The sequence below is a fragment of the Roseovarius sp. EC-HK134 genome, assembly GCF_902498815.1.
Taxonomy (GTDB): domain Bacteria; phylum Pseudomonadota; class Alphaproteobacteria; order Rhodobacterales; family Rhodobacteraceae; genus Roseovarius; species Roseovarius mucosus_A.
This window is the reverse complement of the sequence record NZ_LR701544.1, coordinates 2011002-2068012: the sequence shown is the minus strand read 5'-3', so window position 1 is coordinate 2068012 and position 57011 is coordinate 2011002. Positions and strand designations below refer to the sequence as shown.

At 61.1% G+C, this 57011-nt stretch carries 54 protein-coding genes (1 of these 54 only partly in view); 29 read left to right on the top strand and 25 right to left on the bottom strand.

Features of this window, described 5'->3' with window-relative positions:
* Positions 1–62: 62 nt before the first annotated feature.
* Positions 63–944: an NAD(P)H-binding protein gene (locus GC127_RS13935; RefSeq protein WP_151978689.1), complete on the bottom strand. Its 882-nt coding sequence runs from the start codon at positions 942–944 to the stop codon at positions 63–65.
* A gap of 99 nt (positions 945–1043) precedes the next feature.
* On the opposite strand from GC127_RS13935, the gene GC127_RS13930 reads away from it, so the two are divergent.
* A complete protein-coding gene (locus tag GC127_RS13930; RefSeq protein WP_151978687.1) occupies positions 1044–1997 on the top strand; it encodes an AraC family transcriptional regulator in 954 nt (317 codons plus the stop codon).
* 99 nt (positions 1998–2096) lie between these two features.
* Positions 2097–2246 (top strand): hypothetical protein, encoded by a 150-nt coding sequence (locus GC127_RS22860; RefSeq protein WP_199861260.1) that lies wholly within the window; start codon positions 2097–2099, stop codon positions 2244–2246.
* Positions 2247–2405: 159 nt separating this feature from the next.
* Here GC127_RS22860 and GC127_RS13925 read toward each other — a convergent pair whose 3' ends face one another.
* Positions 2406–3716 carry an aspartate aminotransferase family protein gene (locus GC127_RS13925; RefSeq protein WP_151978685.1) on the bottom strand — a complete coding sequence of 437 codons (1311 nt, stop codon included), beginning with the start codon at positions 3714–3716 and terminating at the stop codon, positions 2406–2408.
* A 100-nt stretch (positions 3717–3816) separates the two neighbouring features.
* On the opposite strand from GC127_RS13925, the gene GC127_RS13920 reads away from it, so the two are divergent.
* Both GC127_RS13920 and GC127_RS13915 read left to right on the top strand, forming a co-directional pair.
* On the top strand, positions 3817–4662 hold the full coding sequence (locus GC127_RS13920) for a LysR family transcriptional regulator (RefSeq protein ID WP_151978683.1): 846 nt from the start codon (positions 3817–3819) through the stop codon (positions 4660–4662).
* Positions 4663–5516: 854 nt separating this feature from the next.
* Positions 5517–5987 (top strand): hypothetical protein, encoded by a 471-nt coding sequence (locus tag GC127_RS13915; RefSeq protein WP_151978681.1) that lies wholly within the window; start codon positions 5517–5519, stop codon positions 5985–5987.
* 104 nt (positions 5988–6091) lie between these two features.
* Here GC127_RS13915 and GC127_RS13910 read toward each other — a convergent pair whose 3' ends face one another.
* Positions 6092–6298: a ParD-like family protein gene (locus tag GC127_RS13910; protein WP_081508002.1), complete on the bottom strand. Its 207-nt coding sequence runs from the start codon at positions 6296–6298 to the stop codon at positions 6092–6094.
* A gap of 116 nt (positions 6299–6414) precedes the next feature.
* On the opposite strand from GC127_RS13910, the gene map reads away from it, so the two are divergent.
* Both map and GC127_RS13900 read left to right on the top strand, forming a co-directional pair.
* On the top strand, positions 6415–7269 hold the full coding sequence (gene map, locus GC127_RS13905) for a type I methionyl aminopeptidase (RefSeq protein WP_199861259.1): 855 nt from the start codon (positions 6415–6417) through the stop codon (positions 7267–7269).
* A gap of 188 nt (positions 7270–7457) precedes the next feature.
* Positions 7458–8393, top strand: a complete 936-nt coding sequence (locus GC127_RS13900; protein WP_151978678.1) for an alpha/beta hydrolase — start codon at positions 7458–7460, stop codon at positions 8391–8393.
* A gap of 145 nt (positions 8394–8538) precedes the next feature.
* Here the strand turns inward: GC127_RS13900 and GC127_RS13895 are convergent, their stop codons facing one another.
* The 5 genes from GC127_RS13895 to GC127_RS13875 all read right to left on the bottom strand — a co-directional run bounded on the left by GC127_RS13895 (position 8539) and on the right by GC127_RS13875 (position 14265).
* Positions 8539–9480: a CPBP family intramembrane glutamic endopeptidase gene (locus GC127_RS13895; RefSeq protein ID WP_151978676.1), complete on the bottom strand. Its 942-nt coding sequence runs from the start codon at positions 9478–9480 to the stop codon at positions 8539–8541.
* 263 nt (positions 9481–9743) lie between these two features.
* Positions 9744–10163, bottom strand: coding sequence for an N-acetyltransferase (locus GC127_RS13890; protein ID WP_081507999.1), 420 nt, complete (start codon positions 10161–10163; stop codon positions 9744–9746).
* A gap of 15 nt (positions 10164–10178) precedes the next feature.
* Positions 10179–12443, bottom strand: coding sequence for a prolyl oligopeptidase family protein (locus tag GC127_RS13885; RefSeq protein WP_254700107.1), 2265 nt, complete (start codon positions 12441–12443; stop codon positions 10179–10181).
* A 54-nt stretch (positions 12444–12497) separates the two neighbouring features.
* Positions 12498–13115 (bottom strand): TetR family transcriptional regulator, encoded by a 618-nt coding sequence (locus tag GC127_RS13880; RefSeq protein ID WP_151978674.1) that lies wholly within the window; start codon positions 13113–13115, stop codon positions 12498–12500.
* A 259-nt stretch (positions 13116–13374) separates the two neighbouring features.
* A complete protein-coding gene (locus GC127_RS13875; RefSeq protein ID WP_199861258.1) occupies positions 13375–14265 on the bottom strand; it encodes a LysR family transcriptional regulator in 891 nt (296 codons plus the stop codon).
* A gap of 192 nt (positions 14266–14457) precedes the next feature.
* On the opposite strand from GC127_RS13875, the gene bla reads away from it, so the two are divergent.
* Complete coding sequence (bla, locus tag GC127_RS13870) at positions 14458–15342, top strand: class A beta-lactamase (RefSeq protein WP_254700106.1); 885 nt, start codon at positions 14458–14460, stop codon at positions 15340–15342.
* 108 nt (positions 15343–15450) lie between these two features.
* On the opposite strand, the gene GC127_RS13865 is transcribed toward bla, so the two are convergent.
* Positions 15451–16335: a LysR family transcriptional regulator gene (locus GC127_RS13865; protein ID WP_008280013.1), complete on the bottom strand. Its 885-nt coding sequence runs from the start codon at positions 16333–16335 to the stop codon at positions 15451–15453.
* Positions 16336–16449: 114 nt separating this feature from the next.
* On the opposite strand from GC127_RS13865, the gene GC127_RS13860 reads away from it, so the two are divergent.
* Positions 16450–17172: an SDR family oxidoreductase gene (locus GC127_RS13860; protein ID WP_081507994.1), complete on the top strand. Its 723-nt coding sequence runs from the start codon at positions 16450–16452 to the stop codon at positions 17170–17172.
* Positions 17173–17195: 23 nt separating this feature from the next.
* Entirely contained in the window at positions 17196–17483 is a 288-nt protein-coding gene (locus GC127_RS13855; protein ID WP_199861257.1) for an Atu4866 domain-containing protein, read from the top strand.
* Between the two features lie 178 nt (positions 17484–17661).
* On the opposite strand, the gene GC127_RS13850 is transcribed toward GC127_RS13855, so the two are convergent.
* A complete protein-coding gene (locus GC127_RS13850; RefSeq protein WP_254700104.1) occupies positions 17662–18285 on the bottom strand; it encodes a TetR-like C-terminal domain-containing protein in 624 nt (207 codons plus the stop codon).
* A 56-nt stretch (positions 18286–18341) separates the two neighbouring features.
* Here GC127_RS13850 and GC127_RS13845 point away from each other — a divergent pair, with 56 nt between their 5' ends.
* The 9 genes from GC127_RS13845 to GC127_RS13810 all read left to right on the top strand — a co-directional run bounded on the left by GC127_RS13845 (position 18342) and on the right by GC127_RS13810 (position 26849).
* On the top strand, positions 18342–18779 hold the full coding sequence (locus GC127_RS13845; RefSeq protein WP_151978668.1) for a nuclear transport factor 2 family protein: 438 nt from the start codon (positions 18342–18344) through the stop codon (positions 18777–18779).
* On the top strand, positions 18776–18949 hold the full coding sequence (locus tag GC127_RS22855) for a hypothetical protein (protein ID WP_199861256.1): 174 nt from the start codon (positions 18776–18778) through the stop codon (positions 18947–18949). Before GC127_RS13845 ends, GC127_RS22855 begins: the two co-directional genes overlap by 4 nt.
* A gap of 776 nt (positions 18950–19725) precedes the next feature.
* Positions 19726–20562: an alpha/beta fold hydrolase gene (locus GC127_RS13840; RefSeq protein WP_199861255.1), complete on the top strand. Its 837-nt coding sequence runs from the start codon at positions 19726–19728 to the stop codon at positions 20560–20562.
* 266 nt (positions 20563–20828) lie between these two features.
* Positions 20829–21524 (top strand): hydrolase, encoded by a 696-nt coding sequence (locus tag GC127_RS13835; RefSeq protein ID WP_151978664.1) that lies wholly within the window; start codon positions 20829–20831, stop codon positions 21522–21524.
* A gap of 142 nt (positions 21525–21666) precedes the next feature.
* On the top strand, positions 21667–23667 hold the full coding sequence (locus GC127_RS13830) for an amidohydrolase (RefSeq protein WP_151978662.1): 2001 nt from the start codon (positions 21667–21669) through the stop codon (positions 23665–23667).
* 11 nt (positions 23668–23678) lie between these two features.
* Positions 23679–23921, top strand: a complete 243-nt coding sequence (locus GC127_RS13825; RefSeq protein ID WP_008280001.1) for a XapX domain-containing protein — start codon at positions 23679–23681, stop codon at positions 23919–23921.
* Positions 23918–24742: an efflux RND transporter periplasmic adaptor subunit gene (locus GC127_RS13820; RefSeq protein ID WP_151978660.1), complete on the top strand. Its 825-nt coding sequence runs from the start codon at positions 23918–23920 to the stop codon at positions 24740–24742. Before GC127_RS13825 ends, GC127_RS13820 begins: the two co-directional genes overlap by 4 nt.
* A gap of 236 nt (positions 24743–24978) precedes the next feature.
* Complete coding sequence (locus GC127_RS13815; protein ID WP_151978658.1) at positions 24979–25944, top strand: pirin family protein; 966 nt, start codon at positions 24979–24981, stop codon at positions 25942–25944.
* Entirely contained in the window at positions 25941–26849 is a 909-nt protein-coding gene (locus GC127_RS13810) for a ring-cleaving dioxygenase (protein ID WP_151978656.1), read from the top strand. The genes GC127_RS13815 and GC127_RS13810 overlap by 4 nt, the downstream gene beginning before the upstream one ends.
* Positions 26850–27482: 633 nt before the next feature.
* Here GC127_RS13810 and GC127_RS13805 read toward each other — a convergent pair.
* Positions 27483–28283: an alpha/beta hydrolase gene (locus tag GC127_RS13805; protein ID WP_151978654.1), complete on the bottom strand. Its 801-nt coding sequence runs from the start codon at positions 28281–28283 to the stop codon at positions 27483–27485.
* 701 nt (positions 28284–28984) lie between these two features.
* On the opposite strand from GC127_RS13805, the gene GC127_RS13800 reads away from it, so the two are divergent.
* Together GC127_RS13800 and GC127_RS13795 are read left to right on the top strand one after the other, a co-directional pair.
* Positions 28985–29638 carry a hydrolase gene (locus GC127_RS13800; protein WP_081507983.1) on the top strand — a complete coding sequence of 218 codons (654 nt, stop codon included), beginning with the start codon at positions 28985–28987 and terminating at the stop codon, positions 29636–29638.
* A 530-nt stretch (positions 29639–30168) separates the two neighbouring features.
* Positions 30169–30801 carry a LysE family translocator gene (locus tag GC127_RS13795; protein WP_151978652.1) on the top strand — a complete coding sequence of 211 codons (633 nt, stop codon included), beginning with the start codon at positions 30169–30171 and terminating at the stop codon, positions 30799–30801.
* A gap of 256 nt (positions 30802–31057) precedes the next feature.
* On the opposite strand, the gene GC127_RS13790 is transcribed toward GC127_RS13795, so the two are convergent.
* A complete protein-coding gene (locus tag GC127_RS13790) occupies positions 31058–31969 on the bottom strand; it encodes a helix-turn-helix domain-containing protein (RefSeq protein ID WP_008279992.1) in 912 nt (303 codons plus the stop codon).
* A gap of 1081 nt (positions 31970–33050) precedes the next feature.
* Between GC127_RS13790 and GC127_RS13785 the strand changes: the two genes are divergently transcribed.
* Positions 33051–34514 (top strand): catalase, encoded by a 1464-nt coding sequence (locus tag GC127_RS13785; protein WP_151978650.1) that lies wholly within the window; start codon positions 33051–33053, stop codon positions 34512–34514.
* 186 nt (positions 34515–34700) lie between these two features.
* Complete coding sequence (locus GC127_RS13780; RefSeq protein WP_151978648.1) at positions 34701–35957, top strand: DUF5996 family protein; 1257 nt, start codon at positions 34701–34703, stop codon at positions 35955–35957.
* Between the two features lie 210 nt (positions 35958–36167).
* On the opposite strand, the gene GC127_RS13775 is transcribed toward GC127_RS13780, so the two are convergent.
* From GC127_RS13775 to GC127_RS13740, 8 genes are all read right to left on the bottom strand, one after another.
* The gene (locus GC127_RS13775; RefSeq protein WP_081507979.1) at positions 36168–36917 is read right to left on the bottom strand and encodes an amino acid ABC transporter ATP-binding protein; all 750 of its coding nucleotides are present in this window, start codon (positions 36915–36917) and stop codon (positions 36168–36170) included.
* Entirely contained in the window at positions 36914–37588 is a 675-nt protein-coding gene (locus GC127_RS13770; RefSeq protein ID WP_151978646.1) for an amino acid ABC transporter permease, read from the bottom strand. Before GC127_RS13770 ends, GC127_RS13775 begins: the two co-directional genes overlap by 4 nt.
* Positions 37589–37591: 3 nt before the next feature.
* Entirely contained in the window at positions 37592–38359 is a 768-nt protein-coding gene (locus GC127_RS13765; protein WP_199861254.1) for an amino acid ABC transporter substrate-binding protein, read from the bottom strand.
* Positions 38360–38679: 320 nt separating this feature from the next.
* Positions 38680–40194 (bottom strand): VOC family protein, encoded by a 1515-nt coding sequence (locus GC127_RS13760; protein WP_151978642.1) that lies wholly within the window; start codon positions 40192–40194, stop codon positions 38680–38682.
* A 20-nt stretch (positions 40195–40214) separates the two neighbouring features.
* Entirely contained in the window at positions 40215–40799 is a 585-nt protein-coding gene (locus tag GC127_RS13755) for a glutathione S-transferase family protein (protein WP_151978640.1), read from the bottom strand.
* A gap of 93 nt (positions 40800–40892) precedes the next feature.
* Positions 40893–41726 carry an alpha/beta fold hydrolase gene (locus GC127_RS13750; protein WP_151978638.1) on the bottom strand — a complete coding sequence of 278 codons (834 nt, stop codon included), beginning with the start codon at positions 41724–41726 and terminating at the stop codon, positions 40893–40895.
* An 85-nt stretch (positions 41727–41811) separates the two neighbouring features.
* Positions 41812–43401, bottom strand: a complete 1590-nt coding sequence (locus GC127_RS13745) for an MFS transporter (protein ID WP_151978636.1) — start codon at positions 43399–43401, stop codon at positions 41812–41814.
* Positions 43402–43657: 256 nt separating this feature from the next.
* The gene (locus tag GC127_RS13740; protein ID WP_151978634.1) at positions 43658–43909 is read right to left on the bottom strand and encodes a DUF1427 family protein; all 252 of its coding nucleotides are present in this window, start codon (positions 43907–43909) and stop codon (positions 43658–43660) included.
* Positions 43910–44544: 635 nt separating this feature from the next.
* Between GC127_RS13740 and GC127_RS13735 the strand changes: the two genes are divergently transcribed.
* The 6 genes from GC127_RS13735 to GC127_RS13710 all read left to right on the top strand — a co-directional run bounded on the left by GC127_RS13735 (position 44545) and on the right by GC127_RS13710 (position 51136).
* A complete protein-coding gene (locus tag GC127_RS13735; protein ID WP_151978632.1) occupies positions 44545–44871 on the top strand; it encodes a hypothetical protein in 327 nt (108 codons plus the stop codon).
* Between the two features lie 24 nt (positions 44872–44895).
* Positions 44896–45870, top strand: coding sequence for a zinc-dependent alcohol dehydrogenase family protein (locus tag GC127_RS13730; RefSeq protein WP_199861253.1), 975 nt, complete (start codon positions 44896–44898; stop codon positions 45868–45870).
* A gap of 94 nt (positions 45871–45964) precedes the next feature.
* A complete protein-coding gene (locus GC127_RS13725; RefSeq protein ID WP_151978628.1) occupies positions 45965–46297 on the top strand; it encodes an antibiotic biosynthesis monooxygenase in 333 nt (110 codons plus the stop codon).
* Positions 46298–46475: 178 nt separating this feature from the next.
* Positions 46476–48131 carry an acetolactate synthase large subunit gene (locus tag GC127_RS13720; RefSeq protein ID WP_151978626.1) on the top strand — a complete coding sequence of 552 codons (1656 nt, stop codon included), beginning with the start codon at positions 46476–46478 and terminating at the stop codon, positions 48129–48131.
* Between the two features lie 43 nt (positions 48132–48174).
* Positions 48175–49557, top strand: a complete 1383-nt coding sequence (locus GC127_RS13715) for an aldehyde dehydrogenase family protein (protein ID WP_151978624.1) — start codon at positions 48175–48177, stop codon at positions 49555–49557.
* Between the two features lie 181 nt (positions 49558–49738).
* Positions 49739–51136, top strand: a complete 1398-nt coding sequence (locus tag GC127_RS13710) for an MATE family efflux transporter (protein ID WP_081507968.1) — start codon at positions 49739–49741, stop codon at positions 51134–51136.
* 325 nt (positions 51137–51461) lie between these two features.
* On the opposite strand, the gene GC127_RS13705 is transcribed toward GC127_RS13710, so the two are convergent.
* The 5 genes from GC127_RS13705 to GC127_RS13685 all read right to left on the bottom strand — a co-directional run bounded on the left by GC127_RS13705 (position 51462) and on the right by GC127_RS13685 (position 56119).
* Positions 51462–52850: a lyase family protein gene (locus tag GC127_RS13705; protein WP_151978622.1), complete on the bottom strand. Its 1389-nt coding sequence runs from the start codon at positions 52848–52850 to the stop codon at positions 51462–51464.
* 6 nt (positions 52851–52856) lie between these two features.
* On the bottom strand, positions 52857–53603 hold the full coding sequence (locus GC127_RS13700; RefSeq protein ID WP_081507966.1) for an amino acid ABC transporter ATP-binding protein: 747 nt from the start codon (positions 53601–53603) through the stop codon (positions 52857–52859).
* A gap of 11 nt (positions 53604–53614) precedes the next feature.
* A complete protein-coding gene (locus GC127_RS13695) occupies positions 53615–54490 on the bottom strand; it encodes an amino acid ABC transporter permease (RefSeq protein WP_151978620.1) in 876 nt (291 codons plus the stop codon).
* Complete coding sequence (locus GC127_RS13690; protein ID WP_008279970.1) at positions 54487–55230, bottom strand: amino acid ABC transporter permease; 744 nt, start codon at positions 55228–55230, stop codon at positions 54487–54489. Before GC127_RS13690 ends, GC127_RS13695 begins: the two co-directional genes overlap by 4 nt.
* Positions 55231–55309: 79 nt before the next feature.
* The gene (locus GC127_RS13685) at positions 55310–56119 is read right to left on the bottom strand and encodes a transporter substrate-binding domain-containing protein (protein ID WP_008279969.1); all 810 of its coding nucleotides are present in this window, start codon (positions 56117–56119) and stop codon (positions 55310–55312) included.
* 181 nt (positions 56120–56300) lie between these two features.
* Between GC127_RS13685 and GC127_RS13680 the strand changes: the two genes are divergently transcribed.
* On the top strand, positions 56301–57011 hold the 5' portion of the coding sequence (locus GC127_RS13680; RefSeq protein ID WP_081507963.1) for a MurR/RpiR family transcriptional regulator. 144 nt of this gene lie beyond the right edge of the window; only the first 711 of its 855 coding nucleotides appear in the window; it begins with the start codon at positions 56301–56303; its stop codon lies off the right edge, out of view.

The window sequence follows — 57011 nt, the reverse complement described above, 5'->3', positions numbered from 1 at the left end:
TGTCGGGGAAGGGCCGCTTTTGACAGAGAGCGGCAATACAAGAAAACGCCTCTCGCTGCGCATCATTGCGCCTGAATGGAAGGCAGAAGCTCTGTCTCGCACCAGGTCCGGAACGTCGTCGGCGTCGCGGAGCGATCCTTGGGGCACGCCGCGTTGTCCATCCCCTCGTTCTTGGCGGTCATCATCTCGACATAGCCTTGCGCCATGCCCTCTGACGCACCCATGCCGCGCATCATGCCGCCGAAATCCTTCACTGACATCTCGTGAAATGCGATCTCGCGGCCGAGCACGTCGGACAGGACCCTCGCCATCTCTTCAAAGCTCAGGTCTTCTGGTCCGCAAAGCGCAAGCTCCGCGGCGCTGTCCCAGTCTTGTCCGATCAGCAAACGAGAGGCGATCGCGGCGACATCGGCCTTCGCGACATGCGGAAGTTTCAGATCGCCGGGCGTTGGCTGGTAAAATGCGCCCTGCTCGCGGATCAGACCAATTTGACGCGCGATATTGTCCATGAGTGAGGCACAGGCAAGCGAGCGATAGGCTAGGCCGGTGGCCGCGATCATATCGTCCATGGCAATACTTGCGGCGGCGAGGCCTGCGGGCTTGGGCCATCCGCGCCCGAGGGCCGAGACGCCAACGATATGGCTCACTGACGATCCGGGCAGCGCGGTGCAAAACGCGCGTGAGAAGTCGACATAGGCGTCTTCGGGGGTCTTCGCACGGACTGATCCCGGCGGCAGCCAGAACACCGCCGAGACTCCCTCGAGCGCCCGTGCAATCGCGCCACCGTCGGCGTGAGAGCCTTCGACGATATCGACCCGGCCTCGCGTGTCCGCGTCGAGCTTTGACGCATCGCGCAAGATAACACGGACCTTTTCCCCTGCACCCAGAACGTTCGACAAAACGCGGGCACCGATATCACCAGTGGGGGTAGTGATCAGGATCATGGTATTTCCTTTTTCATTTGACACTTGACCATCTACGCAAACCGCTCGGACTTTCTATGCTTGCAAATCCGCTTTTTTATAGCCATCGTCCGGATCGTCATGGATACATTGTCCGGAATTGTCGCTCTGCTTCAGCCTCACGATTGCGTCGCGGCCGGATTTGACGCGGCGGGCGATTGGTCCATCCAGTTCGAGCGCCATGTCGGGTTGAAGTGTAACTCTGTCATCAAGGGTGGATGCTGGATCACCGTGGACGGTGGTAAGCCGGTGTGGCTGGATGCCGGGGATTGCGTGATCCTGCCGCATGGATTGCCGTTCATTATGTCAGCGCGTTCCGTCAGCCATGGAACCGATGCCAATGAAATTTATGCGCCCGTCGCACATGGCGGCACGGCCAGCTATGGCGGCGGTGGAGAGTTTTTCATGGCCGGAAGCCGTTTCCTGCTCTCGGGGCCAGCCGTCGAGATGCTTCTTCCGTCCCTGCCCCCTATTCTGGTCGTCAAAGGGGGCGAGAAGGGAGAGGTGCTGGCGTGGGCGCTCAACCGCATCGCGCGCGAGTTGCAAGAGCCGGAACCGGGCAGCGCATTGACCATCGCACATTTGTCCCACCTCATTCTTGTGCAGGCGCTTCGTGTGTTCCTCGCACAGGAGCCTAGCGGCGTTACCGGTTGGCTTGCCGCACTTTCAGACCTCAACATTTCGCGTGCGGTTGCTGCCATCCATGCCGATCCTTCGCGATCCTGGACGGTGGCTGGTCTGGCCGCCGAGGCCGGGCTTTCTCGAACAATATTCGCCGAACGCTTCCGGCAGATCACAGGGCGAACGCCGCTCGGATACCTGACCCAGTGGCGCATGTTGCTGGCCATGGACCGGCTCTTGGCGTCAGACGCCGCTTTGGCGAGGATCGCATCAGACGTCGGCTACAGTTCGGAAAGTGCCTTCGCGGCAGCGTTCAAACGTGAGACGGGTCATTCCCCAAGGCGCTACGCACGCGAGGCGCGCAACGGGACATCCCGTTCGGCACTGCGCCGTTATCGCACATCAAACGATTGACATGACTAAGGGAATTGCACGCTCGCCCGCAGAACGCATCCATGCTCACGGTTCGATAGCCGACGGTGTTGTGATATTGTCGCGTGTAATGTGGGGCTGATGCCAAAACTCATGGGTCTGGTCACCGATGAAATGGACGTTTCTTGGCTAACCGCAAAGAAGAAGCGCCAGTGGGGCGTCCAGCAACCGAAGCAGCGGGGCGCATTTTCCCGGGAATTTTCCGGCCTTGAGGTGTCTTCGTCCAAGTGAGCGGCCGGACCTTGGCGCAAGGAGCGCTAGAATGTTCTGTCAGCCTGAGGGATTATCCGCGGTCTCGCAGGTCCGCCGGTGCCGGGAGGTCCCCTCGGTTCCGGCGCCGCACATGACCTTGCCGAAACGGCAGCCGACATGGAACTTGCGATGTGGACCTCACCGGCGCACCGCCACTTCCAGCGCTTCGCCCAAGATATCCAGCCCGTGCGTGATCTCCGCATCCGTCGCCGTTAACGGTGGCGCGATCCGAAAGACTGCGCCCATGGCGGGTACTTTGACGATGTTCATGCTCAAACCGCGTTCCATCGCCGCCTCTGCAATCCGGTCGCCCATCTCGAGGTCAGGTACGCGGCTATTTCGGTCGGTCACAATCTCTAGCCCCAGCAACAAGCCGCGTCCGCGTACGTCTCCTATGCAGTCGTGGCGCTGCTGCAACGCCAGCAACCCGTCGCGCAACAAGGCCCCGGCCTGTGTCGCCCGCGTGATCAGCCCGTCGCGCTCCAGCACGTCCAGCACAGCCAGCCCCACGGCGGCCGGCAGAGGGTCAGAAACATGTGTGGTCAGGAAGATGTACCCGCGCTCGTGCGCTTTCTCCTCGATCTCCCGGCTGGTCATCACCGCCGACAGCGGCAGCCCCGCGCCCAATGTCTTTGACAGGGTCAGGATATCCGGCACAACCCCGTCCCGCTCGAACGCGAACATTGTGCCGGTACGCCCCACCCCGGTCTGCGCCTCATCAAGGATCAGCAGCATCTCGCGCTCCTCGCACTTGCGCTTCAACGCGGCAAGATAGCCCTCAGGCAACTCGATGATCCCGCCCGACGACAGGATCGGCTCTGCGATAAAGGCCGCAAGGCTTCCCGTCGACTGCGCGTCGATCAGCGCAAAGGCGTCGTCCAGCTCTGTCTGCCAGTCAAGGCTGCCATCGTCATGGGTGAAGCGCGGCCGATAGGCATGCGGTGCGGGGATCGCGAAGGAGCCGACCGTCACCGGGCCGTACCCTTTGCGCGCGGCACTGTAGGTGGCCGAGGCCGCAGCCCCTGTCATGCCGTGCCAACTTTTGGTAAATGCCACGATCTCGTGCTTGCCTGTGACGCATTTCGCCAACCGGATCGCCGCCTCATTGGCTTCGCCACCCGTGGACAGCAGCAGTGTCTTCTCCAGCCCCGGCACCATGCGGCCCAGCCGGCTGCATAGCGCGACCACCGGCTGTGACAGCATGCCGCTGAACAGGTGATCCAGCCGCCCTGCCTGCTCGCGAATGACCCGGACCACCTCCGGGTGCGAATGCCCCAGCACGGCACTCATCTGCCCCGAGGTGAAATCGAGGATAGGCTTGCCGTCAGTGTCATAGACGAAACACCCCTCGGCGCGGTCGATGATCCGCCGTTCGAACACCGGGCCGTAACGCATCACGTGGCTGTCCACATCTGACCAAAAGCTGGAGTGTCGGTTCGCGTCGGGCATTTCGTTGTTCCTTCAATGAAATGAGTCTCGACGAGACCTAACGCAGATCGACTATTGAGTATAATTCATTCCACTGCATCCCGAATCAAGAAAGCCTTATATGCCCGATCTCGACATCGCCCTTTTGCGCAGCTTCGTCACGGTCTCCCGATCCGGCTCCATGCGCGCCGCAGCTTTACGCATCGGACGTACGCAATCAGCGGTCAGCCTGCAGATCAAGCGGTTGGAGGACCTCGTGGGCGAGGAGCTTTTTCACCGCACCGGGTCCGGCGTCGCTCTTACAGTGGCGGGGGAGCGCTTCTTTCCCGGAGCCGAACGTGTCCTTGCCGCCCATGACGAAACGCTGGGATCGATCAGACAGGACGGTCTCTGCGGTTCAATCGTCTTCGGCTGCCCCGAGGATTACCTGACTGCCTTCTTCCCCGACTTGCTGCGGCGCTACGGTGCCGCGCATCCTGGTATCGAGATCGAGGTGATCAGCGCCCCCACTGTCGAACTGCGGCCTCTGCTGCAACGCCGCCGCATCGACCTCGCGATCGTGTCCTTGCCAGACACGGCGGACCCGTCCGACATCATCCGCTATGAACCGCTGGTCTGGATCGCGTCAACCGACGCGCCCGCCTTGCTGCAGGAACCGATATTACCGCTCGCCCTCTCGGCACCCGACTCGCTCGACCATATCGAGGCACGCCGCGCGATGGATGCCGGTTCCCGCCCCTATCGCGTGGCCCACGCCAGCAACGGGCTTGCGGGCCTGCTGGCCATCGCCCGCTCCGGCATCGCGGTCAGCGTGGCGACCCGCGCCGCCGTGCCCAGCGACCTTTCCATCATCACCAACGGATTGCCTCCTCTGCCCAAACTCGGCATCTCGCTCGCTTACGCCTCCGCACGCCCATCCCCCGCGAGCCGCTCCTTTGGCCGCTTCGTCGCGCTGAACCTGACGTAGACAAATTCTGATTTCTTTCGCGCAAAGACATCGGTGAAGTCGGAAATCGCTACGGCCTTGAGCCCCCGTTCGACCATCCATGGTGGAGAGAGATGAGCCCACCCCGCGAACGAAGGCGACGTGGATCTCGGCAGAATTCCCCGTCTAGGTGGACCGAACCCATCGGGAAAACAGCCCTTGCAGATAGCGGAACGGGCGCATTCGGGCTTTAGGCGCCGTCGCCCGTTCCACGCGGTCAGTCTGATATGATCCAGCCCTAATTGGCGCATGACCCGCTTCGTTGGGCGACGTCCAACTCTTCAGTTGGCGTCACAAGCGCGGTCAACGGGGTGGATCACGCCCAAGAGCCTGACGACGTTAGCACTCGCTTCGGGTTGGATCGCGGTCGCAGCGTTGCTCGCGCGCCCGATCAGACATGATCTGGGCATTGAGCGCGGTCTCGCTGGTCAGGTTCTGCAGATGGGCCCTCTTTAACCTTTCTGACGAAGAGCTGTCATCCTGCATACACCCGGCCACCAAGACCGTGACTGCTGCCACGACCAAGAGGCGCGTCGTCGTTCGATGACACTGTGACAATGAGATATCTCGCATCTTAATTCCTTCCGGAGTTCTGTGTACCTGTTTGCGGCGGCGGTCCGCACCGCTGCGAACCCCCGTCGCTGCGCAAGGTGCCGACGAAGATTGCGTGAACATGGCGTAGTTGAGAAAATGGCGACCATCGTTAAGGTCCCTTGGCGTCAACTGGCAGTCAGAAGGGTGGGGTCGGCCTGATAGGCGTGCGGTCAGTCCTTGGGATCATCTGAGCCGGTGCGTTCTGATGGTGTGGGGTCAGACGTCTTGAGCCGCTTGGGGAGGTGGAACGTCAGGCGCCGGCCGTCGCGGGCCGTTTGAACCAAGACCGGATCACGGGTGCCAGCCATTGCTTCAGCGGGCACACCTTGGCGCTTTTGCTTGGCGCACAGCTGCAGGGGCAAGATTTCTCGGAGCCGTGGATCGGCGCAGGTATCCTGTTGGACGCGCTCGGTCGCGGTGGCGACAACCTGACCCCGGACAGCGCGGCGCGGTTTCCCTTCTTCGATGTGGATTACACATCACGCCGAAGCCCGATCCTCGTGGGTTTCGGGGCCGAGGATCATCCGCACGTCACGCCGCGCGGCCCTGAATGGCATGCCGACGCGTTTACCGACGCGCCGGGAGCCAACGCGCTGCTGATGATCGCAGGTGTGGGCCACGGCCTTGGCGGTATCGCCGGTCTGGACGCAAAAGAGACGGAGGCCGAAGCCCCCGACGCGCATGAAGCGACGCGGCGTCTGACGTTCGCCTAGCTGTCGAAAAGCCTCGGCATCGAGGCAGAGACATGGGACAAGGGTCGAATCGCCTTGAGTAACGCCGCCGCAGATTTGGCAACTCTGGCCGAAAAATCAGCCTCTCAGGCGGCGTTGATCTCGGGCATCTTCACATCGGCCAGCTTGCGTTGCTGGGCCATGATTTCGGTGAAGGACAGGCCGGGGTTCGCCTCGGCCAACATGCCGACCTTCATCCAGAATTCGGCCTGAGCGTTGATCGAACGGCACATGACGGTGCTCGACTTGCGCAGTTCCTCGTGCAGTTCCTCTGCGATCTTCACGATGCCCATCCGGATCACTCCTTTCAAACAATATACGAATCATATACGAAACGCATACTCACTGTGATGATCCGTCAATCGGGCGGCGTCGGCAAGAAGATTCACCAACAAAGAAGGGACACCGGGTGGCCACTTACATCAACGTCCCTGTCGCTCCGCCCGCGCAGAGCGCCCGGCGGACGGAACGCATCAAGCTCTACGGGCCGGACGCCTTTGCGGGCAGGCGCCGCGCCGGGGCCCTGACCGCCCGATGTCTGGACGAGATCGCCGCCCTTGTCCGGGACGGAACGCCCCTGTCCGAGATCAACACCTTCGTGCTCGACTTCGCAGCGACACATGACGCCCGACCGGCGACTTTGGGCTACAAAGGCTATGAATACGCCTGCTGCACGTCGGTCAATCACGTGGCGTGCCACGGTGCCCCCACGGCGCGAAAGCTGCGCGCGGACGATATCGTGAACGTGGATGTGACGCTTGTCCTTGATGGCTGGCATGGTGATGCCAGCCGCATGTACGCCGTGGGCAAACCCAAGATTGCCGCCGAGCGGCTGATCCGTATCGCGCATGAGGCAATGATGCGGGGCATCCGGGCGGTGCGTCCCGGCGCGCGGTTGGGTGACATCGGTCATGCCATCCAGAGTTACGCAGCGTCGCAGCGGTGTTCCGTCGTCCGTGATTTCTGCGGTCACGGCATCGGGCAAGTCTTTCACGACTCTCCGAACATCCTGAATGTCGGCAAACGGAACACAGGACCCGAACTTCGGGAAGGGATGACTTTTACCGTGGAACCGATGATCAACCTCGGACAGCCTGACGTGAAGATGCTTGCCGACGACTGGACCGCCGTGACACGGGACAGGTCATTGTCGGCGCAATTCGAGCATTCGATCGGGGTTACAGCGGAAGGCTTCGAGATCTTCACGCTCTCGCACCAGGGCCTGCATATGCCGGGGGTCGATCTGGCGGTTGCACAAACCTAAGCGATCAGAGCTCTTCGTCGGACTGCACCGCGCGGTTGCCCATTCCCTACTCAGAAAATTCATGGAGCATCATCCCCATGCAACCTTCGCCCGTCATCATCGCCCGACTGTTGGCCTTATCACTGGGCTTCGCAATGACACCGCCCGCGAGCGCCCAAACAGGCGGCGATTTGGACATAGGGGAAAGCATGCCGATAGAGGAAGAACTGACCGCATCGGGCCCGATTGGCCCCCTCAGGGGAACCTTGACCCTACCGACCGAGCATGGGCCGCTTCCGGCGGACGTGCCGGTGTTTCTGGTCGTGCCCGGTTCCGGGCCAACGGACCGCGACGGCAATTCGCCCCTTGGCATCGCGGCGGCGCCATACCGACTGCTTGCCGAAGCACTGGCCGAGCGGGGCTACCCATCGGTGCGCATCGACAAGCGCGGCATGTTCGGATCCGAGGGTGCCATTTCGGACCCGAACGATGTGACGATCGCAAGCTATGGCGACGATCTTCTTGCCTGGACAGCCGCCATCAGGAAGCGGCTGCCCACTCAGGACGGCAGGCGCTGCGTCATTCCCATTGGGCACAGCGAGGGCGGGCTGGTCGCCTTGGCCGCCATGGCGCGCATCCCGGACGCCTGCGGGTTGATCCTGATCGCCAGCATCGGCCGGGCCTTGGACGAAGTGATAGGCGAGCAGCTGCGCGCCAACCCCGCGAATGCGCCTTTCCTGCAGGAGGCCGAGGCGGCAATGGCCACGCTGAAGCGTGGCAATCGGGTCGATACGGGCACCATGAGTCCCGCACTTCGGCCCCTTTTTGGCGCAGAGGTCCAAGGCTTCTTGATCGACGCAATGTCATACAACCCTATCGAATTGGCAGCCCGTCTCGAGGTTCCCATGCTCGTTCTGCAAGGCACGCGCGACCTGCAGGTCAGCGTGACGGATGCACGCATGCTGGCAGATGCCACAGCTGATGCGACCCTCGCATTGCTTCCCGACGTCAATCACGTCCTCAAGATCGTGGCATCCGAAGACGCTTCGGCGAATCTCGCGACTTACACCAACGCGGCCATTCCGATTGCTCCCTCGGTCGTGGATGCGGTTGCGGACTTCGCTGCAAGGATCAGGCAAGACTAGACCCACGAGAAGCGCGGAGCAGTCGCGCTCAACGCATCGTTCTGGGAACTGGTAGAAGCATGCTCATGCAAAGGGTTTCCTCTCGATCTCCGAAAACCGCTGATTGCAACATGCTTCAGGCAACTCCGAAGCTCACCGATACAGATCACGCGCTCGATGTTGCCGGCGTCCGCGCCGGTCCGCTTTTTCGCGTGGTCCACCAGACAATCGCAGTGATGACGACAAGCCCGGCGCTCGGCACGAGGTTGGCGGGGGTTCCGGCGATCTCACCACGGCTGCTCAGGTCGCCCCCCAGGTCGAGATGGAGCGTCGTGGCCAGAACCAGGGCGCTGACGTTGTAAACCGCGTGCAGCACGACGGCGACCTCAAGGCCCCCCGTTCTCCAGGTTATGGTGGCCATCGCACCGAAAAGCACGAGATACGAGCCAAGGATGTAAGGGTCCAAAGTACCGTGAAAAAGCGAGAACAAGACCGTCGTGACGCCGATACCGAGCATTGCACCGGACAGAGATTCACGTGTCCAACTGCCAACAACCCGGAACATCAAGCCACGAAGCCCGTATTCCTCACCAGCGGCCGCCAGCGGGGTGAGCGTCATGCCGATGATGAAGAACGCGACCAGGTCCGCCGTGCTCCATGGGACTGTGTCACCGGGTGTCAGAAGAAATCCGACTGACATGACGATGAGGAGCAAGGGGCCGAATACAATCAATGCGCGACCGAACACCCCGAACCTGAATCGTCCTGCCACCGAATGCAGGGAGCGGGCGGGGATTCCATAGAGCCAGCGCTGAAGCAGCATGCTGTATGGAATGAGCAAAGCCAAGGACAAGGCCCCCGCAGCGTGCATCAGAGGCGTGAAGCCTGTCCGCCCGAGAAGCTGGGTGTCGATGGCCAAGGCCACGGCGAGGCACACTTGCGCGAAAAGAACGAGACCCGCAAATAGCAGGATGATCGCGACGATTCCTCGGACGATCTTCCGTTTTTCGTCCGCGTAGACGCGATGGTATTCCAAGTCGGCAGGAACCCGCGGTGTGCGTACCATCTCGTCAGGTTCCAGGAACCAACCCTCACTTTTGCGACGCATTCTCTTCCTTTCTTTCAGTCCACCCACGGGGAACGTAATGCCGCGCGCTACGCAATCGCGGCCCGCTTTGGGTTCTGCGGCTGATCTCCTATGCGCAGTGGAGGCCCGTTAGAGCAGCCCTTGCATGCCAAGCACGGCCCTAGTGGAAATCTGCGTTGATACCCGTATCCGTATCCAGATCCTGCCCCCTTCGCCAAAACGCTTGGAAAGCATTCAACATCGAGTTTTAGCCAATCATTACAGGAGGGCCCGACCTTCAGATTTCAGAGCCGCTTCACAAAAAAGAGCCGTGCCTCGTTCTCAGGATAACCGTCGATCCGGCCAAATTCGCTGTAGCCCAAGCGCTTGTAGAACTCAGGTGCCTGAAACGAGAATGTGTCGAGCCATATGCCGTCCATCCTTCGCAGGCGTGCTTCCTGCTCGACGCGCGCCATCAACTGGCCACCGACCCCCTTGCCACGGCTCTCCTCGGCTACTGCCAAGAGCTCGACGAACACCCACTTCAGATCAAGCGAAAAACGGGCAGCGAGACCACCGAGGTAACGACCGTCTTCATGAGCCTCGAATAACACCGTCTCGGACTTGAATGATTTCCCGATCGCTTTGGAGTGAAGATCAAGAAGCGCCAGAATACGGTCGCGTGCTTCACCTTCGGAACCTTCGGCAGGGCGGATCTCGGTCATTGTGATATCCTCTCGTCAGTATTTGGTCGAACTAGGGAGATGGTTGCACCGGCAACCGGGGCTGACCTCGAGCCCGGTCCAGTGGGCAGCAAAGGCCCACATGTCGGAGAACTCTGCGATAACCATGTTAGTTGGCTTGCCGGTCCCATGCCCGGCGCGGGTTTCCACGCGCAGAAGATGCGGCCTGTTCCCGATGTCGGCGGCCTGCAACGTGGCCGTATATTTGAAAGAATGCGCCGGAACGACCCTGTTGTCCGTATCCGCCGTCGTGACAAGAATTGCAGGGTAGCGCGCACCCTCGCGGATTGTGTGGAGGGGCGAATACGACAGAAGGGTTTGGAACTCTTCCTTAACGGCAGGGCTGCCAAACTCCTCAACCCAGGTGGCGCCGCTTGTAAAGCGATCAAACCGCAGCATGTCGAGCACCCCCACCCCCGGCAGGGCTGCGGCGAAGAGGTCCGGTCTTTGATTGACGACGGCACCGATCAGTAACCCGCCGTTCGACTCTCCATGGATCGCGAGTCCATCAGCGGGCGTGATGCCTTGGTTGATCAGATACTCACCGGCAGCGATGAAGTCGTCGAACACGTTCTGCTTGTTGGCGCGCCGGCCAGCATGGTGCCACGCTTGGCCGTACTCGCCACCGCCACGAATATTCGCCACTGCGTACACGCCGCCCTGCTCAACCCAGGCCATGGCGGCGGGCGAGAAATGTGGCACCATGCTGATCGCGAAACCGCCATAGGCATTCAGCATTGTCGGCGCCGGACCGTCAATGTCTTTGCGCCGAACAACAAAGAGTGGCACCCGCGTGCCGTCCTGCGAGGTGTAAAAATGCGGCTCGACCGTGATTGTGTCGAGATCGGTTGCGATTTCGGGTTCGGCCCAGACCGTCGTGCGGTTTGCATCGACGTCAAGACGCAGGACGGTCAGCGGCGCATCAAAACTGGTGAAGGCGAAGAAGGCCTCGTTCGCACCGGGACGGCCGCGGACGATGCCGGTGCTGCCGGGCCCAGGCAGCGGGACTGTGCCCTCGAACGTTCCATCTAGATTGTAAAGTTCGGCCTGCGACTGGACATCGATCGTGTAGGAAAGCAGCAGCCGGTCACCCAGCATCGCGGATCCACCTTCGCGCAAGACTGCATCGGGCCGTTCCGGGATCATTTCCGAAAACCCGGGCTGCGCCTCCGAGAGGTCCATCGTTACGATCCGACCCCGAGGCGCATCCTTCTGCGTTGCAAAGAAGAGTTTCGTGCCGACGTTGCCCAGCAAGAGCCAACGATCATCGTAGCTTTCGATGATGGTATCAGGCGCAGGATCGGCGGAAGACAGGTCCGTCACCGTGACCGCAACGCCCCCCGTCAGCGCGGAGGTGTAGACGATCAGGTAACGGCCATCCGGCGTGACATCGACAGAATGCAATAGAGCTTGTCCCGCCGTCGCCGCATGGATCAGCTGATCTTCTGACTGGTGCGACCCAAGTCGATGAAAATAGACGGCATGGCCTTCGACGCCGGCGCTAAAGGCTGCCCCTGCCTCGGGTTCGGGAAACCGGGAATAATAGAACCCCGAACCATCGGGATGCCAGGCGATCGTGGTGAACCGTGCCCATTCCACCGTGTCGTCCAGGATCTCGCCTGTCGATGTGTTGATCACCCGAATGGTCCGCCAGTCCGATCCGCTGTCCTGCATGGCAAATGCCACGAACGTGCCATCGGGCGAGGCGGCCCATTCGGCCAGCGCCACGGTGCCATCCTCTGACCAGGTGTTCGGGTCGATCAGGATACGGTTCGCGCCGTCAGCCCCTTCACGCACCAGAAGCTGCGCCTGGTTGTCGAGCCCGCCGTTGCGCGTGAAGAAGTAGAGGCCGCCGCGCTCGACCGGTGGGGTCAAAGTCTCGTGGTCGAACATCGCCGTCAGCCTGCGATGAAAGACATCCCGCCCGGAAAGACCCTCGAGATAGGGCGCTGAGACGGCATTCTGCGCGGCAATCCATTGTGCGACCTCGGCATCTTGCCGCGGATCATTCTCCAGCCAGCGGAACGGGTCGGCGACGGTGACTCCGAAATGCAGCTCTTCGGTATCGGTCTGACGTGTGTCCGGATAGGTCATTGGCATATCATCCTCTGCAAAGGCGGGGGCGTTAGACAGGAGCAGCGCCGTGGCGGCAGCGCCAAGAAGGTGCTGCGTCATCGAGAGCCGCCCCTGACGCTCGGACATCTCTTGGCGCAATCGGCGGATGGATATGCGCCCGGCGGGCCGGCTGCTTCGTGCTGTCATGGTGATGTTTCCTTTTTTCCTTTCGGACGCGCTGGCCCGAGTGGGCTGCCGCCGTCAGGCAACGGCGTCGCAGATGGGGAGTGTCGCGGCGGCCCGGATCGCCGAAAGGATGCGGGCCGTTGCCTCCTCAGACGTCACGTGCATACCGGCGTTGATCACGGCCGCGCTGATCTCTTCGTCCACCAGGCGCATCGCTGCTGTGATGGCAGCGGCGCAGAGCCTGACCTCGAAATCGTCCGCAGTCCGCGCCGCACGATCGGCGACGACGCCGATTAGCTCCATCTCCGCCGCATGACACGCCATGAGCCAGGCCGAGCGCAGGGCCGGTTCGCGGTGCAGGATCGCGAGGATCCGGACAGCGGCAATGCTGTCGCGGACGAAGGCATCGTCAGAGATGAATACCGTCATGGACCGGGCCAGGAATTGGTCGATGCTTTCGGTTTTCGGCCATTGGCCGAGCAGTGCCGCGAAGCGCAATTCGCTGACTTTCAACACCGGTTCGACGCAGGCTTCCTTGGATCGGAAGTATCGCCAGACAGTGCGCGTCGAGATGCCAGCCGCGGCGGCTATGTCGTCTCCGCTGGTCGCATCAAAGCCCTTCTCCCAGAACAGCCTTGCTGCATGTCGGGATACGTCGAGCCGCGCGTCCTCTAGTCTCGATCCGTCTGTCACTCTGTGGCCTCCGTTCCCTCACGAGGGTGCCAGTGGGTATTTTTCTCTTCGGACAAGTGAACAGTTTCGCCACACCCACACCGCCCGTGTCACTAAGTGACACAAGCACTAGATGTCACTTAGTGACAGTGAGCGCAAGAGGGTAGCTGTTCTTTTGGCTCGCCAGGCGCCACCATGATCACTGACTAAGCCAGATCAGGCCCGCGGGCTGCGAGAACCCCCGGATTGGGCGATACCGAAGTGCTGGTGGGTACAGGTGCTAGGCACTGGTGCCCAAGGCTGGTTCTGCCGATGCAGTAAGCAGCCAACTTCTGAAATCTCGCATAGCAGGTGTAGGCGGTCGGTCCGCAGGCCATGTCAGGCAATACCTACTCGCAGACACCATCGTCGAGAACGGCTGAACCAACCGCCCATCCGCAATGCGGCGTGTGAACATTTCCACCGGAAGGAGCGCCACGCCCCCGCCATCCGATGCAATCTCGGCCATGGCGAGCGAGGAATCGAATATCGGACCGGTCAGTGGCGGACAGAGTGCCCCTGCCTCTGCGAACCAGCGCGGCCATTCATCGCTGCGATAGCTCCGCAGTAGGACTTCGCGGCTGAGGCTTTCAGGGGTCGTCAGATATTCGGCCATCGACGGCGCACACAGCGGTGCGAGCGGAGCCTCAAGCAGCACGTCAGACTCAAGCCCGGTCCAGGAACCGCTGCCATAGCGGATCGCCATGTCGAGCCCCTCGCGCAAGATCTCGACGCGGTTGTTGTTGGTCGAAATGCGAAGATCAATCGACGGATGGTCCCGCCGGAACTCAGGCAGACGCGGCCAAAGCCAACCGACGGCAAAGGTCGTGACAACACCGATCTTCAACGTCTCGATGTGGCGATGTCCGGTAATGCGGTCGAGCGTTCGCGCCATTGCGTCGAAGCCGTGTTCCAGAACAGGGTACAGCGCCCTGCCCTCATCGGTCGGCACCAATCCGCCGGATGCGCGCACGAACAATGTGACGCCAAGCCGATCCTCGAGCCGTGCCACCTGATGGCTGACCGCGGCTTGGGTGACGCGCAACTCTATGGCGGCGCGGGTGAAACTACCCTGCCTGTAGGCCGCCTCGAACACGCGGAGTCCGTTCAGAGGCAGGTCCGGGCGATCCATCGGCATTACTCCAGCTAATGCCAAGTGTGATACTTTGTCGTTTGATGGCCGTAAAGCAGCAAACTAAGGGGTGCGGCGTGACATCATTTGATGTCTCGTGAATTCCAGACCTTGATGGTCGCCCGTCATCACTCGCCTTGAGCAGGCGACGAAGCGGTGCCATGCGCCATCGATTCAGACAAGGATGAACTCATGCTGACACATGCCGCGACGCTGCCCCTACTGGCCGCCGGGGTTTCCCTCGCACTGCTGACAGGCGCCCCTGCCTTTGGCCAGAACCCGAAACTGCATCTTGCCGCAACCATCGACCGCATCGAACAAGAGCTCGACGCGCGCGTCGGTGTTGTGATCCGCGAAAGCGGCTCGGATTGGATCGTCAGCCATCGTGCCGAGGAGCGGTTCCTGATGGCCAGCACCTTCAAGACCATGCTGTGCGGCGCCGTCTTGCATCGTGTCGATGAGGGCGACCTCGACCTCGAAGAAAGGATTGCGATCGAGGCCGCAGAAGTCCTCGAGTATGCGCCTGTCACCGAAAAGATGGTCGGCGAAACGATGAGCGTGGGCGAACTATGCCACGCCGCGCTCGACATGAGCGACAACGCGGCGACCAATCTGCTGATCGACCGGATCGAAGGACCGCAAAGCGTGACCGCATTTTTGCGCGAGATCGGCGATCCGGTGAGCCGTCTGGACCGCCGCGAGCCGGACGTGAACACCTTCGCGCCGGACGACCCGCGCGATACAACCACGCCCGAAGCGATGGTGTCGACGATGGTGACGTTGCTGACGGGCGATGCACTGTCCCCGCAATCGCGCGCGCAACTGGTCGACTGGATGAGCGACGGTGGCGTTACGGGCGCACTGATCCGTGCGAGCACGCCAGCGGGCTGGCATGTCGCCGACAGATCGGGAAGCGGGAATTTCAACCGCAACATCGTCGCGATGGTGACGCCGCCGGATCGGGAACCCTACTTCATCGCCATCTTCCTGTCGGATGCAGATGCCGACTTTAACACCCGCAACGGCGCTGTGATCGAGCTGTCCAAAGCCGTCATGCAGGTCGTGACAAGCCGGTGAGATGGTCGCGGCCGCGCCCAACGAGGCGCGGCCGCCTTCCCTAACGCAAGTCGAAGCGCGCAGAGATTTCCAGACTACGATTGCGAGGCTCCGACCGCGAAATCGTGATCAGTCCACAAATCGCCACTGGCGAATGTGATTGATCAGCGCCCGCAGCTTTGGTGCCATGTTCTGACGCTGCGGGAAATACAGGTAGAATCCTGAAAACGGCGGCAGGTAGCCCGTAAGCAACGGGACCAGTGCCCCACTATCGAAATGTTCTCTCATGCAGTCCCATGGCGCAAAGGTGATACCGCCATCCGCCAAAGCCACCCGCAACATCAGACGCAGGTCGTTGGTTGTCACCTGTGGATCCACCATGACATCGAACGGCTTGCCATTCTCCTCGAACTCCCATCGCCACGGGGCCGTGTCGGGGGCGGGTCGCCATCCGACACAACGATGGTCGAGCAGATCCTTGGGGTGGTTCGGTGCGCCATATCGCGCGATATAGGCGGGCGTGGCTGCCGCCACTTCGCGTTGCGGGCCGCCAACGGGCACGGCGATCATATCCTGCTCGATCACTTCGCCCAAGCGAACACCTGCATCGTAACCACCGGCGACGATATCCAACGCGTCATCTATGACCGTCACATCCACCGTAACCTTGGGATGCGCCTCGGCAAAACGCGCGAGCAACGGCCCCGACAGGAACTCCTCGGCAATGGATGTGACGGCCAATCGCAGCCGCCCACTCGGTACATCTTCATTGGCCTCAAGCGCGTCCTGAACCGCCGCCATTGGAGCGCGCAGGCTCTCGACCAGCCGGGCACCCGCCTCTGTCAGGCGAACCGAGCGGGTCGTGCGCATGACCACCTGTATGCCCAAGGCATCCTCCAGGCGGCGTATGCCTTGGCTCACGGCGGATCGCGTCACACCGAGCCGGTCCGCCGCAGCGCGAAAGTTCTGCTCTTCGGCAACAGCGAGCAGGAGTGGCAGCAAGTTCAAGTCCATAGGAAGCCCCCATTGTCGCGCAATGCTAACCAACCAGTCCAGAAATAACGGTATACCGTTCACAATGATCTGCGTCCATCTTGCTTTTTGCAACAGGCAGACAAGGAGAAAATCATGGATAAGGTCATCTTGATTACCGGCGCCTCCAGCGGCATCGGCGAAGGCATCGCGCGCACGCTTGCAGCGCAGGGCGCGAAAATCTTGATGGGCGCGCGCCGCACGGATCGGCTGGACGCCATCGCACAGGACCTGCGTGGCCATGGGGCCGAGGTCGCGACTTGGTCGCTTGATGTCACCGAGCTTCGCTCCATGCAGGAATTTGCGCAAACGGCGCTCAACCTGTGGGGCCGCATCGACGTGCTGGTGAACAACGCCGGCGTGATGCCCCTGTCGCCCATGTCCGCCGTCAAATTCGACGAATGGGAGCGGATGGTGGACGTGAACATCAAGGGCGTTTTGTGGGGGATTGGGGCCGTTCTTCCGGTCATGGAACGGCAAGGCGAAGGCCAGATCATCAACATCGGCTCTATCGGCGCGTTGCAGGCCGTACCGACGGCAGCCGTCTATTGCGGCACAAAATTTGCGGTTCGGGCGATATCGGACGGGCTGCGTCAGGAAAGTAGCGCCATCCGTGTCACCTGCGTGAACCCCGGCGTGGTAGAGAGCGAACTCGCCTCCACCATCACCCACGAAGAGACGCAGGCGCTCATCGGGGATTACCGCGCCATTGCGCTGAAACCGGTTGATATCGCACGCGCCGTAAGCCAGCTGATCAACGCCCCGGCGACCGTGGACACAACCGAGATCACCATCCGCCCCACAGCATCCGCAAATTGAGGGCAACCATGGAGAAATCAGCCATGCTCACCGCCGTCCTTCTGGCCATCGGTGCCGAATTCGCCCGGAGTGAAACCCCGCACCCCTATGTCGGGATGTGGGTCACCGCCGACAACCGCATCCGGCACGAACTGCTGCCGAATGGCCGCTACGTCGAGGCCCGCGGCGAACGAGAACGCGCCTACGAAGGCCGCTATGAGATCAACGGCACATATATCGAATACTGGGACGACAGCGGCTTTACCGCCGACGGTGAATTCGTTGAACCCGATGTGCTGCATCATGCGGGCATGGTTCTCTATCGGAAGTAACCACGATCACGCTGGCACATTCTCACCCGTTTTAATCCGGAAGTCGTCGGCTCTTCCGCCTGAGGGGAGCCGACGCAGATCTCCGGACTATATGTAACTACTCACCACCAATGGATTTCAATCTCTCCAGCCCGAAACGGCTATAGAGCCTTCGGTAGGATTGTCGTGAACAAGAGAGTTAGCACCGGGGAGAGGACGCCCTTAGTGCCGCGACAATTGCGACTGCTTCGGCTGCAAGTTGGTCTCGCGTTGGGGTGATCCCCAAAACCACCATGCGCCAGTAGAGCGGTGCGGGAAGCAGATCGAGGGCCAGATCACGATCGACGGCCTGGTCCAACTCGCCCCGCGCAATCGCGCGGTCGAGAACGACCTGTGCCTGCTCCCGGCGCGCTTTGGCAACCTGAGTGTTCAGATCCCGCATCGGCGCGGACCGTGCAGCCTCGGCATGAAGATCCGGTAGGATGCGTCGGATCATGGGATGGCGAAGGACCACTCTCAGGCGGATCAGAAAGGCAAGTACGTCGGCCTCCAGGCTTCCATGGTCGTCGGGCATGGCGATCGTCAACCCAATCGTTGACACTGCCGCGACTGCAAATTCGTGGTGCGACGAAAAGCGACGGTAGATCGCGGCTTTGCCGGCCCCCGCTCTGGCGGCAACCCTTTCCAGGCTTATGGCGGCAAAGCCGCGTTCCGCCCATTCCTCGAAGAAAGCGCGATAGAGCGCATCGGTCAGATCGGCACGTTGCACGGCAGCCCCGGAAGGTTTTCGTCGGGATTTAACGACGGAACGGTTGCGTTCCAACGAAAGTACTCCTATTTGGTCGATACGTTACCGTTCCATCCATATGAGGTTCCATCATGGCTGACAAGTTCGATAGTTTCTCTGACCTGCTGCGCGCGGCATTAGGTGACCGGCTCGCACCTGCGGACAGCTTGCTCGGTCTTTTCACAGATGACGTGATCTTCGAGTTCCCCTATGCGCCTGACGGGCTGCCAAAGCGGCTGGACGGCAAGGCTGCCCTTGCGGCGCATCTTGAAAAGCTCGGCCCTTTGCTCATCTTCGGGCCGATGGAGCTCGGCAGCGTACATGCTGCTGGCGATACGGTGGTCTTCGAGTTTTCCTGCAGCGGTACGGGCGTGAATACAGGTGCTCCTTATAATCAAAAGTACATTTCGGTGGTCACTGTGCGGGAAGGGCGCATTGCGCACTACCGCGACTATTGGAACCCGCTTGTCGTGCTGACAGCCTTGGGCGGCACCGAGGCTGCCGCCGCTGCGTATGAAGGGACAGCATGATGGTGGTCGAGCGGGTCCTCGTCACCGATGTCTTTGGCAGGCCGGTGCGCCAGATTTCTCTTGATCCTGCCGCTCTGAAAGTGCGCTTCATGGCGCAGGGCCTTCCGCCTGACTACGCCAAGACGCTCACGGGTCTGGGCGTAGTCAGGCGGGCGCTAAAGACTGTATGACCCTGGGCGTTGAGCGAATGACCGGGTAGCGGCCCACGTCATTCCGCGACTTTGCGCACCGCGTCTTCGAGCAGCTATCGCGCACAGATCCTTGCAAAGTCGATGGGCCGGATCGTCCATCAGGAGTCATCACGCTTTGATCGGCTGACGACCGCGAAAGCCTGACTGAAGCGTCGGGAAAAAGAACTTGCGACGCCGGATGGGTTCGTCGACTGCGGGTGTTTGTTAGGCAAGTGGCGTTGTCCGTGCTTAGGTCATTGTTACTCCAGATGTCGTGACCGCATGTCGATTTAGGCGCCGTGCAATCCTCTGTTCTCCATCGTCAAAAATGCTGAAACCGCGTTCGAGAGTATCGCCGGGCATGTGAGATCATTGAGGGTCGCTGTCGTCGGATCGAGAGCGCAGCCGTGGTCCAGAATTCCCGTGCGTCGACACATACCTTCTTCCGCGTTGCGCCGGTGCGGATGCCGGACAAAACCCGACTCGCATCGTGCAACCAGCGGGATGCAACAATGCGCAAATTCGGCACATGCACAGCAGAACACGCAACGCCGACAAGGCGGAGGCCGCCTAAGATGTCTTCGAAATTCCCGATGTACTGCATGCCGAACACCGATGGCGCCTGACAAAGAAAGGGATCAGCAATGCGCATCAATGATCTGCCCCACACGACACTGACGCGGCGCACGGCTCTCGCCTCTGCTGGTGCTTTTGCAACAGCAAGTGCGTTGTCCCTTCCAAGTTTTGCCCAGGATCAAACACAAGGAGATTTTGACATGGCAGAGATCACTACCCCCGACGGCAATCGCATTTTCTTCAAGGATTGGGGCCCGCGCGACGCTCAGCCCATCGTCTTTCATCACGGTTGGCCGCTCAGCTCCGACGACTGGGACGCGCAGATGCTGTTCTTTCTCTCAAAGGGCTACCGGGTGGTGGCACATGACCGGCGCGGACATGGCCGTTCGGAGCAGGTCGACAGCGGCCACGATATCGACCACTACGCCGCCGACGCCTTTGCCCTGGCCGAAGCGCTGGACCTGCGCAGCGCAGTGCATATCGGCCATTCCACCGGCGGCGGCGAGGTCGCGCGCTACGTGGCACGGCACGGTGGACCGGCTGGCCGAGTGGCCAAGGCCGTTCTCGTCGCCGCCATCCCGCCGCTGATGCTGCAGACCGAGACCAATCCCGAGGGCACGCCGATGGAGGTTTTCGACGGCTTCCGCGCGGCCCTCGCCGGAAATCGCGCGCAATTCTTCCGCGATGTGCCCGCCGGTCCGTTCTACGGGTTCAACCGAGAGGGTGCGACGGTCCACGAGGGCGTCATTCAGAACTGGTGGCGGCAGGGCATGATGGGCAGCGCCAAGGCGCATTACGACGGCATCAAGGCCTTCTCGGAGACCGATCAGACAGAGGACCTGAAGGCGATGACCGTGCCGACGCTCGTCCTGCATGGCGAGGATGATCAGGTGGTGCCGATTGCGGCCTCGGCCGAAAAGGCGGTCAAACTGCTGCCCAATGGCACGCTCAAGACCTATCCGGGGTTCTCGCATGGCATGCTGACGGTCAACGCCGACGTGCTGAACGCCGACCTGCTGGCTTTCATCACGGGCTGAAACACCCATGGCCCGCCCTGCTGCGATTGTCCGTGCAGGCAACGCCTATCGTCCCAAACAAAGGAACTGTGCCATGTCGAAACGCGATGCCACTTTCCCACCAAACGCCACGCGCTTTGGCAGCGGTCGGCGTCTGCTGGCTCGCCGGTTTTGATGTCGAGATCACGGTGATGGCGCGCATTCCGGGTTGATGCCCGATCAATCGCGGCACCTTGAGGCAAGCGAAAACACCCAAGAACACATGAAATCACCCAAGGAGAGAGCACATGACCAAGCCTGAACTACTAACCCCGGACAATTGCCAGATCATCTTTATCGACCACCAGCCACAAATGGCCTTTGGCGTTCAGTCGATCGACCGGCAGGTTCTGAAAAACAATGTTGTGGCCCTCGCCAAGGCGGCCAAGGTGTTCGACATCCCGACCACGATCACCACGGTCGAGACCGAAAGCTTCTCTGGTCACACGTATCCGGAACTGCTGGAAGTCTTCCCCGATCATCCGCTGCTCGAGCGCACCTCTATGAACTCCTGGGACGACCAGAAGGTGCGCAATGCGCTCGCCAAGAAAGGCCAGAAGAAGGTCATTGTCTCTGGGCTCTGGACCGAAGTCTGCAACAACTCTTTCGCCTTCAGCGCAATGGCCGAGGGTGGCTACGAGATATTCATGGTCGCTGACGCCTCCGGCGGGACCTCGCGGGAGGCGCATGACTACTCTATGCAGCGCATGATCCAGGCCGGGGTTGTGCCGGTGACCTGGCAGCAGGTGATGCTGGAATGGCAGCGCGATTGGGCGCACCGTAAGACCTATGATGCCGTCATGAGCCTCGTGCGGGAGCATTCTGGCGCTTATGGCATGGGCGTCGATTACGCCTACACCATGGTTCACAAGGCGCCTGAGCGGGTCGAGCATGGAGAGCGTCTGGCACCCGTAGCCGCCGGATCGGCCGCCGCCGCCGAATAACGATCTCGATGCGCCGGGTCCGGCGGCTGCTCTGCCCCGCAGCCGCCCCATTCCCTGCCGACGCATCGAGCGGGCCTGCATCGCCCCGCAGGCCCGCCCTTACTTTCAGGCTGGGGTGAAGAGTGCGGCTGGGACGTTTGACATGCACGAGACGCGACAACACCCGATCAAAACCGCCGCGCCGGTCACCCGCCGGTGGGTCACGAAATCAGGTGCCGCGCTTGGCGCGCTTGGGTTTTTTGCACCCGACACTGCGCAGGCACAATCCAACACGGAGGACGGCATGGCCGACACGATCATCAGAAACGCGCGTGTGACGACGCTTGATCCCGCGACGCCAGACGTCGACGCCGTCGCGATCCGGGATGGTCTCATCTTGGCAACGGGAAGAGAGAACGAGATCATGTGGCTGGCAGACTCGGACACGCATGTGATCGACGCGGGCGGCCGTCGCGTGATTCCCGGCCTCAACGACAGCCACACACATCTGATCCGTGGCGGGCTCAACTACAATATGGAACTCAGGTGGGAGAACGTTCCCTCGCTCGTTGACGCGCTGCGGATGCTGAAGGAACAGGCGGACCGCACCCCTGCCCCGCAATGGGTCCGCGTCGTCGGCGGCTGGTCCGAATTCCAGTTCGCCGAACGGCGCATGCCGACGCTTGACGAGATCAACACCGCCGCGCCCGACACGCCCGTTTTTATCCTGCACCTCTACGGTCAGGCGTTGATCAACCGGGCGGCCATCGCGGTGCTGGGTTTCGGGAAGGAGACGCCGAATCCGCCGGGTGGCGAGATCCAGCGGGACGCCCAAGGCAACCCCACGGGCCTTCTAATCGCCAAGCCCTCGGCGCTCATCCTCTATTCCACCCTCGCGATGGGGCCAAAGCTGCCCCTCGAGGAGCAGATCAACTCTACCCGCCATTACATGCGCGAGATGAACCGCCTCGGTATCACATCGGTGATCGACGCCGGTGGCGGCGGCCAGAATTATCCGGATGACTACGCCGTCATCCAGCAGCTGCACGACGCGGATCAACTAACGGTTCGAATCGCGTTCAATCTTTTTGCACAAACTGCGGGTGCAGAGCTTTCGGACTATGAGAACTGGGTAGCAATGACCGAACCCGGTGCTGGATCGAACATGCTACGGATGAACGGAGCGGGTGAGAACCTGACTTGGTCGGCAGCGGATTTCGAAAACTTCCTCGAACCCCGTCCCGATCTCGTCCCCACAATGGAAAGCGAACTGGAGCCGATCGTCGAGCTGCTGGCGGTGAACAAATGGCCGTTCCGCATCCATGCGACCTATGACGAAACGATCGACCGGTTCCTAACCGTCTTCGAGCGTGTGAACCAGCGCCAGCCCTTCGAGACGCGGTTCATCATCGACCACGCAGAGACGATTACGCCGCGCAACATCGAGCGGATCACGGCGCTTGGCGGCGGCATCGCCACGCAGCATCGAATGGCGTTCCAGGGGGAGTATTTTGTAGACCGCTACGGCGCGGAGGCGGCGCAGGCGACACCGCCAATCCGGCGGATGATCGACATGGGCACCCCGGTCGGTGCTGGCACCGATGCAACACGCGTGGCTTCTTACGACCCGTGGGTCAGCCTCTACTGGATGACCACTGGCAAGACGCTGGGCGGCATGCCGCTTTACAGCGAGGACAACCTGCTAACGCGCGAGGAGGCGCTTCGGCTCTGGACGCATGGGTCGGCATGGTTCTCGGGCGAGGCGAATGAAAAAGGCACGCTGGCGCCCGGCATGTATGCCGATCTCGTCGTGCTCTCGGCAGATTACCTGAGCGTGCCGCCTGACGAGATCCGGCAGATAAACGCCGTCCTGACCATGGTCGGCGGCCGTATCGTGCATGGCGAGGGCCCGTTTTCCGATCTTGCACCGCCGCTGCCGCCCGCCTCGCCGGGCTGGAGCCCAGTCGGCGCGGTCCCAAGTCCGGGCGCACGGCAGGCGACCGGTGCCACCGAGACGCGTATTGACCGCGCATGCCACGATGGCTGCGCCAGCGCCTGCTCGCTGCACGGCCATGACCACGGAATTGCCTGGACGAACCCCATTCCCGTGAAAGACGTAAAGTCCTTCTGGGGCGCGCTCGGCTGTTCGTGTTTTGCGGTGTGAAGGGAGGCAGGATGGATTGGAAACCCTATGCTGTGTCGTTTGCGTTCGGGCTCGCCGTCGGGGGGCTCTACGCACTTTTTGGCACACGCTCGCCCGCGCCGCCAATCATCGCGCTGCTTGGCCTGCTCGGAATGCTGCTGGGCGAGACGGCGGTTTCATGGCTTAGGGACCGGACGACAGCCGCAGGGGCCACCGCCCATTGCCTGCACGCGAAACATTTCGCAACGTCCGAGCGTCAGGAGACGGAGGGATGACGCGCTGTCTTGCACTTCTGTTCGCAGTGACGACCGCGCATATGGCCGTCGCCGAACAACTTGTCTTTGAAGGACGGATCGAAGCCTCCGACCGTGCGGTCCTGTCCAGCCGCCTGAACGGCGTCGTAGCTGAAATCCTCTTCGAGGGTGGTGATCACGTCAAAGCGGGTCAGCCGCTGATCCGTCTTGATCCGACCGATGTGGCACTCGCACTGGAGATGACCGAGGCGCGGCTTGCCGAGGCGCAGGCACGCCTCGACGGGGCGGCCCGGCGAACCGCCCGTCAGGAAGAGATGCTTGACCGCGGGGTTGCTGCGGATGCGACTGTGGGTCCCGCCCGCACCGAAAGGGCGATGGCCGAGGCCGCGGTTGCGCTGGCAGAGGCCGAGCGGCGGCGGGCCGCGCTCGATCTCGAACGTGCGATCATACGCGCCCCGATCACTGGCCTCATCTCGCCGCCAGCCGTTGCCGTCGGCACCTTCCTCGAGGCGGAGGTTGCCCCGCCACTGGCTACGATCATCACGCTTGACCCGGCGGTCGTCGCCTACCAAGCACCCTATGCTGAACGGCTCGCCTCCCTCGAAGCGACCGGGTCCAGGACGGTTGCCGAGCTGCTTGAAAGCGTCCGAGTAAAATTGCGGCTCCCCGGCGACAGGATCTATCCCGGAGAGGCGAGCCCCCATGCAGCAAGCCCCGAGGTCGACGCAGAGACTGGCACCGTAACCGTGTGGGCGCGGTTTCCAAACCCCGATGCGCTGCTGCGGCCCGGCATGGCCGTAATGGTCCTCTCGGAGATCGGCCAGACCGAGGTAGCGCAATGAGCGAGACCGCCGCAGTTTCGATGCCAGTGTCCTTGGCCTTCGCCCCTCAGGGGTGCAGGGCTTTGGCGATCCTTGGGCTTGCGACGGCCGTTTCTACTCTCGGAAGCTGGATGCACGATTTCGGCGCGCGCAGGCTTGGGCCTGGAACTTTTGCATCAAGCGCCGCGCCCAAGATATACTCTCTGGTGACCACAGCCGGTCGCCAGCCCGAAGACACCTAAACAGGAGACCAAAACATGAGCTGGAGCCCTTGCCCCGACCCAACCCTCGGTGACGCCGAAAGCGTCGATGCCATTGAGACAGTCATCGTTCCGCGCGCTGTCGATCTCGGCGAGATGACTGTGCGCAGGGCCCTACCCTCGACCGCGCGTCAGATGGTCGGGCCCTTCATCTTCTTCGACCAGATGGGACCAGCCGAGTTCCTAACCGATCAGGGCATTGATGTACGGCCGCATCCGCACATCAACCTCGCAACTGTAACCTATCTCTTGGAGGGGGAGATCCTGCACCGTGACAGTCTCGGAACCGAACAGGCGATCCGTCCCGGTGCCGTGAACTGGATGCGCGCGGGCCGCGGGATCGTCCACTCCGAGCGGACCGCGCCCGAGCTCAAGCGCACCGGGCAGCGGCTATTTGGGTTGCAGACCTGGATGGCGCTACCGGCTGCGGCAGAAGAATCCGATCCGGCCTTCATCCATCATGGTGAGCCGGACCTGCCGACCATCGAGGACGGCGCGCTGACTCTCCGCCTGATTGCGGGCGCGCTCCACGGCGTGCGCTCGCCACTCGCGACGGCTTCTGAGACGCTCTATGCCGACATCGCGCTGGCGGCGGGCGGGACCTATCGCGTGGAGGCCACGCAAGACGAGCGCGCACTCTACATCCTGACCGGCCCGATCGCTGTCGATGGAAAAACTCACGAGCCCGGGACCTTGCTGATCCTCGCTCCGCGCGCCGAGGCGGTGATCACGGCCGAGCGCGACGCTCGCTTGATGCTTTTTGGCGGCGAGCCAATGGAGGGCCCGCGTTACATCTGGTGGAACTTCGTCTCTTCGCGCCCCGAACGCATTGAGCAGGCTAAGGAGGAATGGCGGCGCGGCCGCTTCGACACTGTGCCCGGCGACGAGGCGGAATTCATCCCGCTGCCCGAGACGAACAGTCCCCAGCAACGCGCCACGGGCCGTGAGGATCACCAGGCATGACCGCCATCCCGGGGCTGCACCACGTCACCGCCATCTGCTCTGCCCCGCAGACCAATCTCGATTTCTATACCGGCACGCTTGGCCAGCGGTTGGTGAAGAAGACGGTCAACTTTGACGATCCCGGCACGTATCATCTTTACTACGGGGACCGCGCCGGAACGCCGGGGACGATCATGACCTTCTTTCCCTTCATCGGTTCCGGACCCGGACAGGCGGGTAACGGCATGGCCTCTGCCGTGGCCTACGCCTCTGATGCAGCGGGCCTTGACGCATGGGTGGACCTTTTGGCGCAGGACGATGTCAACTTTGACGGACCAAAGGAGCGGTTTGGTGCCAGGGTGATCACGCTCGCCGACCCCGACCGGCTGTCCATCGAAATCGCCGAGACCGCCGACATGGCGACCGGCGGCTTCCATTCGGTCACGCTACGCCTTGCCGATCCAGAGCCGACCGCGCGGCTCCTGACCGGGATCATGGGCTACGAAGAGCTTGGCGAGGAGACCGGCCTCGGCCTGTCGCGCCTGCGTCTGCGCGCGCCGGGCGGAGAAATCGGCAGCGTCATTGATGTCGTGCGCGACGATGCCACAACAACCGCCCGACAGGGCGCGGGCACCATCCACCACGTCGCCTTCCGCGCCCGCGACACCGAAGAGCAGCGCAACTGGCAGGAACGCTTGCGTGCCGCGAGGCTCGACGTGACGCCGATCATCGACCGCCAGTACTTCACGGCGATCTACTTTCGCGAACCGGGCGGCGTGCTCTTTGAGATCGCCACGGACCCGCCGGGTTTTGCCATCGACGAGCCGGAGGAGGCACTGGGCCGCACCCTGATGCTCCCCACGCGTTACGAACCGGACCGCGCGCGCATCGAGCGCATTCTCCCGCCACTGTCCGGGCATATATGACGGACGATCCGCACAGTGCTGGCCGCATCCACCGGCGCGGGCCTAGCTAGCCCTCGTGCTCCTGCACAGCCGGGGGCTGAGACCAATGAGACCTTCGACTGCGGCGCGGCCCTTGTTCCGGCCAGTGCTGCATTGTTCGCACCCTGGGCGGGCGGGCGGCACCTGAAGGCCGTGGGTGGCCTGTCTGGCGGCCTTGTCGGCACTGGTGATGCGACGGGCGCCCCTTTGGTGGCCTCAACGGTCATACCCCGAAACACTTTGACTACGCGGCCGATCTGGCCGAATTGCCTAGCTACTTTGGCTGCCACACCCGCGACCTGCATGTCCCGCTTGCCCGCGTGCGAGAGGGCGAAACGGTCCATGCAGGCTCGCAAGCTGATTGTCGAATGGCGATACACCCCGGTGCCTGACACGCGACCACAACGCACGATATGTCCACTCTGCGCAGGCTGCTATCTGACCCGGCCCAGACATAGCTCTTCTTTCGCGTCCGCCATTTGAGATTATTCGTCAACCTATCGCGCCACCCTTTTAACTTCGAGCATCCCAAACTCAGATTTTCTCATTGGGAAGCGCATGATCTTTGCACCCCGAACCGAGGTCGCGCATTGAGACGCATAGCGTCTTTCCATCTCACTCCGTCGAAGCAGCGGTGGCCCCGGCATCCGTGCCTTGGACGGCCTCAGCCGCCCCCTTGGCTGCCGCATCGATCACGTCGGCAACCGCCTTCGGCTGCGTCAGGAACACGACATGGCTGCCGCGCACCTCAGTCGTCTCGGCGCCGATCCGACGGGCAGTGCTGCGAAGGAGATCTGGCGCGATGGCACCGTCCTCGGTGGCGACGACAAACCAGCTTGGCTTGGTCTTCCAGGCAGCGACAGTCACCGGCGCTGCAAGTGCGGCCATCGCGATTGGCACTTGAGCATCACGCAGAAACGCCGCCTCGGCCTCATCGGTGTCACCTGCAAAACCGGCATGGAAGTGGTCGGCATTCAGGTAGGCAAAGCCGTCCGGCTGCTCTTCGGGCACAAAGTTCGGGGGCGGCGGGATCTCGGAGTACTGATCAAGCGTGGATTGGCCAACCTCGGGCGCGAATGCGGCGACATAGACGAGGCCGACAACCTTCGGATCGGTGCCGGCCTCGGTGATCACGCTGCCGCCATAGGAGTGGCCCACGAGAATGACCGCGCCGTCCTGCCTGTTCAGCACACGCTGGGTTGCCGAGACATCGTCGGCGAAAGAGGTCAGCGGGTTTTGCACGATGCTCACATCATAGCCACGCGCGGTCAGCTCATCATAGACCCCGCGCCACCCGGATCCGTCGGCGAATGCACCGTGGACAAGGACGATGTTAGGGACGGGGTCGGCATTGACGCCGAAGGCGACACTGCCGGCCAAGGCTGCGGCGGTCAGGGTTTTCAAGGTATTGGGCACGGTCGTATCTCCTTTGTGAGTTGGAACACAATGCTGCCGCTGGTCGTCGCGCCGTGAAGCGTGAACGGACAGTCATCAAGCGCAGGCGCGTTGAAGGGACCAACAAAGCGCCACTGGTCACGCCGATCACAAGACCAACGACCAGCGAAATCACATCGAGTTGAAGATGGCGCAGGAGTTCGTGGCTCGCGGAACGGCAATGGGTACATTCTAGCGAGCGCCCTTATGCCCTGCAGCGCCGAAGCTGTCGCGAAGGTGCCGATCTTGCTGCCTTTCTGATTTGTGCCTGAGAAACAGAGCCGCGAGACTGGGGCTGTTTCGGTCGAGCGCCCTTCTGCGGACGCATCTGGCCACCGCGACTATGGTCTCGCCCTCAGAGCAGGCCACGCCGGACGACCGCTATGAGACGCGTGCGAGGTCATCCAATCTTCATCCGGATCAACGGTGGCCGGTTCTGACGGACCCGTTCGGCCCCCCGACAGCCGACAGATCTCGGCATTGTCCGGCATCCCGACCAACCACAAAGTTGCGGTGCACAAGCCTTTTGCAGTTTGCGTTCAGCAAGGCAAGCGCGCTTGGCAAAAGCGACATCACAGCAAGATCGGCACTCTCACGGCAGTTCCCGCGCCGCACTCCTCAGGCATCTTCTCTAGTTTTTGTCATCAGGACTCACCTCTTTCTCATACGCAAAGGATGACATCATGACCTTCCGCAACGGCCTCGACTCGCTTCTTCGACCCGAGGATTCGGTCCTCGTTCTGATCGACCATCAGCCCTATCAACTCGCAAACCTGAATAGCCACGACCCGCACATGGTGGTGAACAACACCACCGCACTGGCCAAATGCGCAAAGGTATTCGGCGTGCCCACAATCCTGACAACCGTCATCGCCGCCCGGGGTGGCGACCTCTTCCCCCATGTCAGCGAAGTGTTCCCCAACCAAGAGGTGATCGACCGCACGACAATCAACACCTGGGAAGATCCGAAGGTCGTGGAAGCGGTCAAGGCGACCGGCCGCAAGCAGTTGGTTATCGCCGGTCTCTGGACAGAGATCTGCGTGGCAATGCCCGCACTCCAAGCGGCGGGCGAAGGCTGGGACGTGACCGTCATCACCGACGCGTCTGGTGGCACGTCGGTCGAGGCTCATGAGGTCGCTATTCAGCGGATGATCGCGGGCGGCATCAACATGATGACTTGGCTGGCACTGGCATCGGAATGGCAGCGCGACTGGGCCCGGGCCGAGACTGCAATCGCTCTTAACGACGCCCTAAGGGACCATCTTGGCGGCAGCGCCATCGCCTATCTGTGGGAACAGCAGCTGCTCAACACAGAGGTTCCAAGCGTCGCCGCCTAACCTCGGCGGGGATGACGAAGCGCCTGGCCGCTCCCTCTTACGCGTTCAAGGACACAGGTGCCGAGATCGCCTTGGCCTCTCAATAGGGCGGGCAGCCGCCCAACGTCCAGACCGGCCAGACGCGGCGGTTCAAGGCGGATAGAGAGGCCAACAGGCTCGTTACGAACACGGCCAAACAGGCGAACGCGCGTGCGCTGATCGAAAGCTGTCTCGGGGCAAACAAGCCGGTCGCCCTAAGCTGCCATGCGCCCGGCGTCCTGCGCCATGTCACGGCGCCTGACCGGCACCGATGTCGCCAATACGGAGCACGGGCGCATTCCAACCGTGCATTCGTTCCTTTACCAACCGGGCACTTGTTCGGTGCCCCCCGTTTCGACCGGCACAGGCCCTTGCATGCCAGGCATTGTGCAAAACCCTGCAGATATCCAGCGATTGACCGCGCGGGCCTGCCTGTCCGCACCATCTTTGAACCCGAAGGCGCTGAGCCTACTGCGCCCAATCCTACATCAACCCTTTGCTCGGTGAGTGATATGGACCTTTCTGCCTACCTTACATTCGTCATTGTCAGCGCCGTCCAGACCGCGACGCCTGGCCCCTCTACGTTGTTCATCGTGAACAACGCCGTCGCCCACGGCTGGCGGCGCGCACTGGGCGCGCTCAGCGGCGATCTAGTCGCAATCGCGCTGCTGGCCACGCTGTCCGTCGTCGGATTGGGGGCGCTGCTCCAAACCTATCCTGCCGCCTTTCTCACACTGCGCCTTGCCGGAGCTTTTTACATCATCTGGCTCGGTTTGACCTTTCTACGCGCCGCGCCCCCGCAACCACATCCGTCGGCACAAAAGACCATCCACGAACAAAGTGGATTGGCGCTTTGGATCAACTCCTTCGGCGTTGGCATCAGCAATCCCAAGGCCGTACTCTTCTTCGCCGCGTTGTTTCCCCAGTTTCTTCCGGCTGGCAGCGGAACGGCTGTCTTGGCCCTTTTGGTTTCAACATTCGTGGTCGTGAAATTCGTCATTCTCGGGGGCTACGCGATCGGAGCGCGACAGGCGGTGCGGCTCCTGAGCAAGCCCGAACATGCAAAGCGTGGACGCATGCTGACCGGCATCATCTTCCTCGCCTTCGGGGCGATGATGATCTGGTCTGCGCTGACCGCCACATAAGACCACGTCGCAATGCACGGGCTGACCCGCGACTGGGCCGAAGCGCCTCAGATAGGCGTCGACATCTTCCGCGTCGAGGACGGGAAGCTGGCGGAACACTGGGAGGTTCTACTGAGCAAGATGCCAAAACTCTTGGCACCGCCGGCCTGATGATGTTCGACCCTGGGCAAGACACGCATCAACCCTGAACGGAACATGCGTGAACGTCCCTTTTCGTTGGGTCTGGGACATACGTCCCGGCTTACACCGGCAAGCATCACCGCAGCGTGTAGGAGCGCACCGGGTCACGAACGGCCCTGCGATAATCGGACGGGCTCACGCGCATTAGCTTGACGAAAACTCTGGCGAGGACCTGGTTGGACGAATAGCCAACCTCAAGCGCGATCTGCGTGACCGGCAGGTCCGTGTGTTCGAGCAGTTCGCACGCCTTCTCCACTCTCAGGCGCGTCATGTAGACCCGTGGCGGCACCCCGACGCTCTGTTTGAACATGCGGGCGAAATGGTAGGGTGAGAGCCGCGCCTCGGCCGCCAGATTATCCAGACTGATGTCTTCCGAGAACCGCTCATGCATCAGCTCGAGGCAACGACGTTCTGCCCACGGCGCAAGGCCGCCCCTTGCCGGAGCAAACGGCGTTCCGCCCAAGCGGCAGAGTTCGGCGAGGATCTCACAGCCTGCGGCCCGCGCAAGCAGCCGCGACGGTGCCCCTTCATCCTCGCAGAGTGCCCAAAGGTTCCGCAGCGCCGACCGGATGGACGGCGAGTCCAACACTAGGCCGTAGGTGAAGGAGGTGTCTAACGAGAACCGACCGTCGGCGGCCTCGTCGAGCACGTCCTGCCACTGCGCCAAGGGAAACACCAAGCTACGCAGCCGATGGCTTTCGTCATTGATCACTGTGGTAGCAAAGTCAGGCGCGGCCAAGGCGAGAGTGCCTTTACCGGTTCTCACATCAAAGCGGCCTCCTCCCAAGTTTCCCCTGACACGACTACAGCCAAGCATGTCCTCCATTAGGACGATGTCCGGCAAGGCCGGGCGAGACATGTCTCCGGCCGGGCGCGCCACTTCCAGAAGATCCAAGACCCCACCGGATGATTTTCTGGCCCGCACATAGGACGCATGTTGGCCCTCGCTGTGCCACTGGGCGAATGAAGAATGCGCATGAAAGGTCATTGTCGTCCCTCTAGAGCCACACGCGCGCCAAAGGGTTTTCGCGCCCGTTGATTAAGACGCCTGTCGACCTTCGCGATGGGGAGGACGAATATGCAGGCAGTGTCATCGTTGCATCTCCCATCAGGGAGACAAGCCGAACTTCAAAACAAACATGTCTGTTCGGCAGCGTTGGTACCGATGTTTCACTATCTACGTTGACCTCGAGAATATTAGTCGAATCTGACGTTGATCGCAACAAACGAAGACCGATGACGCGGCGGCGGTTCGCCCTGAGTGCTCCCCATGGTCAGGAGTTTGTTGCGCCACCAAAAAGCAGGAAGAGGTTGCATCAAGCGAAAAACGTCTTGGGCATCGCGACGCAAACCTGAGTTCAATCTGCTCTTCTTGCCAAATATTATGTATTTGATAGTCATATATAAATCAGGAAAAAATCCCGATAACGGGCAAGGATTTCTTACGAAAGCCACCATCAAGTCCTGTTGCAACATCTTTTAAGGCACAGTTGATTGCGGCGACTAAATCAGGTGCTTTGGTCGGGCAATTGACGGGCGTCAGTTCGTTATGGACGGCAAATCTATCCGCAAGAGCGGTGCCATTGCAGCAATGTCAGCGCGTCGTTTCCGCCATCATCGGCTGCTTCGCTTTCGTGGCCAGGCGCGGCGTGGTCGGGCCATGGCCTGACACGTGCCATGAAATGCGCTGTCGATTTGTCGGAAAAGGCCGGGTGATCACGTCGGCGCGGCACCACACCCTCTGGCGTAACGGCCACTGACCGATAGCAGGAATTCAAGCCATTCGCAGAAACTCAACCGTCCAGAGCAAGCCCGATACAGATACCGGCAAGTAGACGCAGTGGACTAACTGCGACCTTCCGCACGCAGACCCGAGTGACCGGCCCGTGCGCATCAAATCGCAAGAGCGGCATCGTCGTAGCAGGATCAGGAACGTGGGGTCGGACGGCACGCGCTAGACCTGTCTCACTGCAACGCTTTGCGCCCAAACCTCTGCGAACCAGCACGATCTTGTGTGGGCGGACAAAGCAAGCCGGAAAACGGCATGGCTCCAACGAACAGGATTGACCATGACTACCCAAGATTCCCCGACATCACGTCTGACAACCACTGCTGGCGCACCCGTCGCCGACAATCAGAACAGCCTCACCGCCGGGGATCGTGGCCCTGTTCTGATTCAGGACTGGCAGCTGATCGAGAAACTGGCCCATCAGAACCGCGAGCGAATTCCCGAACGTGTTGTCCATGCAAAGGGCTGGGGCGCGTATGGGACGTTGAGGATCACAGGCGACATATCGCATCTGACCTGTGCAGACGTGCTGCAACCCGGCACCGTGACGCCAATGATCGCGCGCTTTTCAACCGTGGCCGGGGAAGCGGGTGCTGCAGACCATGAGCGGGATGTGCGTGGCTTTGCGCTCAAGTTTTATACCAACGAAGGCAACTGGGATCTGGTCGGAAACAACACGCCGGTCTTCTTCGTGCGCGATCCGCTCAAGTTTCCAGACTTTATCCACACGCAAAAACGCCACCCGCGCACCAACCTGCGATCGCCCACCGCCATGTGGGACTTTTGGTCACTCTCACCCGAGAGCCTGCACCAGGTGACAATGCTGTTCTCGGATCGAGGCCTGCCCGTCAGCCCAATGCATATGAACGGCTATGGCAGTCACACCTACAGCCTCTGGAACAACGAGGGCACTCGGGTCTGGGTCAAGTTCCACTTCAAGACCCGACAGGGTCATCGCCATTACACGAACAGCGAAGCGCAAGACGTCGTGGGGCGAACCCGCGAAGGCTATCAAGAGGCGCTGTTCGGCGCGATCGAGGCGGGGGAGTTCCCGCAATGGACTGTAGAGGTGCAGATCATGACACAGAACGAAGCCGAGGCGTTCGCGTTTAACCCGTTCGATCTGACCAAGATTTGGCCCCATGCGGAGTTTCCCCCGATCAAGATCGGCGTGCTCGAACTTGACCGCAATCCCGACAACTATTTTGCCGAGATCGAGCAGCTTGCCTTTAGCCCGTCAAACGTCGTGCGCGGCATCGGCCACTCGCCGGACCGGATGCTGCAGGGCAGGATCTTTGCCTATGCCGACGCCCATCGCTACCGGCTGGGCACCCACTACGAGGCGCTGCCGGTCAATAGGCCGCGCTGCCCAGTGCATCATTATCACAAGGACGGGGCGATGCGCTTTTTCGATGCCGCAGCCAATCCGGACGCCTATTACGAGCCGAACAGCCTAGACGGTCCGCAGCAGGATGCGTCCTTCGCCGAACCAACGATCGACCTGCAGGGTCCGGTCGGCCAGTTCGACCATCGCGACGGCAACGACGATTTCATCCAGCCGCGCGCGCTGTTCCAGCTTTTCGACCAAGAGCAGAAAGACCGGCTCTACGCCAATATCGCCACGGCTATGTGTGGCGTTCCTGCCGCCATCACCGAGCGGCAGATCCGGCTGTTCCACCGGGTTCATCCAGATTTCGGCGCGGGTGTCTGCGCGGCGCTTGATGCGATGGACCCGCAATTCTGAACCAAGCCAGCGCGGAAAGAATGAGATGAATAAATCGGGGGCCCCCTCGAAGCAGGCCTTCACAACAGAGCCGACAGAGACGCTATCGACACGCGCTACCGACGGGAATGCCGAGCCGCCTTTCAGTCGACAGAGGATCGGATGACCAGAGTCCATCTGACACAGGGTGAAGGGAGAAGAAACGCGATGAGCACCGAGTGGCCTCACCTCGACTACCTCGGGTGGCGAGAGACCTGCTCTGCCCTCCACCTATTTTTGCAGATTGCAGGTAAATACCGGCTCGCGCATACGCCGTGGCTTAACCATTCCTGGAACGCGACATTCTATGTCACGCCGACGGGGCTGGCATCTTCTCTGATCCCCGACGGTCCGGGCATCGAGCTCCTGTTCGACTTTCGAGAGCATATGGTCGTGGGAAGCTGTGGCAACGGCCACCGGGCGTCTTTCGCGCTCGGGCCGACCACGGTCGCGGCATTTCGTGCAAAGTTCGAGACGCTGATCACCGACCTTGGGGGCACGCCGAGCTTCAACGATACCCCGAACAAGGTGCCCTACCCCGTGCCGTTCAGCGAGGATCATCGCGACCGGCCCTATGACCGGGACGCGGTGCAGCGCTACCATCAGGCATTGGTGGCAATCGACAGGGTGTTCCACCGGTTCCGAACGTCCTTTGTCGGCAAGGCCAGCCCGGTCCACCTGTTCTGGGGCGCGCTGGATCTCGCCGTGACCCGTTTTTCGGCGCGGCGCGCCCCGCTGCATCCCGCCGGGATCCCGTTTCTGCCAGACGACGCGGCGCAGGAAGCCTATGACCGCGAAATGTCCGCCGCCGGGTTCTGGCCGGGCGGCAATGGCATCGACTACCCCGCCTTCTATGCCTACGCCTATCCGTCCCCCACCGGGTACCGAAGCGCGCCGGTGCGTCCCGACGCGGCCTTTTGGCACGCGGGGCTGTCAGAATTCATGCTGCCCTACGAGGCGGTACAGAGCGCGCCAGATCCCGAAGAGACGTTGATGGCGTTCTTGGTCTCGACCTACGAGGCCGCGGCCAACCTTGGCGGATGGGACCGCGACCTTCTGGAATGCGCCCATGGACGTCCGCGTCACGTGCGCGCGCCCAATGCCACACAGACAATTGCCGTCTTGGCAATGGATGGCACGGTCGAGCGGGAAGACGGCCCGTCGAAGGGGCGCTATCGGCTTGTCGTTGATGGTGTCGAGGCCGAGATGAGCTATAGCCGCGTCAGCGCAAGCCAGATCATCATTGATCACACCGAAATCCCCGACGCCTTGCGCGGTCGCAAGGTCGGAGCAAGGCTGTTGCAACAGGCGATCGAGGACGCGCGGCAGGATCAGGTGGTCATCATCCCGCTCTGCCCGTTCGCGAAGGCAATGATCGGTCGCCATCCAGAATGGCAAGACGTGTTGTCCCCATCAAAGACCTGACCGTCGTGGATCGACCTTGTGGGCTCAAAGCCCTTGGCGATTTACGGATCACGGTTTCCGAGGGCCTCTATCCGGGCGACACTCTGTTCGCACTGTCACGCGAAGCCCCGGAGCAGCTTGCGTTCTCACACGCTGGCCTTCTTCTAAGGCTCCCCCTCACGAACTCAGCCTTGAAACGACGAACACCAAATTCGAACACCTGAACTGGCTTCAACCATCTATCCGGGCCAGAAACCGCCGGAGCCGCACATCCTGTGGCGCTTCGAAGATCTGCGCCGGTGTGCCCTGCTCGACGATCTTGCCACCGTGCATGAAGAGGATGCGATCGGCGATCTCGCGGGCAAACTGCATCTCGTGGGTGACGATAAGGATTGTCTGTCTCTGCTCCGCAACCCGGCGCATCAGATCGAGCACTTCTCCGACCAACTCCGGGTCCAGAGCAGAGGTCGGTTCGTCGAACAGCATCAGTTCCGCTCCAAGTGCCATCGCGCGGCCAATGCCGACCCGCTGCTGCTGCCCGCCGGATAGCGCCGCTGGATAGCTGTCGGCCTTGTCGGCGAGACCGGTCTCGGCAAGCACAGCTTTGGCGCGCGCAACGGCCTCGGACTTGGGCAAGCGCTGCACTGTTATCAGCGCCTCCATGATATTCTCAATCGCCGTCTTGTTGGCGAAAAGCGCGTAGTTCTGGAACACGAACCCGGTGCGCCGCCGCAGGCCAAGGATGTCAGAGTTGCGTGCATGGGCGGCATCCACCGTCAGATCGCCAATAGAGATCAGACCAGCATCCGGCCGGTCGAGGTAGTTGAGGCAGCGAAGCAGGGTCGATTTTCCGGTGCCCGAGGGACCGATGATCACCACTCGCTCGCCCGCCGCAATGTCGAGGTCGATACCGTCAAGGACAGGCTTTCCGCCGAATGTCTTTGTCAGTCCCCTGATCGAGATTCCGGTCGTCGATGTCATCGCGCGTAAGCCTTATCGAGATAGCTCTCCAAAGCTTTCTGGCCCTGATTGAGCGCTTCGACCATACCCCAGTAGATCACCGCCACGACAAGAAAGGCCTCGAAGTAAAGGAAGCTGCCGGCAGCTTCTTTCTGGGCGGCGCCCATCATCTCGGTGACACCAAGGGTAAAAGCGAGCGAGGTCGCCTTGAGCATGTCGATGAAGTAATTGACCAGCGTTGGCGCCGCCACACGGGCGGCCTGCGGCAGAATAATGCGCTGCATCAACTGCCACTGGGTCATCCCAATAGACTGGCCCGCCTCCCACTGGCTGCGGTCGACGCTGATAATTGCGGCGCGGATTGATTCTGCCATATAGGCCGCGAAGTGCAGCATCAGACCCAGGATCGCCGCCGTGACCCCGTCGATCCTGGTCAGAACAGACAGTACCTGTGGCAGCCCGTAGTAGAACAGAAAAAGCTGCACCAGAAGCGGAGTGCCGCGAAAGAAGCTGATAAAGACAATCACCAGCCAATCCAGAATCGGCACACGCACGACCCGTTCAACCGCCAGAAGGGCTGACAACACCAGCGCGCAAACCATGGCCACTGACGCCATTGCCAGCGTCAGCGGCACATAGCTCAGGATCACCGGCATCAAGCCGACCATGTACCCGATGTCGAGCCCCTGCACGGACTATTCCGCCAAAAGCGTGGTGATGTCGGACCCGAACCACTTCTCAGAGATCTCGGTCAAGGTGCCGTTCTCGCGCAAAACGACAAGTGCTGCATCGACCTTGGAGCGCAGCGCGCGGCCGTCTTCGTCATCACGAAACGGCAGGGCGTTGCGAATTTCCGAGAACGGCTGGCCAGCCAGTTGCAGCGGCAGTGGGCTTTGCTTGATCACCTGAGCCGAGGACACCCGGTCCATCACAAAGGCATCGACGCGGCCAAGTGCGGTGTCCTGCTCGATATTGCTGTCGTAGGTCCTGATCTCGACCTCACCGGCAAAGGGCAGATCGCGCAGCAACTGTTCAAAGTTCGAACCGAGGTTTACGGCCACTATCTTGCCGCGCAGATCGTCGACCCCGGCGATAGCGTCATTGCCCTTGCGCGTTACCACTTGGGCACCGTCGATCACATAGGGTTCGGTAAAGGCGAACTTCGCCTCTCGTTCTGGCGTGATGGTGATTTGGTTGGCAATGGTGTCAATACGGCCCGCATCCAGCGCACCCACCAGCCCGGAAAAGGACATGGTTTCGAATTGGATGTCGAGATCGGCCACCTCGCCCACCGCATTCATGACATCAACTTCAAAACCCTGCAGGACATCTTGGCGCACAAAGGTGAAGGGGAAATAGGCGCCGGACATGCCGACAGTCAAAGTGCCGTCCTCGGCCTGAGCAGCGGCGGCAGAAGCGGCGACAAATCCGGCCAGAGTGGCGGCGCGAAGGATATAGGACATGGCGAGAGACTCCTTGGTGTCTGCAACAGGGGCAGAGATGCCCACCCATGTGGGCAACCACAAGAGCGACCGGAAATCAGGTCCCGACATCCCCACAGACGGGAAATATCGGAATGGACCGAGCATTTTGGCCGCAATCTTTGAAACCCGTTCCATCAGAACGACCGGAACCGCGACAAATGTCCCTGAGCTGAGATGTCGTTTCCAGCCGCAACGCGGTTGGGCATGGCGGCTATGCATCCGACGCAGGGGAGATTGGCCGCAGTGAAGGCTATGGTCTTGGGCGATGTTCCGGAGCCCCGCTTTTTCGCCTTGACCAGTCATTGGCCCGCATAGCCCAGTCCAAGCCAGTCGGCCACCTCGGCGACGTCTGCGGCGGTTAGCTCATGGCCGCTAGGTACTGTTCGGGTGCCGACCTGCGCACCCTGCGCCCTCAGATTATCGGCCAGCACCGGTGCACAACTGTCCTGCCCATTGACCATCAGCACAAGCGTTCCAGAGAGATCCTCCACCGGTAGCGGATCAAGGACCTGAACCGCGCGTAGCAAAACAGCACGGCGTACAGCAGACGGGTAGACCTGCATCACGGCGGCCAGAAAGTTCGCGCCGTTGGAATAGCCGAGAAAGAAAAGCCGGGTCACATCGATCCCGTAGTTGATCACCGCGTCCTCGACGAAAGCGGCGAAGGCTGCGGCTTCGCTTTGGATATCGGCCTGATCGAATGTCGTGGCGTCGAACCGGCGGAACCAGCGATTGATCTGTTCCTCGGTGGCCCGGCCACGCACCCCCAGAAGCGTCGCCTGCGGGGCGATGCGGCGCGCGATCGGCATCAGATCGGCCTCGTTTCCTCCGCTACCGTGGAGCAGCACCAGAGTAGTGCCGTCGGGCCTTTCTGGCCGGTTGAAGCGGTGCACGAAGGGGAGCTTTCGGACGGGGAACCGCTCGTCGCCCGGCATCGAGAATTGAGGCAGCATGGCCTCGATATCTTGGGTGTGGCCCGCCACATGCGGCGGAAAGAACAGGGTCCGGCCAAGGGCCTCCGGTGCTTCGTCAATGGTCATGCCCGGCCCGTCAGTGGCGTATTCCATCAGGATACCAGCCGGATCGCGAACATAGAGCGACAGGAAGTACTTTCTGTCATGAATTTCTGTCGGCCCATGATCCAGGAGCGCTTGCCGCAGAGTTCGGATGTCATCGGCATCCTTCGCCCGAAAGGCCACGTGATCGGGCACGCCAGCCCCTGCGACGGATGGTACGAAGCCCGATGCGTCCCGGACATCGACCACATCTGTCTCTGACGTCATGCGTTGCGTCAGGCCTGTGTGTTGGGCGTACTTATAGCCGAATACTGTCAAGAACTCTGCGGTTTCTCTGGCCTTATCAGTAAGGACGGTTACGCCCCGCAAGCGTATGGGTCCCTCCGGAAGCGGAGCGGGGGTCGACAAGGCGACGCCAACCAGTTTCACGATCAGCCCGTCTGGATCCCTGAGCCGCAGAACCGGCTCTCCGAATTCGCGCGATGGCCCCTCGAACGGGACACCCGCCGCGAGCGCCTTGCTCAGCCAGCTTTCGATGGAGGCCGGGGGAACCGCTAGTGCAATTTCCAGAACCTGGCCGATGCCGGTGCGTCCGCGGCCTGTGGCCTCCCAGACGAGGAAGGTCAGAAGGGATCCGGGGCTGCCCAAGCCATCGCCGTAGATCAGGTGCAATTGCTCGGAATCCGCATAGCCCGCCGTCCGCTTGACAAGTTTGAGGCCAAGAAAGCCGACATAGAAATCGACATTGGCCTGCACATCAGCGGTGATGCCGGTGACGTGGTGAAGTCCACTCATCATTCCTCTGGCATCACCTGCGCTCACGCCCTGCCCTCCCGCGCAATGATCTTCTGGACGGCGGCTCCTGCGGCGATCCTGTCACGCAGCCTCTGCACATCGGAAAAGTTCTGAAGCCCGCCTGGCAGAATTTTCGCCCCGAAGCGGATCATCGGGAAAGCATAGGCATCAATCACCGATCGTCCGCCGAGATGGCGGTTCGGAATGCCGAGTTGCTGAGTGGCCAGCTTGACCCCGGCCCCGACCGTTGCCTGCCGGGCTGCTTCGCTCTTGTTGATTGTGTGGCGGTTGGGCATGAAGATCAGCCAGAATGAGGCGTAAAGCTCCGAGGTGAGAAAGGCAGACCAGCATTTCGCGCGGATACTATCACCGCCGGACAGTCCGGCCTCCGATAGCTTTTGCCCTAGATCATCGAGGATCGCGCCGGCCCGAGTCAATAGCCAGCCGCTGTCTTCCCGAAAGGTTGGAACAGCGCCGGCGGGATTCACGGCGAGAAGCTCCATTGAGCCGACCCTTATCTGGACCGCCTTGTAGGGTGCTCCGATCCATTCCTGCACGATGTGCGGTACCAGAGAGCAGCCAGCCGGGGCGTAGTAGACAGTGGGCATTGCGTTCCCTTTCCGGGATGAACTGTGACGTCAGAGATCACCGCGTGATATGCGCGCATGATGGACGCAGCATACCGGCGACACCCCATCGCGTCAGGCCGAGCGCGCGAAGGCAAGAAGATCGGCATTGATGAGATCCGGATGCGTGGCGAAAAGCCCGTGTGAAAGGCCGGTGTACGACTTCAGCGTGCCATCCCTGACCAGCCAGATCGCCTTGTGGGCCGAATTCGAAATCGGCACGATCTGGTCATCCTCGCCGTGCAGGATCAGAACCGGTGCGGTGATCGCTTCCATATCCTCGCTGAAATCGGTCTCGGAGAATGCGGCGATGCAGTCGAAATGTGCCTTTGCGCCGCCGGACATGCCCTGCCGCCACCAATTGTTGATCAGACCCTGACTGACCTTCGCGCCATGCCGGTTGAAGCCGTAGAATGGGCCGCTTGGCAGATCGAGAAAGAACTGCGCTCTGTTGGCTGACAGCGCAGCGCGCAACCCGTCGAAGACCTCTGGCGGCACGCCATCCGGATTCGCATCGGACCGCACCATCACCGGCGGGATCGCAGCGATCAGCACCGCGCCAGCGACACGGCCCCGCTCGGCCCGCGCCGCATAGCGCGCAACCTCGCCGCCCCCGGTCGAATGCCCGACATGGATTACGTCGTGCAGGTCCAGCGCCCAGGTGATCTCGGCAACATCGGCAGCATAGGTGTCCATGTCATTGCCGGTGTCGGTCTGGTCGGATCGCCCATGTCCGCGGCGGTCATGGGCTATGACGCGGTAGCCATGGGACAGGAAGAACAGCATCTGGTTGTCCCAATCGTCGGCGCTCAGCGGCCAACCGTGGTGAAACATGACGGGTTGGGCATCTTTCGGACCCCAGTCTTTGTAGAAAAGGCGCGTCCCGTCGGATGTGGTGACAAATGCCATGGAAAAGCTCTCTGAAGTGCAACTTGAGTTGATGGGTGGTTCGGGCAGGCAGAAGGACGTCAGGCCTTGGGCGTCTTGCGGCGTGTCATGGTGGCCGCAGCAGGTGGCGGACAACTGGCGGCTTGTCGCCCAAATGGTATTCGTTCAGGAGGTCCTGATCCAACTGGTCGGCCCGGGTCACCCGCTCGTGCTGGCGCTGATGCTCGACCCAGCTTTCCACCACGAACGTCTCGACGATCCGCCCCGGTTCGGCGACATCTTCCCAGACATCCCATCGAATTGCCCCGTCGCGATGCCTCACAGACTTGAAGCGGCGTAGGGCAGACACGAACTCGACCAGCCGCGAAGGCTCGACCCGATATTCGATTTCGATCAGGACCGGACCGCGGTCCATGCCCGGCTGCACGGAAACGACGGGGTCCGCCCAATGGTGCGAGGGCGCAAGATCGGTGCCCGAATGCTGCGGCAACCGCCAGCGGAACGCCAGGACAACGGCCACAATCTGCCCCACGCCCGCGATCACCAAAGCCGTGGCAACGCTGGTGCCGGTGGCAAGCGTTCCCCATAGGACGCTGCCGCATGTCATCGCACCCTGAAACGTCAGTAGATAGACCGCCAGCGCCCGCGCCTTGACCCATCCCGGCGCGGCCATGTGCGCGGCAACGTTCAGCGACGTCAGCATGCCGATCCAGCCCAAACCGGCCAGGAAGAGAACGGCTCCGGCGACCCAGGCATGGCTGGCCCGCGCGAGCGCCAGCGTTGCAAGCGCGAAGAGGAGTGTCGCGGCGACAGACACCGGATTGGCGGGCACTATTGTCCGCACCCGCTTGAGCAGGATCGCACCGGCGACCGCCCCGGCACCCATGCAGCCAAGAAGCACGCCATACCCGGCTGCATCAAGACCAAGGCCGCGTCGCGCGATGAGCGGCAGCATCGCCCAGAGCGCGCTTCCGAACAGGAAGAACCCCATCGCCCGGATCAAGACAAGGCGCAGCGCAGGAGAATGGCGCGTATAGCGGTAACCGGCTTTCAGGGCGCCGAAGAAATGCTCGGGTGGCAGGGTGCGGGCGGCCTGAGGGCGCTTCCAGGTGACCAGCACAACAAGCACGCCCAGCACGGAAAGCGCGTTCAGCGCGAAAACGGCTGGAATGCCGGCTATGGCAACGATCGCCCCGCCCAGCGCCGGGCCCACCGCGCGCGAGATATTGACGCCGAGGCTGTTCAGCGCGATGGCGTCCGGTAGGGCCTGCCTGTCCACCAATTCCGGGACGATCGCCTGAAATACCGGAGCACTGAGCGCGGCCGCAATGCCTAGCATGAACGTCGCGGCGAGCAGGATGCCAGGAGAGACAAGCCCAGCCGCCGTCAGCATCGCCAGGGTCATCGCCGCAAGCAGACCAAGCACCTGCGCTGCCAGCAGCATCTTGCGCCGATCCACGATGTCGGCCAGTGCTCCGGCCGGCAGGGCAAGCAGGAACATCGGTAGCGTCGTCGCGGTCTGGACCAATGCGACCAGCAGCGGGCTGGGCGACAGCGAGGTCATCAGCCATCCTGCACCCACATCATGCATCCAGGTTCCGACATTAGAGACAATCGTCGCGATCCAGAGCGCCCGAAAGACCGGGTAGCTTAGCGGGCGGGCGCTGCCAGTATCCTCCGACATTTTCTCAAGCATTGAATTTTCCAGTTGGGGGGAAGCGGCCCGCTCTGGCAAAGACGGTCAGATCTGCTTTGGACATGAGATTTTCCATGGTTTGAACGGACGCAGGGCGCGCGACGCCACCCCATCAACGTTGCGGGACGTGTTGGATGACGCAGCGCCAGAAACGGATTGCCGCCGGGCCATGGCTTGCGATGAGCACTTCGGCACCTGCCGAGCGATCGAAAACCCGTCCTCCTTTTGAGCTGCGATGGACCGGATGCGTTGATCTTCAGGACGCATCTGATTTCCTCGCAGAGCTATCCCGGGTGGGAAGCGCGAAGGACTTGGCGTGCAGAACCGACTGCACGACGCTTGCATGGCCCTTGAGCCATTGAACTCCGGCCTCTCCGGCAAGCATGCCCAAGAGACCGAGCAAGGCGATTATCGGTGGTGCGGGCGAACGAACCGAAACGAGGCCATAGATCATGCCGATGACGAGACCGACAACCAGCGAAAAGATGAACGGTTGAAACTGGCTCATGAGGGGGTGCCTCCCTTAGGATCAGGTCAAGGGCAGGATATCGTGCGGTCCACCGCCACGCGGCGCAGATGCTGCCTCGACGGTGCCGATCTTGCGGCCTTTCCGCTCTGCGCGATCGGAACGCAAAGGGGGCCCTTTGTCCGGACCTCTGCCCCCGGCGTGAATCGCCGCTGCCGCGTGCGATTGACTGCAAAATCGGAGCCGTCGCAGCAAGGCCTGCAACGAGTTCTACCGGAGCAAATTGAACGGCTCGCTCAGTCTGGCCCATTGCGGTCGGGGGTCGTCAGCATCTTGTCTTTACGGAACCAAATGTCCGGCTGGCGATGATAAACGGTGGAAACCTACGATTCATGCTCGCACCACACGCGATCTTGGCGAGGTGCGCGGTTTGAGGGGAGAGGGCGAGGCCTGAGGACGTGTCCAGGACGGTCTGGCATTTGGGGCCACGCGATAGCGACGCAAAGGCACCAATTACGCTACAGGTCGCCGAGCGGTGAACCTTGGCCTCGCAATTCCACGCAGAATGGATAGCAAGAGCGGTCCATGCCGAGCAAGTTCAGCACCGCGCGCAAGTGATGGATTTGCTAACTTTGCTAAGTGCAATTCGGATCCAGTGCAATCTGAGGGAATAAATCATGCCCTATCCCAACGACCTAGCATCCATGCCTCAGGACATAGAGGTGCCGTTCTTTGTCATGGGCTTGATCAAGGTTAACCAACCCGTCTGCATGCCGCGCAGTGGTGCGCAACGCTTGGGTCCGAGTTTGGGTGAGAACGGCGCATCGAACAGCACGTGTCACCTGCTTTCCACGGTGTGCGCCAATGAGCGCGTAGACGGCAGAATGCCGAAACGAAGTGAGTATTCGGCACTCTTCCGGGGGCATGAGTACGACCCCACACCAACCTTCAAAGCGGACGCCTTGAACCAGAAGATCGCAAATGCGCGATATCAATTCATCTGAAACTGGAGAACAATCATGCGAGCTATGAGCCTCACTGAATTCGGCGGCCCCGACGCTTTCGCTCTTTCTGAATATGAGACCCCCAAGGCCGGCGCTGGGGAGGTATTGGTCCGGGTCCATGCAACCTCTATCAACCCGCTCGATTATCAGGTGCGCCGCGGCGACTACCCCGATCTGGTGCCATTGCCTGCGATTACCGGTCACGATGTCTCAGGCGTTGTGGAAGCCGTCGGCTCTGGCGTATCGGCATTCAAGCCCGGCGATGCCGTCTGGTACACACCGCAGATTTTCGGGGGTCACGGCAGCTATGCCGAGTACCACGTCGCGAGCGAGGCGATTGTTGGTCACAAGCCGGCTGGTCTAACCCATCTTGAGGCAGCCAGCCTCAGCCTCGTGGGCGGCACGGTCTGGGAGGCGCTGTTCACGCGGGCGGGCTTGCGCCTTGGAGAAACTGTCCTTGTCCACGGCGCGGCTGGCGGCGTGGGGCATGTTGCGGTTCAGGCCGCCAAAGCATCTGGCGCGTTCGTTGTAACGACCGCTTCGGGCTATGATGCCGACTTTGTGCGCAGCCTCGGTGCCGATGTGGTGATCGACTATCGCACCGAAGACTACGTGGCCGTCGTGAACCGCGAGACTGGCGGCGTTGGCGTGGACGTCGTCCTTGACACGATCGGGGGCGACACGCTCGAACGCAGCCCGCGCGTGCTCGCGCAACTCGGTCGCATCGTCTCGATCGTCGACATTCCCAATCCGCAGAATCTGATCGAGGCCTGGGGGTGCAACGCCAGCTATCATTTTGTCTTTACACGTCAGAACCGGGGGAAGCTGGACGAGCTTGCAACCCTTGTTAACCGAGGATTGTTGAAGCCGCATGTCGGCGCGGTCTACCCGCTGGCCGGCATCCCCGACGCCCACGCCCTGCTGGAGCGCCCGCGCAATGGGGTACGCGGCAAAATCGGGATCGCCGTCGTCGACGAGAATGCGTCCAGTCAACCATGAGCCCTCGGTTGATCGCATGTCCGGCGATAGAAAAACCGGGAATAGATGCAGCTCCGTTATCGAGAGCGCATTAGGGAACTGAAGGAGAGCTGTCATGGTTATAGAAATTGCTACCTTCCAACTGGCACTCGGAAAGGCCGCAGAGTTCTTCAAGGCCATGGAGAACGCAGCAATACATTTGCGCACAGCGCAAGGGTATCGCGGTCACACCGTCGGCCTTGGCGTCGAGGTGCCGGGCACGGCGACCTTGATCGTCGCATGGCGCAGCTACGCAGATCATGTCGAACACTTTGAGCCGAGCACGGCGCATGAGCAGTTTGTCGGCATTCTCGATGGCCTTTATGACGGTGAAATCAGCGTCATGCATGTCGAAGCCGAGTCGCCACAAGGCCCCGTGTCGCTGCCGATCTTTCAAAGTGAGGCTTAGATTCAAGGCAAGATCGGCACCATTGCCGCAACTCGCGCTCTGCGGTCTTCGCAGTCCCATGCTACAGTATTCGGATACCGTGGAGGACCTGCATGGATCGGTCGAGGCCTGACAGCTTCACGGATCGTGAGCATCTGGCCTGACCTTGGTCGAAACAATTAACGAATGGACTGAAATCATGCCCAAAGGGTCAGACCTGTTTGTCGCCGCACTGGAGAACGAAGGGGTTGACCGAATTTTCGGCGTGCCCGGCGAGGAAAACCTCGACATCGTCGAGGCCCTGCGCACCTCTCGCATCGAGCTGGTTCTGACACGGCATGAGCAGGCGGCCGCGTTCATGGCGGCGACGCATGGGCGGCTTACCGGCAAGCCCGGCGTCTGCCTCGCCACGCTCGGCCCCGGTGCCCTGAACCTTGTGACCGGCGCGGCCTATGCGCATCTGGGTGCCATGCCGATGATCCTCATCACCGGACAGAAGCCGGTGATGAGCGCCAAGCAGGCCCGGTTCCAAATCGTCGACATCGTCGCCTCGATGAGGCCGCTCACAAAGATGACACGCCAGATCCTGAGCCCCGCCGCCATTCCCGCGGCGGTGCGTGACGCGTTTCGCGTCGCGGCCGAGGAACGGCCGGGGCCCGTGCATCTCGAACTGCCGGAGGACGTCGCGGCGGCGAACGCCGAGGGCGCCAGCGTCATTCCGCGCCATTCCTACGACCGTCCGGTCGCCAGTGCCGCCGCGCTCGACAACGCGGCCAAGATGATCCTTGCCGCCCAAAAGCCACTGGTCATGATTGGCGCGGCGGGCAACCGGCCCGCGCTGGTCGAGCCGCTGTCAGGCTTCATGGCGCGCACCCGCTTGCCGTTCTTCAACACGCAGATGGGCAAAGGCGCTGTCGATGGCGGCTCAAACCTCTATGTCGGGACCGCCGCGCTTTCCGAGGGGGACTATGTTCACGAGGCTATCGAACGCGCCGACCTGATCGTCGCCATCGGCCATGACACGATCGAAAAGCCACCGTTCCTGATGAAAAACGATGGCGGACCCAGAGTTGTCCATGTCAGCTATGAGTCCGCGACGGTCGAACAGGTCTACCATCCGGATATCGAGGTGATCGGCGACATTGGCGCGTCTGTCAAAGGCCTTGCAGAGCAGCTGGAAGGCAGAGTGTCACCCGACGAGGGAATGCTCCAATTGCGCCAGAGGATTTTGGCCCGGCTCAACGATCGCGCTGAAGAAAATCGCTTCCCGGTGACGCCTCAGCGTCTTGTGCACGAGGTTCGCCGGGTCATGCCAGAAGACGGCATCGTCTGCCTTGACAACGGCATGTACAAGATCTGGTTCGCCCGCAATTACCGCACCCATGTGGCCAATACGCTGTTGCTCGACAATGCGCTCGCCACAATGGGGGCGGGACTTCCCTCGGCGATGATGGCAGCCATGCTTCACCCCGAGCGCCGCGTGATGGCTGTCTGTGGCGATGGCGGGTTCATGATGAATTCGCAGGAGATGGAAACAGCGGTGCGGCTTGGGCTGAACCTTGTCGTGGTCATCCTGAACGACAGCGCCTATGGGATGATCCGCTGGAAACAGTCGGTCGACGGTTTTCCCGATTTCGGCATGACCTTCGGCAATCCGGATTTCGTGCGCTATGCCGAGGCCTACGGCGCGAAAGGATCGCGCGTAAGTGCGGTCGACGACCTTTTCCCGGTACTCGAAGCTGCCTTTGAGGGCGGCGGGGTCCATCTGGTCGATGTGCCGATCGACTATTCAGAGAATACCCGCGTTCTGGTCGACGAATTGCGCAACCGCACACCCGATGTGGAATGTTCATGACCCGTCGCAGAACGCAGACCCCTGAGATGCGAGGAGATCGGAGATGTTGACTGTCGTGCAGGCCTTTGATCGTGCACCGATCGCCCAGATCGAAACCGACGATGCCGCCGCGCTGGAGCGCAAGCTTCAAGCCGCCAGCCGCGTGTTCGGGGATCGCGATGGCTGGCTCAAGCCGCATCAACGGGTCGCGATCCTGCGCAGGCTGGCGGTTCTGATGGAGGGCAGGCGCGACCATCTTGCCATGCAGATCGCGCGCGAGGGCGGCAAACCTCTGCCTGATGCCATCGTCGAGACCAATCGCGCCATTGATGGCATTCAAAACGCCGCTGACGAACTGCGCACCTTCGCTGGCCGGGAAATCCCGATGGGGCTGTCAGCGGCGGCGGACGACCGCTGGGCCTTCACCACAAAAGAACCCATCGGCATCGTCGCGGCGATTTCCGCATTCAATCACCCGCTGAACCTGATCGTGCATCAGGTCGCCCCAGCCATCGCGACCGGCTGCCCCGTCATCGTGAAACCGGCAAGCGCAACACCGCTGTCCTGCCTCGACGTCGTGGCCCTGGTCCACGAGGCTGGCCTGCCCGAACCTTGGTGCCAGACCTTCGTCACTAATGACAATACGCTCGCCGAGAAGCTGGCGACCGACAGCCGGGTCGCCTTCCTGAGTTTCATCGGCTCGGCAAGGGTCGGCTGGTCCCTGAAGGCCAAGCTCGCGCCGGGAACACGCTCGGCGCTGGAACATGGCGGTGCCGCACCAGCCATCATCGACCGCAGTGCCGATCTTGGCAAGGTCATCGAACCGATTGTCAAAGGTGGATACTACCATGCCGGTCAGGTCTGCGTATCGACACAGCGCATCTACGTTCACAACGATATCGCCGACGATTTCACGCAACGCTTGGTCGCCCGCGTTGACACGCTGCGCACGGCTGATCCGACCCTTGAGGATACCGAGGTCGGACCGCTGATATTGCCGCGCGAGGCCGACCGTGTCGCAGATTGGACCCGCGCGGCGGTGTCAGGCGGGGCGGTCCTCGCGACCGGAGGTGAACGCCTGTCCGAAACCACCCTGAGCCCGGCGGTGCTGCTGGATCCGGCCCATGACGCGAAGATGTCCATGCTGGAGGTCTTTGGCCCCATTGTCGCGGTATATCGCTACGATGATCTCGACGACGCCATTCGCCGCGCCAACGCGCTGCCGACGGCCTTTCAGGCCAGCATCTTTGGACAGGACATCGACGTCGCCCTGCGCGCGGCCAACCGCCTTGATGCTTCGGCGGTCATGATCAACGATCCGACGGCCTTTCGGACCGACTGGATGCCTTTTGCGGGCCGCAGGGAATCCGGATACGGCACCGGTGGCATCCCTTTCACGATGCAAGACATGACACAGGAAAAGATGATCCTGATGCGCAAGAGTTAATGGAAAACAGCCCCAAAACAACGCTGCCCGAGGCGGTATGTGCACCGGCACGCAGGAAAGCCCGCCCTGCTTCCCCAATTGTCTGCCCGCACGTTTGCACAAGGACGGCGCTTTTGACGCGGCTTGTGAGCGTCCGGTCAAGTTGCGCTTAGTCTGATCTGATCACGCATGGAGCAGTCTCATGGTTGAAGTCGTCGCCCGGTTCGTAGAAGGCAATATGATGCGGCATGTATCGACCATGTCGCTGACGTCGAGTATCGGCTTGATGGCGATTTTCGCCGTAGACCTTATCGACCTGTTCTTCATCTCCATGCTTGGGCAGGACGCGCTTGCCGCAGCGGCCGGGTATGCCAGCGTGGTGATGTTCTTCGCGAGCGCGATCAATATCGGGCTTTCGATTGCAGCAGGCTCACTGGTGGCCAATTCGTTGGGAGCCGGCAAGACTGTTCCCGCACGTGAGCACGCGTTCAGTGCCAGCATATTCGCCATTGCCTTCGGACTTCTGATCCCCCTGTTGGCGCTGCCTAATCTGGGCTATCTGCTGGGGCTTCTCGGCGCCTCCGGTGAGGTGGCCGACCGCGCAGCGGATTACCTGTGGATTATCCTGCCGGCCACCGTCTTTTCCGGGTTGGGTATGACCACGGTGGCGGTGCTGCGGGCCTATGGAGACAGCAGGCGCGCGATGTTTCCGTCATTGACCGGGGCGATGGTCAACGGGGTGCTCGACCCGATATTTATCTTCACGCTGGGGCTGGGCCTTGAAGGGGCAGCCTGGGCAACTGTTGCGGCAAGGTTCGCCACCATGCTGATGGCGCTGTGGCCAACCATCCGGCTTTACAATGGTTTCGCAATCCCGCGCATCGGTTGTTTCCTTTACGATATCCGCGAGGGCATGCAGATCGCGCTTCCAGCCATCTTGGCCACCGTCGCCACGCCGGTTGGCACCGCCATTGTCACCCGCGAGATGGCCAAATACGGGACCGATGCGGTGGCCGGCATGGCGGTGATCAACCGGATGTCTCCGGTCGTGTTTGCCGTAGTGCTTGCGCTGTCGGGTTCGATCGGGCCGATCATGGGGCAGAATTTCGGGGCCGGGCGGCGTGACAGGGTGCGGGAAGCCTTCTACGACGCGGTTATCTTCTCGGCGATCTACGTCCTGGTGGTCTCGATCATCCTGTTCCTGTTTCGGGGCCAGATCGCCGATTTCTTTGGAGCCAAGGGCGAGGCACGGGAGCTGATCCTTCTGTTCTGCTGGCCATTGGCGCTGGCAAGTTTTTTCAACGCGGTGATCTTCGTGGCCAGTGCTTCGTTTAACAACCTCGGGCATCCGAGTTATGCGACTTGGGTAAACTGGGGACGCCAGACACTGGGCACCCTGCCGCTGGTGGTGATCGGCGGGGCACTGTACGGGGCGACAGGGGTGCTTATTGGACAGGCGGTCGGCGGCATCATCTTTGCCTTGATCGCGGGATGGCTGAGCCTTTGGATGATCACCGAGCAGGCGCACCCGCTAAAGCAGCTGAAGTGTCGGTTCCAATTGCAACGGCGCATGCACGAGATGTATCAAGAGGTAGGGTGAGCCGGTTTTCCCTGCGTGGGAAAAATGTTGGGGCCCTGCGCAAATTCCAGTTCGGCGCGCTCATAGTCGCTGGGGCTGCCAATGTCGATTGATGTCTTTGGAAATTTTCGATGATTTGAAAGCAGGCTCAGGCTGGACCTATGTATGCTGCGGATCGCAGATAGAAAAACACCGCAAACAGGATAACGGATTTCAGATAAAATGTGCCTTTGAAAGCAACCATCGCGCTTTCCAGCTATAGCTGCGGGCTGATCTTCTGACGCGATGCGCCCGCAACACCAACAGCACCCCTAGGACCTTTGCGACAGAACCCTTGTGGCGGCTGTCAGTCCGCCGGAACCGACGCATGGCGCAGAACATCGCGAATATCAGTTTTGGACAAAAGACCGTCTTCAACAGCGATATCGGCCAGCGCCTTGCCCTCAGCGAGCGCCCGTTTGGCCATGGCCGAAACACGTGTATACCCCAGTTCTTTGAGAAAAACGGTTGAGACGCCGAAGGATTGCGCGAGGTTGAGATAGCTGCGGTCCTCATCCACCTCCAGTCCGACGATGCAGCGCGCAGCAAAGCGTTGGGCGGCGGCGGTGATCAACGCCATCTGCTCAAAGAGAGACAGGGCGATCAGCGGTTCGAAATGGTTGATCTCCATCTGGCCAGACTGCGCGGCGATGGCGATGGCGGCATCATGGCCATGCACGCGCATCCAGACCTGTTGGACGGTCATGGGGATCACCGGATTGACCTTGCCTGCCATGATCGACGAGCCGGGTTGCACAGGCGGCAATCGCAATTCGCCCAAACCCGACGCGCCGTCGCTGCCAAGGATCACCAAATCCGCGGCAAGCTTGGCCATAATAGCGGAAAGATTGCGCAGTTCTGCCGACAGGCGCACAAACCCGTCGGCGGCATGCATGGCATCGAATGAGTCCTCCGCCAAACGGATTTCCATGCCGAACACCTCTGACAGAGCGGGGGCAATGGCGCGGCGATAGCCCGGAAATGCGCCAAGACCTGTCCCGATTGCGGTGCCGCCCATCGGGACGGTGCGCAAGGCCTCAACAGCGCTTTGCACAGCCGTCAATGCGCGTGACAGGGCGCTCGCGTGACCCAAGAAATACTGCCCCCATGTCATCGGTTGGGCCGCCTGCATGCAGGTCCGTCCCGTGCGCAACATGTCCTTGGTTTCATCAGCCTTGACGCGCAGTGCCGAAATCAAGGTTTCTATTTCTGCGGCAAGGGACGGCCCTGTCAGAACACAGGCCAGCTTCACCGCTGTCGGTAGGGCATCATTGGTGGACTGGCTGCAGTTGACGTGATCGTTGGGATTGACGCGCACATAACATCCCGGTTTGTCGCCCAGGATCTGGCCCGCACGGTTTGCGATCACCTCATTGAAATTCATATTGGTGGATGTGCCCCCCGACCCTTCTAGAAGGGCAGTTGGGAATTGATCGGCATGACCGCCAGCCACGATCTCGTCACAGGCGGTGATGATGGCATCTGCAACGTCTGATGCCAAAGCACCCACCTCTTGATTGGCCATAGCTGCCGCGCGTTTGACCAGCGCCATGGCGCGCATGAAATCAGGATAGGCCGAGAGAGGCAGCCCCATACCGGAAAAGTTTTCCAATGCGCGTGCGGTATTGGACCCATAGAGCGTGTCATCAGGCAACTGGACGTCGCCAAGGCTGTCGGATTCAGTGCGATAAGTCATGAGCGCCTACAGGATCTGAGCAAGGAATTGCTGTGTGCGGGGGTCTTGAGCGTTGTCAAAGAAGGTCGCGGGTGGGCCGGACTCTACGATAACCCCGCGATCCGTGAAATAAATGCAATCTGCGATCTCGCGGGCAAAGCCCATTTCATGCGTGACGAGGATACAGGTCATGCCATCTGCTGCAAGGTCCTTGATCGTCGTAAGAACCTCTTTCACGGTCTCGGGGTCAAGCGCGGCGGTCACCTCGTCAAACAGCATCACGTCGGGGTTCATGGCAAGCGACCGCGCGATTGCAACGCGCTGTTGTTGGCCCCCGGACAACTCGCCGGGGTAGGCATCTTCCTTGCCGTTCAGACGGACCTTGGCAATCAGCGCCCGCGCGCGTTTTTCCACCTCTGCGCGGTCTTGGTTGAGCACTTTAATTGGTGCCATCATCACGTTTTGTAAGGCGGTCTTGTGCGGGAATAGATTGTATTGCTGGAACACCATGCCAACCTTCTTTCGTAGGGCGAGTTTGTCCAGCTTTGGGTCGTTGACCTCTAACCCCTCCACGGTGATCGAGCCTGCCTGAATGTCGTTCAGCGCATTGATGCAGCGGATCAGGGTGGATTTTCCCGAGCCCGACGGCCCGATGATACAGACCACCTCGCCTTTCATCACGTCGAGCGAGATACCTCTGAGCACTTCGACAGCGCCAAAGGATTTGTGCACGTCTTTCAACGACACGATTGGCTGTTGGGGGGTCCAGGTCATGGAAGCCTCGCTCATAGTTTCACCGAGTATTTTCGTTCCAGAACGCGCGTCAAAGAGCTGATCGGGTAACAATAAAGGAAGAACCAAGACAGAATATAAAGGTACATCGGGATCAGAAGATCAGCGCGCCCTTCAGCACTCAGCGCAGCGCGCGTCAGGGCCATAACATCATCAACCCCTATGATGGACACCAGCGGCGTCGCCATCGTCAGGACCGCGTAGAGATTCATCCAAGACGGCAGCACGCGCTTGACGGTTTGTGGAAGAATGATGTTCGTCAGGGTCATCCGGCGGCTGAACCCCAAGGATTCAGCAGATTCCCATTGGCCCGTCGGGATGGACAGGATCGCACCCCGCATGAATTCCGACGTATAGGCCATCACGGGCAACGACAGGCCGATCACAGCCTTGATCCAGCCGGGAAACGGGATCTTCACGCCGAAGATCTCGAACTGGAATGGGATCAGCAGGATGCAATAGAACAGAAGGACAAGCCAAGGCGAGTTGCGGAAGAACTGTGTGACAAGCCATGCAGACTGCCGTATCGGACGGATCTGCGACACCTGCAGAACACCCAGGAACACCCCCATAATTGTCCCGATCAGCATCGACAGAACGGAAATCAGGACGTTAAAGCCAAACCCTTTGGCCAAGGTGGGTGTCCATTCCAAAAGGATCATGAGGATCGTGCGTTCGTCTGGCGTTGCAAGCTGGGCAAAGGCGGGACCGATCAGCACGGCGGCCAAGGCCAGCACAAGCGCTGTGAGCGTCCAGAGATTGAAGAGCCGATCCGCAAGCGGCAACCCATCGGCGCGCAGGCGCATGGGCAGCATCACCGGCATGTGGCCGCGAACCTTGGGTTTCAGATGTGGGGAATACATGGTCATTCTCCGTATCCGGGGATGCGCAGCGCCTTTTCCCAACGATGCAGGACCCAGACCAGGATGGCGACCAGACCCACGTAGGACACCAGCAAAACGTTCATCATCTCGCGCACGTTCAGATCCTCGGACCAGATCTGCGCCGAGACATAGAGCAGTTCCGGCACGGCAATCGCATAGGCGAGCGTTGTGGTCTTGACCAGGTTCACCAGATTTGTCCCAAGCGCCGGCAATGAGACGCGCACCGCCAGCGGCAGCACGATATCGGTATAGATTTGCAGGCGCGTATACCCGAGCGCTTCGGCGGCCTCTACCGTAGAACGCGGCACGGCCTCGACCCCTGCGCGAAAGATTTCCACATTCAAAGCGCCCGCAAACAGCGACAGCGAGATGATGGCCCATCCGAAATTGCTGATCAAAGGCTGCGGCAAACCATTCTCGCCGGTGATCCGGAGCACCGTGCCAATGGCAAAGTAAAAGAAGTAAAGCTGAACCAGTGGAGGGGTGTTGCGAAAGAACGCGACAAAAAGCCCGACAGCCACCCGTAACGTGCGTGACGGTGCGCCTTGGACAGCGGCCCCCAGAACGCCGACCACGAGCGACAAAAAGATCGACACGACCGAAAGTTTGATCGTCATCCAGAGGCCAGAAACATAGCGACCGCGATTGTAATCGTCACTGACCACGGCAAGGTTCAAGAACCAGTCGGGGCGCAGCCAGTCGATAAGGGGGTTAACAAAGTCCATCGGATCGGATCACCTCTGTCGCAGCGCAAAGAGATGCCCGGCAGAGACAGGCGCTGCCGGGCAGTTCAGCAAGGACAGGTTATTTCAACCTGTCGTGCTCTGCCTGCAGGAACGGGCTGGGCGCGATGCCATTTGCGGCGTTCCGTTCGATCAGATAGCCGGATTTGTGCCAATCGGTGACGATCTCGCTCATCAATTGACCATAGGGTTGGTCAAGCTCTTCCAGCGGGACTGCGATGGACCATGCCTGCGGATCTTCGGTTGGGAAAGGCATTTCAAACTCGGCCCATTGTGCGTCAGAGGCCAGTTGCGATTCGATCCACGTATTGTCGTAGAGAAAGGCGATGCAGCTTCCGTTCAAGAGTGCCGCTGTCGCCTCTGGAATGCCTGCAAAAGCGACCAGATTGGGGCCATAAAGTTGCGTGACTCGCTTGTTATAGTAAGAGCCTTGCAGCGCGCAGACGTCTGCGCCCTTCAGATCTTCCCAATTCTTGAGACCCGCGGCCTTGGGTGCCAGAACATTGGTGCCGCCGGCGTAGTAATTCGGCTCGATCATGCCGATGACTTGACGCCGCTGTTCGTTGTCGCCCATCGTTGCGATGATCAGGTTGATACGCCCTTGTTGCAGGAATTCCATGCGGTTAGACGCGACCACCGGGACCAGCTCGACCTCGACCCCCAGCCGCTCGGCGACATCCTTGGCCAGGTCGATCTCAAGACCCTGCAACTCGCCGTCCGAGGTCAGATAGCCCCAAGGCTTGTAGTCCTGCTTGACGCCAACGACGATCTTTCCGGCATCCTTGATATCTTGAAGAGCGTCGGCCATGGCGGCGGTGCTGGTCAAGGTGGCCACAACGGCGGTCAGTGCAGCTTTAATATAAGTCCTCATTCCACTCTCCTGTTGTCTGGTGCCAGCACGTCTTGCGTGCTGCTTCGGAAGTGATGAAGTTTTGCCTCTGACGAGTCCAGAAAAAAATTGCATTTGTTATTTTTTACAAAGAAAAATTACACTTGCGCCAATTCAGTCTCCGCATGACACTGCGGGTGCCGAGGTAAGAGGTTTGCCGGTTATGAAAATTGACGAAAAGTTAACCCAAGCGTTGCCAAACCTGCCGCGCAAGTTGGCCGTCGCGGCCCGCTATGTGCTTGATAACCCAGAGCGGATTGCAGTGGATTCGATGCGCTCTGTGGCTCAGGCCTGCGGTGTGGCCGCCCCGACGATGCAACGACTTGCGCAACATATGGGATATGAGGGCTACGATGGGTTTCGACAGGACTTTCAGAAACTGTTGATGGGGCGCGGCTTTGGGGCGCGGGTTGACGCATTGCGCAGCACCTTTCAGAGTGACTCATTGGCTAAACTGGTCAGTCACATGACAGAGGCCGCTCAGAATAATATCGCAGAGGTTGCCGCGCATCTTGAGCCAAAGGAGGTTGCGGCCTTTGTTGCCGCTGTCCGTCGCAGCGGGCGCACCTATGTGATTGGCGCAGGCTCCATGTATTGGGCAGCTGGTATGATCGAGGCAACCGGACGACTTGCGGTGCCCGATCTGGTGTCTTTGCCTGCAGGCACAGTGGCGGCGAGCGAGCGTATTTCGACAATCTCCAGTAGCGATACTGTGCTCGCACTTGGAATCGCCCCGTATTGCGCCCAGACAATTGACGCCATGCAATATGCACGTCGCGCGAGTGCGTCAGTTTATGCCATCACCGACAGGCCCAGTTCGCCATTGGCACCCTATGCGGACGGGCTCTTTCTGGCACCGACGGCAAGTCCGCAT

What these genes read in the sequence shown, in the direction of transcription:
- GC127_RS13935 (WP_151978689.1), bottom strand. Translation starts at nt 944, where the DNA reads ATGATCCTGATCACTACCCCCACTGGTGATATCGGTGCCCGCGTTTTG.
- GC127_RS13930 (WP_151978687.1), top strand. Translation starts at nt 1,044, where the DNA reads ATGGATACATTGTCCGGAATTGTCGCTCTGCTTCAGCCTCACGATTGC.
- GC127_RS22860 (WP_199861260.1), top strand. Translation starts at nt 2,097, where the DNA reads ATGCCAAAACTCATGGGTCTGGTCACCGATGAAATGGACGTTTCTTGG.
- GC127_RS13925 (WP_151978685.1), bottom strand. Translation starts at nt 3,716, where the DNA reads ATGCCCGACGCGAACCGACACTCCAGCTTTTGGTCAGATGTGGACAGC.
- GC127_RS13920 (WP_151978683.1), top strand. Translation starts at nt 3,817, where the DNA reads ATGCCCGATCTCGACATCGCCCTTTTGCGCAGCTTCGTCACGGTCTCC.
- GC127_RS13910 (WP_081508002.1), bottom strand. Translation starts at nt 6,298, where the DNA reads ATGGGCATCGTGAAGATCGCAGAGGAACTGCACGAGGAACTGCGCAAG.
- GC127_RS13900 (WP_151978678.1), top strand. Translation starts at nt 7,458, where the DNA reads ATGCCGATAGAGGAAGAACTGACCGCATCGGGCCCGATTGGCCCCCTC.
- GC127_RS13895 (WP_151978676.1), bottom strand. Translation starts at nt 9,480, where the DNA reads ATGCGTCGCAAAAGTGAGGGTTGGTTCCTGGAACCTGACGAGATGGTA.
- GC127_RS13890 (WP_081507999.1), bottom strand. Translation starts at nt 10,163, where the DNA reads ATGACCGAGATCCGCCCTGCCGAAGGTTCCGAAGGTGAAGCACGCGAC.
- GC127_RS13885 (WP_254700107.1), bottom strand. Translation starts at nt 12,443, where the DNA reads ATGACAGCACGAAGCAGCCGGCCCGCCGGGCGCATATCCATCCGCCGA.
- GC127_RS13875 (WP_199861258.1), bottom strand. Translation starts at nt 14,265, where the DNA reads ATGGATCGCCCGGACCTGCCTCTGAACGGACTCCGCGTGTTCGAGGCG.
- bla (WP_254700106.1), top strand. Translation starts at nt 14,458, where the DNA reads ATGCTGACACATGCCGCGACGCTGCCCCTACTGGCCGCCGGGGTTTCC.
- GC127_RS13865 (WP_008280013.1), bottom strand. Translation starts at nt 16,335, where the DNA reads ATGGACTTGAACTTGCTGCCACTCCTGCTCGCTGTTGCCGAAGAGCAG.
- GC127_RS13860 (WP_081507994.1), top strand. Translation starts at nt 16,450, where the DNA reads ATGGATAAGGTCATCTTGATTACCGGCGCCTCCAGCGGCATCGGCGAA.
- GC127_RS13855 (WP_199861257.1), top strand. Translation starts at nt 17,196, where the DNA reads ATGCTCACCGCCGTCCTTCTGGCCATCGGTGCCGAATTCGCCCGGAGT.
- GC127_RS13845 (WP_151978668.1), top strand. Translation starts at nt 18,342, where the DNA reads ATGGCTGACAAGTTCGATAGTTTCTCTGACCTGCTGCGCGCGGCATTA.
- GC127_RS22855 (WP_199861256.1), top strand. Translation starts at nt 18,776, where the DNA reads ATGATGGTGGTCGAGCGGGTCCTCGTCACCGATGTCTTTGGCAGGCCG.
- GC127_RS13840 (WP_199861255.1), top strand. Translation starts at nt 19,726, where the DNA reads ATGGCAGAGATCACTACCCCCGACGGCAATCGCATTTTCTTCAAGGAT.
- GC127_RS13835 (WP_151978664.1), top strand. Translation starts at nt 20,829, where the DNA reads ATGACCAAGCCTGAACTACTAACCCCGGACAATTGCCAGATCATCTTT.
- GC127_RS13830 (WP_151978662.1), top strand. Translation starts at nt 21,667, where the DNA reads ATGCACGAGACGCGACAACACCCGATCAAAACCGCCGCGCCGGTCACC.
- GC127_RS13825 (WP_008280001.1), top strand. Translation starts at nt 23,679, where the DNA reads ATGGATTGGAAACCCTATGCTGTGTCGTTTGCGTTCGGGCTCGCCGTC.
- GC127_RS13820 (WP_151978660.1), top strand. Translation starts at nt 23,918, where the DNA reads ATGACGCGCTGTCTTGCACTTCTGTTCGCAGTGACGACCGCGCATATG.
- GC127_RS13815 (WP_151978658.1), top strand. Translation starts at nt 24,979, where the DNA reads ATGAGCTGGAGCCCTTGCCCCGACCCAACCCTCGGTGACGCCGAAAGC.
- GC127_RS13810 (WP_151978656.1), top strand. Translation starts at nt 25,941, where the DNA reads ATGACCGCCATCCCGGGGCTGCACCACGTCACCGCCATCTGCTCTGCC.
- GC127_RS13800 (WP_081507983.1), top strand. Translation starts at nt 28,985, where the DNA reads ATGACCTTCCGCAACGGCCTCGACTCGCTTCTTCGACCCGAGGATTCG.
- GC127_RS13795 (WP_151978652.1), top strand. Translation starts at nt 30,169, where the DNA reads ATGGACCTTTCTGCCTACCTTACATTCGTCATTGTCAGCGCCGTCCAG.
- GC127_RS13790 (WP_008279992.1), bottom strand. Translation starts at nt 31,969, where the DNA reads ATGACCTTTCATGCGCATTCTTCATTCGCCCAGTGGCACAGCGAGGGC.
- GC127_RS13785 (WP_151978650.1), top strand. Translation starts at nt 33,051, where the DNA reads ATGACTACCCAAGATTCCCCGACATCACGTCTGACAACCACTGCTGGC.
- GC127_RS13780 (WP_151978648.1), top strand. Translation starts at nt 34,701, where the DNA reads ATGAGCACCGAGTGGCCTCACCTCGACTACCTCGGGTGGCGAGAGACC.
- GC127_RS13775 (WP_081507979.1), bottom strand. Translation starts at nt 36,917, where the DNA reads ATGACATCGACGACCGGAATCTCGATCAGGGGACTGACAAAGACATTC.
- GC127_RS13765 (WP_199861254.1), bottom strand. Translation starts at nt 38,359, where the DNA reads ATGTCCTATATCCTTCGCGCCGCCACTCTGGCCGGATTTGTCGCCGCT.
- GC127_RS13760 (WP_151978642.1), bottom strand. Translation starts at nt 40,194, where the DNA reads ATGATGAGTGGACTTCACCACGTCACCGGCATCACCGCTGATGTGCAG.
- GC127_RS13755 (WP_151978640.1), bottom strand. Translation starts at nt 40,799, where the DNA reads ATGCCCACTGTCTACTACGCCCCGGCTGGCTGCTCTCTGGTACCGCAC.
- GC127_RS13750 (WP_151978638.1), bottom strand. Translation starts at nt 41,726, where the DNA reads ATGGCATTTGTCACCACATCCGACGGGACGCGCCTTTTCTACAAAGAC.
- GC127_RS13745 (WP_151978636.1), bottom strand. Translation starts at nt 43,401, where the DNA reads ATGCTTGAGAAAATGTCGGAGGATACTGGCAGCGCCCGCCCGCTAAGC.
- GC127_RS13740 (WP_151978634.1), bottom strand. Translation starts at nt 43,909, where the DNA reads ATGAGCCAGTTTCAACCGTTCATCTTTTCGCTGGTTGTCGGTCTCGTC.
- GC127_RS13735 (WP_151978632.1), top strand. Translation starts at nt 44,545, where the DNA reads ATGCCCTATCCCAACGACCTAGCATCCATGCCTCAGGACATAGAGGTG.
- GC127_RS13730 (WP_199861253.1), top strand. Translation starts at nt 44,896, where the DNA reads ATGAGCCTCACTGAATTCGGCGGCCCCGACGCTTTCGCTCTTTCTGAA.
- GC127_RS13725 (WP_151978628.1), top strand. Translation starts at nt 45,965, where the DNA reads ATGGTTATAGAAATTGCTACCTTCCAACTGGCACTCGGAAAGGCCGCA.
- GC127_RS13720 (WP_151978626.1), top strand. Translation starts at nt 46,476, where the DNA reads ATGCCCAAAGGGTCAGACCTGTTTGTCGCCGCACTGGAGAACGAAGGG.
- GC127_RS13715 (WP_151978624.1), top strand. Translation starts at nt 48,175, where the DNA reads ATGTTGACTGTCGTGCAGGCCTTTGATCGTGCACCGATCGCCCAGATC.
- GC127_RS13710 (WP_081507968.1), top strand. Translation starts at nt 49,739, where the DNA reads ATGGTTGAAGTCGTCGCCCGGTTCGTAGAAGGCAATATGATGCGGCAT.
- GC127_RS13705 (WP_151978622.1), bottom strand. Translation starts at nt 52,850, where the DNA reads ATGACTTATCGCACTGAATCCGACAGCCTTGGCGACGTCCAGTTGCCT.
- GC127_RS13700 (WP_081507966.1), bottom strand. Translation starts at nt 53,603, where the DNA reads ATGACCTGGACCCCCCAACAGCCAATCGTGTCGTTGAAAGACGTGCAC.
- GC127_RS13695 (WP_151978620.1), bottom strand. Translation starts at nt 54,490, where the DNA reads ATGACCATGTATTCCCCACATCTGAAACCCAAGGTTCGCGGCCACATG.
- GC127_RS13690 (WP_008279970.1), bottom strand. Translation starts at nt 55,230, where the DNA reads ATGGACTTTGTTAACCCCCTTATCGACTGGCTGCGCCCCGACTGGTTC.
- GC127_RS13685 (WP_008279969.1), bottom strand. Translation starts at nt 56,119, where the DNA reads ATGAGGACTTATATTAAAGCTGCACTGACCGCCGTTGTGGCCACCTTG.